This window comes from Bacillus sp. AM1(2019) (assembly GCF_009906915.1).
GTDB lineage: Bacteria > Bacillota > Bacilli > Bacillales > Bacillaceae > Bacillus > Bacillus velezensis.
Genome location: NZ_CP047644.1, coordinates 3,398,567 through 3,456,237, shown reverse-complemented (window position 1 = coordinate 3,456,237; position 57,671 = coordinate 3,398,567). Strand labels below are relative to the sequence as shown.

At 48.7% G+C, this 57,671-nt stretch carries 56 protein-coding genes and 1 riboswitch (2 of these 57 running past the window's edge); of the genes, 36 read left to right on the top strand and 20 right to left on the bottom strand.

All coding sequences use genetic code 11. The annotated features are described in order from the left end of the window. Positions 1-256: the 3' end of an LLM class flavin-dependent oxidoreductase gene (locus GNE05_RS17135; protein WP_160183024.1), read on the top strand. The gene continues 1,073 nt to the left of window position 1, outside the view; the window shows 256 of its 1,329 coding nt (coding positions 1,074-1,329); its start codon lies beyond the left edge, outside the window; it ends in the stop codon at positions 254-256. Between the two features lie 193 nt (positions 257-449). Next, positions 450-1,085, top strand: coding sequence for an FMN-dependent NADH-azoreductase (locus tag GNE05_RS17130; RefSeq protein WP_015240584.1), 636 nt, complete (start codon positions 450-452; stop codon positions 1,083-1,085). A 45-nt stretch (positions 1,086-1,130) separates the two neighbouring features. On the opposite strand, the gene GNE05_RS17125 is transcribed toward GNE05_RS17130, so the two are convergent. Continuing rightward, positions 1,131-2,171, bottom strand: a complete 1,041-nt coding sequence (locus GNE05_RS17125; RefSeq protein ID WP_022553792.1) for an oxidoreductase — start codon at positions 2,169-2,171, stop codon at positions 1,131-1,133. Positions 2,172-2,309: 138 nt separating this feature from the next. Between GNE05_RS17125 and csoR the strand changes: the two genes are divergently transcribed. The 6 genes from csoR to GNE05_RS17095 all read left to right on the top strand — a co-directional run bounded on the left by csoR (position 2,310) and on the right by GNE05_RS17095 (position 8,869). Continuing rightward, entirely contained in the window at positions 2,310-2,615 is a 306-nt protein-coding gene (csoR, locus tag GNE05_RS17120; protein WP_013353610.1) for a copper-sensing transcriptional repressor CsoR, read from the top strand. Positions 2,616-2,690: 75 nt separating this feature from the next. After that, on the top strand, positions 2,691-2,897 hold the full coding sequence (copZ, locus tag GNE05_RS17115) for a copper chaperone CopZ (RefSeq protein WP_015240581.1): 207 nt from the start codon (positions 2,691-2,693) through the stop codon (positions 2,895-2,897). Positions 2,898-2,980: 83 nt separating this feature from the next. Next, positions 2,981-5,410 (top strand): heavy metal translocating P-type ATPase, encoded by a 2,430-nt coding sequence (locus tag GNE05_RS17110; protein WP_095060542.1) that lies wholly within the window; start codon positions 2,981-2,983, stop codon positions 5,408-5,410. A gap of 149 nt (positions 5,411-5,559) precedes the next feature. Continuing rightward, on the top strand, positions 5,560-7,671 hold the full coding sequence (locus tag GNE05_RS17105; RefSeq protein ID WP_098081750.1) for a heavy metal translocating P-type ATPase: 2,112 nt from the start codon (positions 5,560-5,562) through the stop codon (positions 7,669-7,671). 117 nt (positions 7,672-7,788) lie between these two features. After that, the gene (locus GNE05_RS17100; protein ID WP_060561955.1) at positions 7,789-8,460 is read left to right on the top strand and encodes a disulfide bond formation protein BdbD; all 672 of its coding nucleotides are present in this window, start codon (positions 7,789-7,791) and stop codon (positions 8,458-8,460) included. After that, the gene (locus GNE05_RS17095; RefSeq protein ID WP_160183023.1) at positions 8,450-8,869 is read left to right on the top strand and encodes a disulfide oxidoreductase; all 420 of its coding nucleotides are present in this window, start codon (positions 8,450-8,452) and stop codon (positions 8,867-8,869) included. Before GNE05_RS17100 ends, GNE05_RS17095 begins: the two co-directional genes overlap by 11 nt. Positions 8,870-8,902: 33 nt before the next feature. On the opposite strand, the gene GNE05_RS17090 is transcribed toward GNE05_RS17095, so the two are convergent. Further along, positions 8,903-9,703 (bottom strand): zinc-dependent metalloprotease, encoded by an 801-nt coding sequence (locus GNE05_RS17090; protein WP_015418210.1) that lies wholly within the window; start codon positions 9,701-9,703, stop codon positions 8,903-8,905. A gap of 222 nt (positions 9,704-9,925) precedes the next feature. Here GNE05_RS17090 and GNE05_RS17085 point away from each other — a divergent pair, with 222 nt between their 5' ends. The 5 genes from GNE05_RS17085 (at position 9,926) to GNE05_RS17065 (ending at position 19,109) form a co-directional block, all read left to right on the top strand. Next, positions 9,926-10,534: a trimeric intracellular cation channel family protein gene (locus GNE05_RS17085; protein WP_007410017.1), complete on the top strand. Its 609-nt coding sequence runs from the start codon at positions 9,926-9,928 to the stop codon at positions 10,532-10,534. 169 nt (positions 10,535-10,703) lie between these two features. Next, positions 10,704-13,019 (top strand): RNA polymerase recycling motor HelD, encoded by a 2,316-nt coding sequence (helD, locus tag GNE05_RS17080; RefSeq protein WP_160183022.1) that lies wholly within the window; start codon positions 10,704-10,706, stop codon positions 13,017-13,019. 174 nt (positions 13,020-13,193) lie between these two features. Further along, entirely contained in the window at positions 13,194-15,002 is a 1,809-nt protein-coding gene (locus GNE05_RS17075; RefSeq protein WP_160183021.1) for an assimilatory sulfite reductase (NADPH) flavoprotein subunit, read from the top strand. Positions 15,003-15,029: 27 nt separating this feature from the next. Next, complete coding sequence (gene cysI / locus GNE05_RS17070; protein ID WP_025649282.1) at positions 15,030-16,745, top strand: assimilatory sulfite reductase (NADPH) hemoprotein subunit; 1,716 nt, start codon at positions 15,030-15,032, stop codon at positions 16,743-16,745. Between the two features lie 348 nt (positions 16,746-17,093). Beyond that, a complete protein-coding gene (locus GNE05_RS17065; RefSeq protein WP_007613743.1) occupies positions 17,094-19,109 on the top strand; it encodes a Na+/H+ antiporter in 2,016 nt (671 codons plus the stop codon). Positions 19,110-19,145: 36 nt separating this feature from the next. Here GNE05_RS17065 and GNE05_RS17060 read toward each other — a convergent pair whose 3' ends face one another. Next, on the bottom strand, positions 19,146-19,631 hold the full coding sequence (locus tag GNE05_RS17060; protein ID WP_160183020.1) for a stress protein: 486 nt from the start codon (positions 19,629-19,631) through the stop codon (positions 19,146-19,148). Between the two features lie 221 nt (positions 19,632-19,852). Here GNE05_RS17060 and GNE05_RS17055 point away from each other — a divergent pair, with 221 nt between their 5' ends. Further along, entirely contained in the window at positions 19,853-20,683 is an 831-nt protein-coding gene (locus tag GNE05_RS17055) for an aldo/keto reductase (RefSeq protein WP_007410023.1), read from the top strand. Positions 20,684-20,715: 32 nt separating this feature from the next. Here the strand turns inward: GNE05_RS17055 and GNE05_RS17050 are convergent, their stop codons facing one another. The 7 genes from GNE05_RS17050 to modA all read right to left on the bottom strand — a co-directional run bounded on the left by GNE05_RS17050 (position 20,716) and on the right by modA (position 27,348). Next, positions 20,716-21,861, bottom strand: a complete 1,146-nt coding sequence (locus tag GNE05_RS17050) for an ABC transporter permease (RefSeq protein ID WP_137987879.1) — start codon at positions 21,859-21,861, stop codon at positions 20,716-20,718. A gap of 1 nt (position 21,862) precedes the next feature. Continuing rightward, positions 21,863-22,957: an ABC transporter permease gene (locus GNE05_RS17045; RefSeq protein ID WP_160183019.1), complete on the bottom strand. Its 1,095-nt coding sequence runs from the start codon at positions 22,955-22,957 to the stop codon at positions 21,863-21,865. Between the two features lie 23 nt (positions 22,958-22,980). Next, positions 22,981-23,916, bottom strand: coding sequence for an ABC transporter ATP-binding protein (locus GNE05_RS17040; protein ID WP_014418872.1), 936 nt, complete (start codon positions 23,914-23,916; stop codon positions 22,981-22,983). A 119-nt stretch (positions 23,917-24,035) separates the two neighbouring features. Continuing rightward, positions 24,036-25,139, bottom strand: coding sequence for a sensor histidine kinase (locus GNE05_RS17035; RefSeq protein ID WP_191389817.1), 1,104 nt, complete (start codon positions 25,137-25,139; stop codon positions 24,036-24,038). A gap of 5 nt (positions 25,140-25,144) precedes the next feature. Next, complete coding sequence (locus tag GNE05_RS17030; RefSeq protein WP_160183017.1) at positions 25,145-25,792, bottom strand: response regulator transcription factor; 648 nt, start codon at positions 25,790-25,792, stop codon at positions 25,145-25,147. A 94-nt stretch (positions 25,793-25,886) separates the two neighbouring features. Beyond that, positions 25,887-26,570, bottom strand: a complete 684-nt coding sequence (modB, locus tag GNE05_RS17025) for a molybdate ABC transporter permease subunit (RefSeq protein ID WP_014305804.1) — start codon at positions 26,568-26,570, stop codon at positions 25,887-25,889. Beyond that, positions 26,551-27,348 (bottom strand): molybdate ABC transporter substrate-binding protein, encoded by a 798-nt coding sequence (modA, locus tag GNE05_RS17020; protein WP_040238895.1) that lies wholly within the window; start codon positions 27,346-27,348, stop codon positions 26,551-26,553. The genes modB and modA overlap by 20 nt, the downstream gene beginning before the upstream one ends. Positions 27,349-27,465: 117 nt before the next feature. Between modA and GNE05_RS17015 the strand changes: the two genes are divergently transcribed. Then, positions 27,466-28,392: a substrate-binding domain-containing protein gene (locus GNE05_RS17015; protein ID WP_127070424.1), complete on the top strand. Its 927-nt coding sequence runs from the start codon at positions 27,466-27,468 to the stop codon at positions 28,390-28,392. Positions 28,393-28,422: 30 nt separating this feature from the next. Here the strand turns inward: GNE05_RS17015 and GNE05_RS17010 are convergent, their stop codons facing one another. Then, a complete protein-coding gene (locus GNE05_RS17010; RefSeq protein ID WP_127070425.1) occupies positions 28,423-30,279 on the bottom strand; it encodes an LTA synthase family protein in 1,857 nt (618 codons plus the stop codon). A gap of 41 nt (positions 30,280-30,320) precedes the next feature. Beyond that, positions 30,321-30,803, bottom strand: coding sequence for a metal-dependent hydrolase (locus GNE05_RS17005; protein WP_003151759.1), 483 nt, complete (start codon positions 30,801-30,803; stop codon positions 30,321-30,323). Between the two features lie 182 nt (positions 30,804-30,985). Between GNE05_RS17005 and sspJ the strand changes: the two genes are divergently transcribed. Together sspJ and GNE05_RS16995 are read left to right on the top strand one after the other, a co-directional pair. Beyond that, complete coding sequence (gene sspJ / locus GNE05_RS17000; RefSeq protein WP_007410034.1) at positions 30,986-31,126, top strand: small acid-soluble spore protein SspJ; 141 nt, start codon at positions 30,986-30,988, stop codon at positions 31,124-31,126. Between the two features lie 124 nt (positions 31,127-31,250). Continuing rightward, a riboswitch (Lysine riboswitch) is annotated at positions 31,251-31,431 on the top strand. Positions 31,432-31,541: 110 nt separating this feature from the next. Next, entirely contained in the window at positions 31,542-32,954 is a 1,413-nt protein-coding gene (locus tag GNE05_RS16995; RefSeq protein ID WP_014418866.1) for an amino acid permease, read from the top strand. Between the two features lie 51 nt (positions 32,955-33,005). Here the strand turns inward: GNE05_RS16995 and GNE05_RS16990 are convergent, their stop codons facing one another. Further along, positions 33,006-33,920, bottom strand: coding sequence for a class I SAM-dependent methyltransferase (locus GNE05_RS16990; RefSeq protein ID WP_160183016.1), 915 nt, complete (start codon positions 33,918-33,920; stop codon positions 33,006-33,008). A gap of 146 nt (positions 33,921-34,066) precedes the next feature. Continuing rightward, positions 34,067-35,005: an iron-hydroxamate ABC transporter substrate-binding protein gene (locus tag GNE05_RS16985; RefSeq protein WP_012118425.1), complete on the bottom strand. Its 939-nt coding sequence runs from the start codon at positions 35,003-35,005 to the stop codon at positions 34,067-34,069. 247 nt (positions 35,006-35,252) lie between these two features. Here GNE05_RS16985 and GNE05_RS16980 point away from each other — a divergent pair, with 247 nt between their 5' ends. The 3 genes from GNE05_RS16980 to GNE05_RS16970 are packed head-to-tail and all read left to right on the top strand — an operon-like array spanning position 35,253 to position 38,125. Further along, positions 35,253-36,290 (top strand): FecCD family ABC transporter permease, encoded by a 1,038-nt coding sequence (locus tag GNE05_RS16980; protein WP_172401312.1) that lies wholly within the window; start codon positions 35,253-35,255, stop codon positions 36,288-36,290. After that, a complete protein-coding gene (locus GNE05_RS16975; protein ID WP_025853867.1) occupies positions 36,290-37,300 on the top strand; it encodes a FecCD family ABC transporter permease in 1,011 nt (336 codons plus the stop codon). The genes GNE05_RS16980 and GNE05_RS16975 overlap by 1 nt, the downstream gene beginning before the upstream one ends. Before the next feature lie 18 nt (positions 37,301-37,318). Continuing rightward, a complete protein-coding gene (locus GNE05_RS16970) occupies positions 37,319-38,125 on the top strand; it encodes an ABC transporter ATP-binding protein (RefSeq protein WP_003151771.1) in 807 nt (268 codons plus the stop codon). Positions 38,126-38,160: 35 nt separating this feature from the next. Here the strand turns inward: GNE05_RS16970 and GNE05_RS16965 are convergent, their stop codons facing one another. The 3 genes from GNE05_RS16965 to GNE05_RS16955 form a co-directional block, all read right to left on the bottom strand. Next, the gene (locus GNE05_RS16965; protein WP_015418194.1) at positions 38,161-38,583 is read right to left on the bottom strand and encodes a regulatory YrvL family protein; all 423 of its coding nucleotides are present in this window, start codon (positions 38,581-38,583) and stop codon (positions 38,161-38,163) included. 69 nt (positions 38,584-38,652) lie between these two features. Further along, complete coding sequence (locus tag GNE05_RS16960) at positions 38,653-39,813, bottom strand: oxalate decarboxylase family bicupin (RefSeq protein ID WP_007410043.1); 1,161 nt, start codon at positions 39,811-39,813, stop codon at positions 38,653-38,655. 117 nt (positions 39,814-39,930) lie between these two features. Then, a complete protein-coding gene (locus GNE05_RS16955; RefSeq protein ID WP_014418860.1) occupies positions 39,931-40,086 on the bottom strand; it encodes a YvrJ family protein in 156 nt (51 codons plus the stop codon). Positions 40,087-40,328: 242 nt separating this feature from the next. Here GNE05_RS16955 and GNE05_RS16950 point away from each other — a divergent pair, with 242 nt between their 5' ends. The 5 genes from GNE05_RS16950 (at position 40,329) to GNE05_RS16930 (ending at position 44,673) form a co-directional block, all read left to right on the top strand. After that, positions 40,329-40,859 (top strand): sigma-70 family RNA polymerase sigma factor, encoded by a 531-nt coding sequence (locus GNE05_RS16950; protein ID WP_099722002.1) that lies wholly within the window; start codon positions 40,329-40,331, stop codon positions 40,857-40,859. Positions 40,860-40,862: 3 nt separating this feature from the next. Then, positions 40,863-41,099 (top strand): sigma-O factor regulator RsoA, encoded by a 237-nt coding sequence (gene rsoA, locus GNE05_RS16945; RefSeq protein WP_003151778.1) that lies wholly within the window; start codon positions 40,863-40,865, stop codon positions 41,097-41,099. Positions 41,100-41,272: 173 nt separating this feature from the next. Then, on the top strand, positions 41,273-41,992 hold the full coding sequence (locus GNE05_RS16940) for a response regulator transcription factor (RefSeq protein WP_070082352.1): 720 nt from the start codon (positions 41,273-41,275) through the stop codon (positions 41,990-41,992). After that, entirely contained in the window at positions 41,989-43,731 is a 1,743-nt protein-coding gene (locus GNE05_RS16935; RefSeq protein WP_070082351.1) for a HAMP domain-containing sensor histidine kinase, read from the top strand. Before GNE05_RS16940 ends, GNE05_RS16935 begins: the two co-directional genes overlap by 4 nt. A 63-nt stretch (positions 43,732-43,794) precedes the next feature. Then, a complete protein-coding gene (locus tag GNE05_RS16930; RefSeq protein WP_160183015.1) occupies positions 43,795-44,673 on the top strand; it encodes an SMP-30/gluconolactonase/LRE family protein in 879 nt (292 codons plus the stop codon). A 50-nt stretch (positions 44,674-44,723) separates the two neighbouring features. Here the strand turns inward: GNE05_RS16930 and GNE05_RS16925 are convergent, their stop codons facing one another. Further along, on the bottom strand, positions 44,724-45,515 hold the full coding sequence (locus GNE05_RS16925; protein ID WP_003151783.1) for an SDR family NAD(P)-dependent oxidoreductase: 792 nt from the start codon (positions 45,513-45,515) through the stop codon (positions 44,724-44,726). Positions 45,516-45,702: 187 nt separating this feature from the next. Here GNE05_RS16925 and GNE05_RS16920 point away from each other — a divergent pair, with 187 nt between their 5' ends. The 11 genes from GNE05_RS16920 to GNE05_RS16870 all read left to right on the top strand — a co-directional run bounded on the left by GNE05_RS16920 (position 45,703) and on the right by GNE05_RS16870 (position 55,539). Next, on the top strand, positions 45,703-46,647 hold the full coding sequence (locus GNE05_RS16920) for an ABC transporter substrate-binding protein (protein ID WP_160183014.1): 945 nt from the start codon (positions 45,703-45,705) through the stop codon (positions 46,645-46,647). Beyond that, positions 46,610-47,656, top strand: a complete 1,047-nt coding sequence (locus GNE05_RS16915; protein ID WP_160183013.1) for a FecCD family ABC transporter permease — start codon at positions 46,610-46,612, stop codon at positions 47,654-47,656. Before GNE05_RS16920 ends, GNE05_RS16915 begins: the two co-directional genes overlap by 38 nt. Further along, positions 47,653-48,879, top strand: coding sequence for an ABC transporter ATP-binding protein (locus tag GNE05_RS16910; RefSeq protein WP_160183012.1), 1,227 nt, complete (start codon positions 47,653-47,655; stop codon positions 48,877-48,879). The genes GNE05_RS16915 and GNE05_RS16910 overlap by 4 nt, the downstream gene beginning before the upstream one ends. Next, the gene (locus GNE05_RS16905; protein ID WP_151140062.1) at positions 48,876-49,445 is read left to right on the top strand and encodes a cob(I)yrinic acid a,c-diamide adenosyltransferase; all 570 of its coding nucleotides are present in this window, start codon (positions 48,876-48,878) and stop codon (positions 49,443-49,445) included. Before GNE05_RS16910 ends, GNE05_RS16905 begins: the two co-directional genes overlap by 4 nt. 164 nt (positions 49,446-49,609) lie before the next feature. Further along, entirely contained in the window at positions 49,610-50,878 is a 1,269-nt protein-coding gene (locus tag GNE05_RS16900; protein WP_071392257.1) for an MFS transporter, read from the top strand. Between the two features lie 167 nt (positions 50,879-51,045). Continuing rightward, positions 51,046-51,426 (top strand): protein liaI, encoded by a 381-nt coding sequence (locus GNE05_RS16895; protein WP_015387734.1) that lies wholly within the window; start codon positions 51,046-51,048, stop codon positions 51,424-51,426. 13 nt (positions 51,427-51,439) lie between these two features. Beyond that, positions 51,440-52,117 (top strand): stress responsive protein LiaH, encoded by a 678-nt coding sequence (gene liaH, locus GNE05_RS16890; protein WP_160183011.1) that lies wholly within the window; start codon positions 51,440-51,442, stop codon positions 52,115-52,117. A gap of 105 nt (positions 52,118-52,222) precedes the next feature. Beyond that, positions 52,223-53,092, top strand: coding sequence for a LiaG family protein (gene liaG / locus GNE05_RS16885; protein WP_160183010.1), 870 nt, complete (start codon positions 52,223-52,225; stop codon positions 53,090-53,092). Positions 53,093-53,118: 26 nt separating this feature from the next. Next, the gene (gene liaF / locus GNE05_RS16880) at positions 53,119-53,850 is read left to right on the top strand and encodes a cell wall-active antibiotics response protein LiaF (protein WP_032876580.1); all 732 of its coding nucleotides are present in this window, start codon (positions 53,119-53,121) and stop codon (positions 53,848-53,850) included. Further along, on the top strand, positions 53,847-54,929 hold the full coding sequence (gene liaS, locus GNE05_RS16875) for a two-component system sensor histidine kinase LiaS (RefSeq protein ID WP_012118408.1): 1,083 nt from the start codon (positions 53,847-53,849) through the stop codon (positions 54,927-54,929). Before liaF ends, liaS begins: the two co-directional genes overlap by 4 nt. After that, on the top strand, positions 54,907-55,539 hold the full coding sequence (locus GNE05_RS16870) for a two-component system response regulator LiaR (RefSeq protein ID WP_012118407.1): 633 nt from the start codon (positions 54,907-54,909) through the stop codon (positions 55,537-55,539). The genes liaS and GNE05_RS16870 overlap by 23 nt, the downstream gene beginning before the upstream one ends. 41 nt (positions 55,540-55,580) lie before the next feature. Here the strand turns inward: GNE05_RS16870 and GNE05_RS16865 are convergent, their stop codons facing one another. Together GNE05_RS16865 and GNE05_RS16860 are read right to left on the bottom strand one after the other, a co-directional pair. Next, positions 55,581-56,693, bottom strand: a complete 1,113-nt coding sequence (locus GNE05_RS16865; RefSeq protein WP_110085273.1) for a Ger(x)C family spore germination protein — start codon at positions 56,691-56,693, stop codon at positions 55,581-55,583. Continuing rightward, positions 56,690-57,671, bottom strand: the 3' portion of a protein-coding gene (locus tag GNE05_RS16860) for a spore germination protein (RefSeq protein ID WP_160183009.1). 119 nt of this gene lie beyond the right edge of the window; the window shows 982 of its 1,101 coding nt (coding positions 120-1,101); the start codon falls outside the window, past its right edge; its stop codon occupies positions 56,690-56,692. Before GNE05_RS16860 ends, GNE05_RS16865 begins: the two co-directional genes overlap by 4 nt.

The following is a 57,671-nucleotide window of genomic DNA, read 5'->3' as shown; positions in this document are numbered from 1 at the left end:
TCCGCGAACCCATTTTATCGGGACACCGGAACGTGTGGCGTCATTAATTGAAACATGGTTTCAGCGGGAAGCGGCGGACGGATTTATTATTCATTCTGACATTCCGGGCATGCTTGAAGCCTTTGTGGATCAAGTCATACCGATCCTTCAGGAAAAGGGGCTGTACCGAAAAAGCTATCCGGCCGATACACTGCGGGGGAATCTCGGATTGGATATTCCGGCCTGCAGACCCAATCCGATTTTGAGCAGAAACTGAGGTTTCTGCTTTTTCTGCTGCTTGCCATTCCCGTCATTACAGCCTTTTCAAAAAAATATACTGATTTCGAGATATTATTGTTGCTAAATGATTTTTTTGTAACTATAATTATTACAGAACTGATCAGTATAAAAAAACATTCATATTTCATAATAAATGTGTGTGTAATCTGAAAACGAAAGGGCTGTTTATAATGGCAAAAGTACTTTATATCACTGCTCATCCTCATGATGAAAAGACATCTTACAGCATGGCGACAGGAAAAGCGTTTATCGATTCTTATAAAGAATCAAACCCGAATGATGAGGTTGTACATATCGACCTTTACAAAGAGAACATTCCTCATATCGACGCGGATGTATTCAGCGGCTGGGGAAAACTTCAATCCGGCACAGGTTTTGAAGAGCTTTCTGAAAACGAAAAAGCGAAAGTCAGCCGTCTGAACGAGCTGAGCGATCAATTCGCGGCAGCTGACAAATACGTATTCGTCACACCGCTTTGGAACTTCTCATTCCCGCCTGTTATGAAAGCGTACCTTGATTCTGTGGCTGTAGCCGGAAAATCATTCAAATATACAGAGCAAGGCCCGATCGGTCTGTTGACAGACAAAAAAGCGCTCCACATTCAGGCGCGCGGAGGCTATTACTCTGAAGGGCCGGCGGCTGACATGGAAATGGGCCACCGTTACATCGGCATCATGATGAACTTCTTCGGCGTTCCTTCTTTCGACGGTTTAATCGTTGAAGGCCATAATGCTGAACCGAATAAAGCACAGCAAATTAAAGAAGATGCGATTGCCCGCGCGAAAGAAGCCGGAAAATCATTCTGATCTTAAAAAAACCTCCCAGCTGACACGGCTGGGAGGTTTTTCATATTAAAGGGCAATCGTCCGTTTTTGTTCGCTGCTTTTCATCGCCGCTTCAATGACACGGATGACATCGATGCCTTCTTTTGCCGTAACGGGAAGCGGTTTTCCGTTTAAGATGCTGTCTGCCAGCAGTTTGTAGTACGTAAGGTAAGAGCCGTTCTCAGAGGGGATTGTTTCTGTATGCCTTTTCTCATCCGCTGCGGTTGTCAGCTCTCCGAAGTTGTCAGGATCATCGGCGCCCCAGCTGTCGTCAACCGGCTTTTTGCCCGCTAAAAGCGCATCTTCCTGCCCATCCATTCCGTATTTGATAAAGCTAGCATTCCGTCCGTGAATCTGATAGCGCGGGCCGCTTGCCGCATTCATGGAGCCGGATTGAAGGATGACTTGAAGCTTGCCGTAATGGAGGGCGGCCAGAAAATAATCAACGGTTTCGCTGTTGTCCCGCTGCTTCATCATATGTGCGGTGACGGATTCCGGCATTCCGAAAAGCAGAAGTGTCTGGTCAATAATATGTGAACCGAGATCATACAGCGTTCCCGTGGCGGGTCCGTTCTTTTCGCGCCATTTTTCCTGTACAACCGGGTTGTATAGATCGTAGCTGACTTGATATGTATGAATGTCTTGAAGCGCCCCGTCCCGAATCAGCTTTTGTATCGTTAAAAAGTCATTGTCCCACCGCCGGTTGTGGTACACGCTCAGTAAGACGCCTTTATCTTCAGCCGTTCTTCTCAGTTCCTCCGCTTCTGCTGAAGTCGCCGTCATCGGTTTTTCCACGACGGTGTGTTTTCCCGCCAGTAGACATTTCATCGCTGATTCATAATGCATTCCGCTCGGTGTCGTGACGATGACGAGGTCAATGTCAGGATCACCGGTAATGTCTTCAATCGCGCGCACGGCTTCAGCCCCCGGCAGATCACGTTTGACCTCCTCCGTTCTGGACGTCATGACTTTTTTGATCTGATAATCATCAAGGACGTCCAAAAGCGGCGCATGAAAGACTTTACCCGACAAACCATATCCCAATATGCCAACCTGTATCGTTTTCAATGAATTTCCCCCTCTTGATATGTGATAACAATATATACCCCGCGGGTGTACTGGTAAAACTTGTGTGTTGAAAATTTTTTACACCGGATTTTCAAGTCTGTATAATGAAGATAACGAAGAAAAAAACCGAGGTGGAAAATGGACAAACATACCGAGCATCAATCGTTAAATCATAAAAGCGCCAAAGAAAAAGACCAGATCCTGAACCGGCTGAAACGGATTGAAGGCCAGGTCAGGGGCATTCAGAATATGGTGGAGAACGAACGATACTGCGTGGATATTCTTGTGCAGATCTCAGCCGTACAGGCAGCCATGCAGAAAGTCGCGTTTCATCTGCTGGAAGATCACGCCCATCACTGCGTAGCCGGCGCCATTGAGAGCGGAAACGGGGAGCAGGCGATTGCCGAGCTGCTTGACGTTGTGAAAAAAATCGCAAAATCGTAAAATAAAATGTTTTGAAATACCCTACAGGGGTATGGTAACATGAAGAAGAAAAAACAAGACGTGGAGGGAATCATCATGGAACAAAAAACACTGCAAGTCGAAGGCATGTCCTGTCAGCACTGCGTCAAAGCAGTAGAGACCGGAGTAGGAGAACTGAACGGAGTGACGGCGGTTCAGGTGAAATTGGAAGCCGGACAGGTGGATGTGACGTTTGATGAGAACAAAGTCTCCGTATCAGATATAAAAGACGCGATTGAAGATCAAGGTTATGACGTCGTATAGGATTTATCGCGCTACGGAAACGGGCGCGGTTTTCTTTTATCATATTTATACCCCCCTGGGGTTTATGAAGAGAGATGAGGACATTGAGTGAACCGAAAGAAATGACCATTCAAGTGGGGGGCATGACATGCGCCGCCTGCGCTTCAAGAATTGAAAAAGGGCTGAAACGGATGGACGGCGTCAATGATGCTTCCGTCAATCTTGCGCTTGAGACTTCAAACATTTCCTATCACCCTGACAAAATCGAAGCAAGCGCCATAAAAGAAAAAATTGAAAAACTCGGCTATCACGTCGTGACGGAAAAAGCCGAGTTTCAGATTGAAGGCATGACATGCGCCGCTTGCGCCAACCGGATTGAAAAGCGCCTGAACAAAATAGGGGGAGTTGACAGCGCACCGGTGAATTTCGCTCTGGAAACGGTCACCGTTGAATACAATCCGAAAGAGGTGACACCGAAAGAGCTGAAAGAGACCGTGGCAAAACTCGGCTACAGATTAGACGAGAAGAAAGCGATTGATGGAGGCGGCGGATTATCCCAAAAGGAGAAAGAGCAGCGAAAGCAGCTGATCAGGCTGATATTTTCTGCCGTTCTCTCCTTTCCGCTTCTATGGTCGATGGTCAGCCATTTTTCTTTTACTTCTTTTATCTGGATGCCGGATATCCTGATGAATCCGTGGCTGCAATTCGCGCTTGCCACCCCGGTGCAGCTCGTCATCGGCTGGCCTTTTTATACGGGAGCGTACAAGGCGCTGAGAAACAAAAGCGCCAATATGGATGTTCTCGTTGCGCTCGGAACGACGGCCGCTTACGCATACAGCCTGTACATGACGATTGCGTCTCTCGGACGAGACGGACATGTTGAGGGGCTTTATTATGAAACGAGCGCCATTTTGCTGACTTTGATTTTGCTTGGAAAGCTTTTAGAGATGAAAGCGAAAGGCCGCTCATCAGAAGCGATTAAAAAGTTAATGAAGCTTCAGGCGAAGACGGCGGCGGTTGAGCGGGAAGGGAAGGTACAGGTGATTCCGATTGACGAGGTCCGGACGGGGGACATCGTATACGTGAAACCGGGAGAACGCGTCCCTGTCGATGGCGAAGTGATTGAAGGCCATTCCGCAATTGATGAATCGATGATTACGGGAGAGAGCATGCCTGTCGATAAGTCTCCCGGAAGCACCGTCACCGGGGCGACGATCAATGCAAACGGCTTTCTCAAAATCAGAGCGGTGAATGTCGGGAAAGATACCGCGCTTGCACACATTATAAAAATCGTGGAAGAAGCCCAAGGATCAAAAGCCCCCATTCAGCGGCTCGCGGATCACATTTCAGGCATTTTCGTCCCGATTGTGCTGGGGCTGGCCGTGCTGACTTTTCTCATTTGGTATGTATGGGCGGCGCCGGGACAGTTTTCTGAAGCGATCGGCAAATTCATCGCCGTGCTTGTCATTGCCTGTCCGTGCGCACTCGGGCTCGCCACTCCGACGAGCATTATGGCGGGCTCCGGCCGCGCAGCTGAATTCGGCATTCTTTTTAAAGGCGGAGAGCATTTAGAAAAAACACAGCGTCTGACGACAATCGTACTGGATAAAACAGGAACGGTGACAAACGGCAGACCTGTTCTGACAGACGCCGTGCCGGCAGAGGGAATGAACGAAGAGGAACTCCTGCGGCTGGCGGCGGCCGCCGAAACGGGATCAGAGCACCCGCTTGGAGAAGCCATCGTGTCAGGAGCCGAAAAACGGGGGATTGCCATCCCGAAAATCACCCGGTTCCAAGCCCGGATCGGTTCCGGAATATACGCCGAGGCTGACGGCAGAACGATTCTAGCCGGATCAAGACGGCTGATGGAATCAGAACACATTGAACATGAGGCGCTGCTTCCGCAAATGGCCCGCTTGGAGGCGGAAGGAAAAACGGTGATGCTTATTGCGGCAGACGGCAAAGCGGCGGGGCTTATCGCAGTCGCCGATACAATCAAAGAAACATCTCCGGCCGCGGTGAAACGCCTGAATGATATGGGGCTTGACGTCATCATGATGACCGGTGACAACAAAAAGACCGCGGAAGCCATTGCAAAAGCCGCGGGCATCGGCAGCGTGATCGCCGAAGTGCTTCCCGAACAAAAGGCGGCGGAAATTTCCCGGCTGCAAAAAGAAGGCCGGCGCGTGGCGATGGTCGGTGACGGCATCAATGATGCTCCGGCGCTGGCTGTGGCCGATATCGGAATGGCCATCGGCACCGGCACAGATATCGCAATGGAAGCGGCGGATATTACGCTGATCCGCGGTGACCTGAACGGCATTGCCGACGCCATCGGCATGAGCAGGCTGACCATGAGAAACATCAAGCAGAATTTAGGCTGGGCATTGGGATACAACAGCATCGGCATTCCGATTGCGGCGTCCGGCTTTCTGGCCCCGTGGGTGGCAGGCGCTGCCATGGCGTTCAGCTCAGTATCGGTCGTGCTTAATGCTTTGCGTTTACAGAAGGTGAAAAAAGACAAAATGGGCTGAGGCCTGTTTTGTCTTTTTTATTGACACTTTATTCAAAGCCTGCATATAATAGAGAAAACACATATATGAGTATATGTTCATATATATAAATTCGTTTAGCTGTATTGATGTTATGGGAATCCTATTACGGAAAGTAGGGTGAGTCGAAAATGAAAGCAGCCAAAGGTGAATTTGTATTAGACGGACTTGATTGCAGCAACTGTGCAAAAAAAATAGAAAACGGCGTAAAAGCCATTGACGGCATCGACGGCTGTGCTGTCAATTTTGCGGCAAGCACCATCACGGTCTCAGCCGGCGGCAAAAACGAGCAATGGATGAAAGACGAAGTCGCGAAAAAAGTAAAGTCCATTGATCCTCATGTGACCGTTCGTTCGAAGCACGAAGACAAACCCGGCGAGGATGAATACCGCAAAAAGCTGCAGCTGATGTTAGTGAGGTTGGCTGCGGGAGCCGTTTTGGCCGTCATCGCTTACTTCGCGCACACGGGCGCCGTCCTTGAGTTTCTGCTCTTTTTTGCTTCGTATTTGATTATCGGCGGCGATATCGTAGCCAGAGCGGGAAAAAACATTGTCCGCGGCCAGGTATTTGATGAGCATTTTCTGATGGCGCTTGCCACGATCGGCGCATTTATGATTCATCAGTATCCGGAAGGCGTCGCGGTCATGCTGTTCTACCAAATCGGTGAATTGTTTCAGGGAGCGGCCGTCAGCCGATCCAGAAAATCGATCAGCGCGTTATTGGACATCCGTCCTGAGTACGCCAATGTGAAAACGGAAAACGGCATGACTGCCGTTCCGCCGCAGGACGTCAAAGTCGGACAGGTCATCGTCGTGAATCCCGGAGAACGGATTCCGTTGGACGGAAAGGTGCTGAGCGGTTCTTCGATGGTTGATACATCCGCTTTAACGGGCGAATCCGTGCCGAGAAAAGCGGAGCCGGGGCAAGATGTGATGGCCGGATTTATGAATCAGAACGGCGTGCTTCATATTGAAACCTCTAAAGGATATAAAGACTCTGCCGTGTCAAAAATATTGGATCTGGTCGAAAATGCGGCCGGACGCAAAGCGAAAACGGAAAACTTTATTACGAAGTTTGCCAAGTACTATACACCGGCCGTTGTCATTGTTGCGGTGCTTCTCGCCTTTTTACCGCCGCTTCTCGTGCCTTCAGCCGCGCTATCCGACTGGGTGTACCGCGCGCTGATTTTCCTTGTGATTTCTTGTCCGTGCGCACTCGTCGTCTCCATTCCGCTCGGGTTTTTCGGCGGTATCGGAGCTGCGTCTAAAGCAGGGGTGCTCGTGAAAGGCAGCAACTATTTAGAAGCGCTCAATCAGGTGGCATACGCCGTGTTTGATAAAACGGGAACCTTAACGAAAGGCAATTTCGCCGTTACTGATATCAAGCCGGCGGCGGGATTTACAAAAGACAGCCTGCTTCATGCGGCCGCGCTTGCGGAAGTCCATTCCAATCATCCGATTGCTTCTTCCATCCGTGAAGCTTACAATCAACCGCTCGCGGCTGAGGAGATTGAAGAATATGAAGAAATACCCGGACACGGCATTCGGGTGAAAACCGGCGGATCAACGATTTTAGCCGGAAATCAAAAACTGATGGCAAAAGAACAAATCGCTTCCGGCACAGCTGAAAACAACGGAACCGTCGTCTATGTCGCCGTTGATCAGCAGTATGCGGGGGCGATCGTGATCGCCGATGAAATCAAAGAGGACGCCAAACAGGCCATTGCCAATTTAAAAGCGCTCGGCGTGAAGCGGACAGTGATGCTGACGGGTGATTCAAAGCAGACCGGAGAAGCTGTCGGCCGAGAGCTCGGTATTGATGACGTGTACACAGAGCTTTTGCCGGGTGACAAGGTAGACCGCGTCGAAGAACTTGAAGCGGCGCTTTCACCGAATGAAAAACTGATGTTTGTCGGCGATGGGATTAATGATACGCCTGTGCTTGCCAGAGCTGACATCGGAGCTGCCATGGGGGCTCTCGGCTCTGATGCCGCCGTCGAAGCGGCCGATGTCGTCCTGATGACAGACCAGCCGTCAAAAGCAGCCGAAGCCATCCGGATTGCACGCCGAACACGCCGGATCGTCTGGCAGAACATCGGATTTGCTTTAGGCGTAAAAATCATTTTTCTCCTGCTTGGCGCATTCGGATTCGCCACCATGTGGGAAGCGGTCTTTTCAGATGTAGGCGTCACGCTGATCGCCGTTGCCAACGCGATGCGCGTCATGAGAGTGAAAGCGGAATAATTGTCAAAGATAATTCGTTTTTCAGGGTTTTCTTAAACAAGGTTGTCTTGGTAAAATAGAGAAGCGGGCCATCCGGCATCCGCTTCTTTTTTATTTTAAAAACAATGAGGTGTCTGAGTGAAAAAGAAACAATCGTCTGCGAAATTTGCGGTGATTCTGACGTTAATCGTTGTCGTTTTATTTGCGGCCATCGTAATTATTAACAACCAAACGGAAAAAGCGGGCGAAACAGTCGCCGAACAGCCTTCCATTAAAGGACAGCCCGTGCTTGGCAAAGACAGCGCCCCTGTTACGGTAGTTGAATTCGGAGATTACAAGTGTCCGTCATGCAAAGTATTTAACAGCGATATCTTTCCGAAAATCAAAAAAGATTTTATCGATAAAGGCGACGTGAAATTTTCATTTGTGAACGTCATGTACCACGGAAGCGGCTCGCGTCTGGCGGCTCTTGCTTCAGAAGAGGTGTGGAAGGAAGACCCGGCATCATTCTGGGCATTCCATGAAAAGCTGTTTGAACAGCAGCCGTCAAGCGAACAGGAATGGGTCACGCCTGCATTGCTTGAAAAAACGGTCAAAAGCACCGCGAAAAAGGTTGATCCTGACAAGCTGAAGGAAAACCTTGATAAAGAAACCTTTGCAAAAGAGCTGAAAGCTGACACTGACCTGAATGATAAATTAAACATTACGGCGACACCGACGATTTACGTAAATGACAAAGTGATTAAAGAATTCTCTGATTATGATGAGATTTCAAAAACGATTAAGAAAGAGCTGAAAAATGAAAAATAGAATCGTATTTCTATATGCTTCTTGGGTGATAGCTCTTGCTGCCATGCTCGGCAGCCTATATTTCAGCGAGATCAGAAAATTCATACCGTGCGAGCTGTGCTGGTATCAAAGAATTCTCATGTACCCGCTTGTCCTGATTTTAGGAACCGCCACCTTCCAGGGTGACACGCGCGTAAAAAAATACGTGCTGCCGATGGCCGTCATCGGCGCGTTTATATCGATCATGCATTACCTTGAGCAGAAGGTGCCCAGTTTCAGCGGCATCAAGCCGTGTGTCTACGGCGTGCCTTGCTCATCTGAATATATAAACTGGTTCGGTTTCATTACCATTCCTTTCCTGGCATTGACGGCATTTATTCTCATTATTATTTGCATGTGTTTTGTCAAAACGGAACGCACTGCAAAATAAAGAGCCTGCTCCATGGGAGCGGCTCTTTTTCTATTATTTGTACCAAGCTTTGTTTGTCTCAATCTGTCTGTTATGGGAGCTGTCCCAAATATCCACGGAATAGGCATAATCATAATTCATGACGCAGCGGATGCCGCTGCCTTGGGCGTCATGCTGAAGTCCGAAGTTATGGGAAAACTCGTGCTGTGCCGCTTTCGCCGTGTTGGCCGTTCCTTGATCAAGGTTCACGCTGAAAGCCGGGCCGCTCGGTTTGCCGTTATATACATACGCGATCCCGCCGGCGTCAAAACTTGATTTTGCGGTAAAACCGACGACAAAATGATAATTTTGATTTCTGAAGCTGCCTTGGAGATTCGATAAAATCTGAGAACTGTTTGAGCCGGAGGAATTCCAAGCTTGCACGGCCTGTACGACGAAATCAATGTTGTGATCACGGTTAAAAGCAACATCCGCCTGCTCCACGATCTGGACGATTCGCGTTTGCCAGTCGCTGTATTTGGCGCGGTATTCAGCGTCCGCCACCGCCAAAACTCTGACCTTCTGGCTGCCCGTGCTGGCTTTAGTTGAGGCTTTATCCTGACTGACATTGGCATTGAATCGTTTCGTGCCGACTTGCTTGCCGTTTTCATCCAGAATTTTTGTATCAACCGTCTGTTCGACTTGGACCGGGCCCTTCAGATCTTTAAAATGATCGGCTTTCGGAAGCGGGTCCGTATACACCGTTTTCGCCGGCTCAGCATGAGTGTGCGAATGCGTATGGCTTTCGGCTGACGGCAGGCCGGGAATTAATCCGGCGGCCAATAAAACAGGAAAAACAAGTGAACTGATTTTCATCTCATAACCCCCTTTTTGTTAGAGAAAGTATTCAATGAAACTTCCAATAAACCTCCCAAAATAGTATAAAATAGGTAAATGTTCTTGCTCCCAGCCGTTGCGAGTGAGGTTGTCCCGGGTTAGGAATCAGAATCTTTCAAAAATAAGGTTGATTTTAAGAGAAAGCGATTATAAAATCTAATGGTCGTCAGAAAATTTAACAAATAAAAAGGAGCATATGGAATGGCCTGGGAGCTGCTTAGTGTAATCGGCATCATTGCGTTTGCGGTCAGCGGAGCGATTGTTGCGATGGAAGAGGAGTATGATATTTTAGGCGTGTATATCTTGGGGATTGTAACGGCGTTCGGCGGAGGAGCGATCCGAAATCTGCTGATCGGTGTTCCGGTCTCCGCCTTGTGGGAGCAAGGCGCGTTTTTTCAAATCGCTCTCGCATCAGTTACGATTGTCTTTTTGTTTCCGAAGCTGCTGTTAAGGCATTGGAGTAAATGGGGCAACCTATCCGATGCCATCGGGCTTTCGGCGTTTGCCATCCAAGGCGCTTTATATGCCGTGAAAATGGGCCATCCGCTCAGTGCGGTGATTGCGGCAGCGGTCCTCACCGGCAGCGGGGGCGGCATCATACGGGATTTGCTCGCGGGCAGGAAGCCGCTTGTGCTCAAGGCGGAAATTTATGCAGTCTGGGCCGCGCTCGGAGGGTTAATCGTGGGCCTCGGCTGGGCCGGGGATGCCGCCGGTTTGTATGTGCTGTTTCTTGTGCTTGTGGCATGCCGCATCTGCAGTTATGTGTTCAGGTGGCGCCTGCCGAATCGTTCCTATCATATAGATCAGTAAAAAACCGATTTCATAAAGAAATCGGTTTTTTTCATAACGGCTTCTGATAAAAAAAGACGCCCGATATGATAAGAAAAAGGGTATTTGACCATAATGCTGAATAATATGTTGCATATATGTTTGTATGATGAAAGCCGGATTTGTCAGCTTGATGTCGGAGGTGCCGCTGATGGCAAAACGTGATAAAGAGTGGAAAGAAGAGCAGGAAAGAATCAATTTTGTCATGAAGGAACTGGAACAGAAACAAACTCATCTTGAAGCCTCATCGGGCGGATTGAAGCAGGATATTGTCGGGCTGAGAAAAACGTTTTGGGATGAAGTCACCGTGAATATGGATGACGCCCACGAAGCGGCTGAGACATTTTCAAGCATTAAACAGCAGGCAGAAATGCTTTCAGAACGTGAACGGACGCATCGGCTTCAATACCGGCAGCTTCAAAAAATCCAAAAGCTGAAAACCTCTCCTTACTTCGGCCGTGTCGATTTTACGGAAAAAGGGGAGTCCTCTTCCGAGCGGATTTATATCGGGCTGACTTCTTTGATGGATGAAAACAACGAGCAATTTCTCATTTATGATTGGCGCGCGCCCATCTCATCTCTTTACTATCAATATTCCCCGGGAAAAGCCCGCTATGAAGTTCCCGAAGAAACGATAGAGGGAGACATCACACTGAAGCGGCAGTTTATCATTAAAAACGGGACGCTTAAAGCGATGTTTAACACGGATATGACGATTGGTGACGAAATGCTGCAAGAGGTGCTGAGCGGCCATTCCGGACAGCATATGAAAAACATCGTGTCAACCATCCAAAAAGAACAGAACGAAATCATCCGGGATGAAAAAAGCAAATATCTCATCGTTCAGGGAGCCGCTGGAAGCGGGAAAACATCCGCGGCGCTTCAGCGGGCCGCTTACTTGCTGTACCGCGGGCGCGGGGTGCTTGATGCCCGTCAGATTGTATTGTTTTCCCCGAACATTTTGTTCAACAGTTATGTGTCCGCCGTATTGCCGGAATTGGGAGAAGAGAATATGGAGCAGGCCACCTTTCAGGAATATATCATCCGCCGGCTCGGACGAAAGTTTGATTGTGAAAGCCCGTACGAGCAGCTTGAATATTGCCTGACTGAACAAAATCAGGACGCACTTTCCGTAAGGCTCGCAGCCGTTGCTTACAAAGCGTCATCAGCTTTCCAGGCCATGATTGACCGCTATGCCGGCTCGCTTTCCGGCTCGGGCCTGATGTGTAAACAGATCAGCTTCCGGGGAGACATCCTGATTTCAAAAGAACGGATTGAAGCCTATTTTTATTCGCTTGATCAGCAGCTGCCGATTCCGAACAGAGCGGAGCTGACAGCGGAATGGCTTCTCGCGGAAATCAGCGCTCTCGAAAAAAAGGAGCGTAAGAAGGAATGGGTCTTGCAGGAGAGCGAGCTGCTTGATAAGGAAGACTATGCTGAGGTTTATCAAACACTCAAGAAGCAGGCGGCAGATGATGAACCTGTATTTGACGACCATCAGCGCGAACAGCGGCTGCTTGGCGCCATTATTGTCGGCAAAGCCTTTAAACCGATTAAGCAGGCCGTCAGACGGCTCGGCTTTCTCGATATAAAACGGATGTATCTCCGGCTGTTTTCAGACTGGGGAGCTGATGAAAAGCCCGATCATTGGGAGAGAATCGGCGCTTTGACCAGAAAAGCATTTGCAGAACGGTCACTTCCGTATGAAGATGCCGCTCCGTATCTGTATTTGCAGGATCTGTTAGAAGGAAAAAGAAAAAACACACAAATGAAGCACGTCTTCATTGATGAAGCGCAGGATTATTCCCCATTTCAGCTCACGTATATTCAAAGCATCTTCCCAGCTGCAAAGATGACGGTGCTCGGTGATGTCAGCCAGTCGATTTATGCCCACACCATTACGGGCCCTTCTTCCCTCGCCGGCTGCTTTCGCAATGGTGCAGAAAAGTATGTCAGCCTGAAGCGGACTTACAGATCGACGCGGCAGATTGTTGAATTTACGAAAGCGCTGCTGGCTGACGGCGATGACATTGAGCCTTTTAACCGGAACGGGGAAAAACCGCGTGTTTTGCGGACGGATACAGAAAATGCGCGGCAGGAACAATTGGCGGATACAATCCGGGAGCTCAGACAAAAAGGCTGGGAGACGGTCGCCGTCATCTGCAAAACGGCCGCGGAAGCCAAAAAAGTGTTTCAGGCGGTCAGCGCCGAGAGCGGTGTCCGCTTGATCAATAAAGAAAACCAGCCTTTTCAAAAAGGGGTATGCGTCATTCCCGTTTATTTGGCAAAAGGCATTGAGTTTGACGCCGTCATTGCCGCTGACGCCTCTGCTGTCCAGTACAAAAGCGAACATGACCGTAAGCTGTTATATACGGCCTGTACGCGGGCGATGCATCATCTGACCGTATTGTCTCCGGGAGAACCCTCTCCTTTTATAAAAGAAGTGCCCGCCGGCTTATTCGTGTAAGCCCTTTGCCAAGTGCAAAGGGCTTTTTATCATTAGTAATCTTAATCGTTGTCATCATGATTATATATTTTACTTACATACAAACTTTCGGTAAAGTTTCAATTAGAATATTATTTTGACAATTCCTATAGAAATAACGTACGTTACGTTTAATTCCTTGTGAGGTGGATATCGTTGCAACTTCAGGTCATGAACAGTCCGTTTAATCAGGAGCAGGCAGAGCTCCTTAACCGCCTTCTGCCGACCTTGACAGAATCACAGAAAATCTGGCTGAGCGGTTATTTGGCTGCGGCCCGGTCCGAATCCGGTGAAACAGCCGCACCCGCTGCTCCGGCTCCTGCAGAAAGCCCGGCAGTCTCAAGAGAAGTGACCGTATTATACGGATCGCAAACGGGAAATGCGGAAGGTCTTGCGAAACAGACGGTAAAGACGCTTGAGGAACGGGGATTCCAGGTCACCGTCGCGTCGATGAACGATTTTAAGCCGAATAATCTGAAAAAAATAAACAATTTACTGATCGTGGTGAGCACGCACGGAGAAGGCGATCCGCCGGATAACGCGCTGGCCTTTCATGAATTTCTTCACGGCAGACGCGCGCCGAAGCTTGAAGCGCTCCGTTACTCCGTTTTGGCGCTCGGGGACAGCTCGTATGAATTTTTCTGCCAGACCGGCAAAGAGTTTGACGAGCGTCTTCAAGAGCTCGGCGGCACCCAGCTTGCGCCGCGGGTTGATTGCGATCTTGATTATGATGAGCCGTTTTCGGAATGGCTTGACGCGGTCATCGGCGGTTTGAATGAAGGAGCGGGAAATCAAACAGCCGAAGCGCCTGCTGAGACGCCGGCTCTCGGTGAATCCGTTTATTCCAGAACGAATCCGTTTCGGGCGGAGGTTCTTGAGAACATCAATCTGAACGGACGCGGTTCGAATAAAGAAACACGCCATCTCGAGCTTTCGCTTGAAGGATCGGGCCTCGCGTATCAGCCCGGAGACAGCCTCGGCATCTATCCGGAAAATGATCCGGCGCTCGTGGATGAGCTGATCAATGAGCTGAAATGGGACCCGAAACAGGAAGTGGCGGTGAATAAACAAGGAGAGCGCCTCCCGCTGAAAGATGCGCTTACTTCTCATTTTGAAATAACCGTCTTAACAAAACCGTTCCTGCAAAAGGCCGCACAGTTTACGGCTGACCAAAAGCTGAGTGAACTTCTGGCCGAAGGAAACGAAGAGCAGTTGAAAGCATACATCAACGGCCGTGATCTGCTTGATCTCGTCCGGGATTTCGGTCCGTGGGAAGCTTCCGCGGAAGACTTTCTTTCCATCCTGCGTAAAATGCCGGTCCGGCTCTATTCGATCGCAAGCAGTTTAGAAGCGAATCCGGAAGAGGTGCATCTGACAATCGGAGCGGTCAGATATGACGCGCACGGCAGAGAACGAAAAGGCGTCTGCAGCATTCTTTGTGCGGAAAGACTTCAGCCGGGAGATACGCTTCCGATTTACATTCAGCACAACCAAAACTTCAAGCTGCCGGAAAATCCGGGTACACCGGTCATTATGGTCGGGCCGGGGACAGGCATCGCGCCGTTCCGTTCCTTTATGCAGGAGCGTGAAGAAACCGGAGCTGAAGGGAAAACATGGCTGTTCTTCGGGGATCAGCACTTTGTCACTGATTTTCTGTACCAGACGGAATGGCAAAAATGGCTGCAAAACGGTGTTCTCACAAAAATGGACGTCGCTTTTTCTCGGGATTCGGAGGAAAAGGTATATGTGCAGCACCGCATGAAAGAACAAAGCAAAGAGCTGTATGAATGGCTGCAGCAGGGAGCCGCCGTATACATCTGCGGTGATGAACAGCATATGGCGCATGACGTGCACCAGGCGCTTCTCGATATCATTCAGGAAGAAGGCGGCATGAGCCGTGAAAAAGCGGAAAGCTTCCTGGCAGACATGCAGCAGAAAAAACGCTATCAGCGTGACGTATATTGATTTTGGTTTGAAAGGAGCTTATTCAGCATGGTGAACAACATTTTAAAAGCGCCGGAAGGCCCTCCAAGTGATGTTGAGGAAATTAAAGAAAAAAGCGATTATTTGCGCGGCACATTGAAAGAAGTCATGCTCGACCGGATTTCAGCCGGCATCCCGGACGAAGACAACCGGCTGATGAAGCATCACGGAAGCTACTTGCAGGATGACCGCGATCTCCGTAATGAGCGTCAAAAACAAAAGCTTGAACCGGCTTATCAGTTCATGCTGCGCGTTCGGATGCCAGGCGGCGTTTCAACTCCGGAACAATGGCTTGTCATGGATGAACTGGCGCAAAAATACGGAAACAATACATTGAAGCTGACAACGCGTGAAACGTTCCAAATGCACGGAATTTTAAAATGGAACATGAAAAAAACGATTCAGAAAATCAATGCGGCGCTGCTTGATACCATTGCGGCCTGCGGAGATGTCAACCGAAACGTCATGTGCGCTTCAAATCCGTACCAGTCTGAAATTCATGCGGAAGTATACGAATGGTCGAAGAAATTGAGCGATGACCTTCTTCCGCGCACGAGAGCCTATCATGAAATCTGGCTTGATGAGGAACGTGTGGCGGGCACTCCTGACACGGAAACGGAACCGATGTACGGGCCGCTGTACCTGCCGCGGAAATTCAAAATCGGAATCGCCGTGCCTCCGTCCAATGATATCGATGTCTTTTCTCAAGATCTCGGCTTCATTGCCATCGTGGAGGAAGGCCGTCTTATCGGATTCAACGTGGCAATCGGCGGCGGTATGGGAATGACGCACGGCGATACGGCCACTTATCCGCAGCTTTCAAAAGTCATCGGCTTCTGCAAACCGGAGCAGCTGTATGATGTAGCGGAAAAAACCATTACGATTCAGCGCGATTACGGAAACCGTTCCGTCAGAAAGAATGCCAGATTCAAGTACACTGTTGACCGTCTCGGGCTGGAAAACGTAAAAGCCGAGCTGGAAAACCGCCTCGGCTGGCAGCTTGATGAAGCGAAACCTTATCATTTTGACCATAACGGCGACCGTTACGGATGGGTGAAGGGTGTAAAAGGGAAATGGCACTTTACGATGTTTATCGAAGGCGGCCGCGTCACGGACTATGAGAATTACAAGCTGATGACGGGATTACGTGAAATCGCCAAAGTCCATACGGGAGATTTCCGTCTCACCTCTAATCAAAACCTGATTATAGGCAATGTCTCGAGCCAGAAAAAGAAACAAATCAGCGCATTAATCGAACAATACGGTCTGACAGACGGCCGGCAGCATTCCGCCCTCCGCCGCAGTTCAATGGCTTGCGTCGCGCTTCCGACATGCGGGCTCGCCATGGCCGAAGCCGAGCGGTATCTGCCGAAATTGATTGATAAGATTGAAGACATTGTTGACGAAAACGGGCTGCGGGATGAAGAAATCACCATCCGTATGACCGGATGCCCGAATGGCTGCGCCCGCCATGCGCTCGGCGAAATCGGATTTATCGGAAAGGCGCCCGGAAAATATAATATGTATTTAGGAGCGGCGTTTGACGGCAGCCGTCTGAGCAAAATGTACCGGGAAAATATCGGTGAAGAGGAAATTCTGAGTGAGCTTCGCACCATTCTCCCGCGCTACGCGAAAGAGCGTGAGGAAGGCGAACACTTCGGCGATTTCGTCATCCGCGCGGGCATCATTAAAGCGACGACAGACGGCACGAATTTTCACGAATAAGATGAGCACTTAAAACCAAGGATAGAGACACACTGACGGTGCGTTCTCTATCCTTTACTAAGCAGCATAAACGCTGCACCGCGTCATGAAACAGATGACGATGCTTGCGAAAAAGCCTGTTTTCAGAGAAAACAGGCTTTTTCTTTTTCCGGAAAAAATGTAGCTGAAGGCAAAAAAAGTTCGCCGTGAGCACGTTATGAGAAATTTTAAATAAAAACGGGTAAAATAAAAGAAGAATGGTTGCGTGCGGAAAATATATTGAATCTGCCCGATCATCGGCTCCGGCCTTTGGCAAAGGCAGAGAACAGGCAATAATGATATGATGCAGCAGATGAAGGAGGTCATGCTTTGGACATATTTTTAGTCGTACTCGTACTTTTAACCATCATCGCGATCTCAAATATCGTAAATCGGTTTGTCCCCTTTATCCCGGTGCCTTTGATTCAGGTGGCGCTCGGTATCATTGCGGCGTCATTTCCGCAGGGGCTTCATTTTGAACTGAATACCGAATTGTTTTTTGTTTTGTTTATCGCTCCGCTGCTTTTTAACGATGGAAAACGGACGCCGCGTGCGGAACTTTGGAATTTAAGAGCGCCGATTCTGCTGCTTGCGCTCGGGCTCGTGTTTGCCACGGTGATTGTCGGCGGTTACACGATTCATTGGATGATTCCGAGCATCCCGCTGGCTGCCGCGTTCGGGCTGGCGGCGATACTGTCACCGACTGACGTTGTCGCGGTCAGCGCGCTGTCAGGGCGAGTGAAGATGCCAAAAGGCATTCTGCGTCTCCTTGAAGGAGAAGGGCTGATGAATGACGCATCCGGCCTGGTCGCTTTTAAATTTGCGATTGCGGCTGCCGTGACGGGCGCATTTTCGCTGGCGCAGGCCGCCTTCAGTTTCGTTCTGATTTCAGCCGGCGGTTTACTCAGCGGTGTCGTCATTTCTTTTTTGATTATCCGTTTCCGGCTGTTTTTGCGCCGCCTCGGCATGCAGGATGTCACGATGCATATGCTGATTCAAATTCTGACGCCGTTCGTCATCTATCTCGCGGCTGAAGAAATCGGCGTTTCCGGCATTTTAGCTGTTGTGGCCGGCGGCATCACGCATGCGGTGGAGCAGGATCGTCTTGAATCAACGATGGTCAAACTGCAAATCGTCTCTTCAAGTACATGGAATATTATTTTGTTCATTCTGAACGGTCTTGTTTTCGTTATTTTAGGGGCGCAAATACCGGATGTGGTTTCCGTCATCTTTAATGATACCGCGTTTAACAATATGATGGTCATCGGGTACATTATCGTCATTACGCTGACGTTAATGATTCTCAGGTTTTTGTGGGTGCTGTTTTTTTGGAACGGCAAGTGGTTTTTTAACAAGGATCAGAGCATTTATAAACCCGGCCTGCGCTCGACCCTGCTGATTTCGGTTTCAGGCGTCAGGGGAGCGGTTACGCTTGCGGGTTCCTTTTCCATTCCGTACGTGCTCTCTGACGGCTCGCCGTTTCCTGAACGGAATTTGATTCTCTTTTTAGCCGCGGGCGTTATTATGTGCACATTGGTGCTGGCGACAATCGTACTGCCGATTTTGACAGATAAGCCGGAAGACAATGTGAAAGAGAAGAAAGTCAAATTGCTGACAGCGAGACGGAAGCTGATAAAAGCTGCCTTAACCGCCATTAAAGAAAATATGAATGAGACAAACAAAACGGCTTCTTTTGCGGTCATTGCCGAATACAATGAGAAAATGAAAAATCTCAGGTTTCAGCAGTTCACCGTCAAAAACCGCACGAAAAAAGATGAGCGGAAAGTCCGCGCCCAAGGGATACAGGCTGAACAGGAAGAATTGCTGCGGCTGATTGAGCGGGGCGACATACCGGAAGAAACGGCTGACAGCCTTCAGGAACGGTTTGATGAACTGGAAGTGCTGTATACGAATCCGTTTAAAGTCGGCTTATCTAAGAAAAAGCTGAAACGCCTGATGTACTGGATCTTTTTCGGTGAACAAAAAAAGCCGGAAATGTCGATTTTAAATGAAGAAGGCCTCATCCGCACCACAAGGGTTAAAACGGCAAAAGCGGCCATTGAAAGCCTGAAAAAACACATGACTGAAGAAAATAAAGATGTGACGCTTGCCGTCATTTCCTTTTACAATCACTTGATTTTCAGGCTGGGGCACTCGTATCACGAACAGAGTCCGAGCCGCCGTTTTGAAAATCAAAAACTTGAAATCAAACTGCGGGCCGTGCAGGCCATCCGCAACGAAATCCAAACATTATTCGAAGAGCGGGAAATTTCCCGCGATATGTCACATGAGCTTCGCCAATACATCAATGATGTGGAAGCGGCCATGCTTGACGGAGGTGAATAAAAAAAGTCCGGCATCTGTTCGCCGGACTTTTTTTGATTACGGACGATGGAATTCGACGTGATCGCCGTCGCGGTCAAACCAGCCTCTGAAGGCCCAGTTGATCCAGCCGCCATCACCTTTATTGGTGAAGCTTCCGTCTTCAAACACCCAAATGCCGTACGTGATGCCGTCATAAACGGCGGAACCGTAAAACTGAACGCTGTTAAAATGATCTTCATATTCCTGGCTTAAATTAAACACCATGACGTTATATTTTTGTCCGGAAGCGTAGAATGAAGATTCCATTAAGTTTTTGACGAAGCCGTCACGGTTTTGCGCCGACTTAATCGCGTCAGCAATCGAATTGCCGATGCCGAGCAGGTCAACGTCAATGTTTAATCCGACATCTTTTGCTGAGACATCTGATGATTGCTGCGCCATGTTTTGAGGGACCGGGGTTTCTTTTGCGGATACAAAGGACAGAGGAGTCAGAGACAAAGCGGCGCCAAGGGCAACGGACATCGGGATACGCATACGTTTCATATGATTTCCTCCTTCAATTGTGTGGTGGTTACAGTAGCGATTTACCCGGACAGTTACCCGGTTAACCGGAATTTTTGAAAAATAGGAAAATAATAACGGCAGTGGTGGTTGGGCACTAAAGATGGTTTTTGTGATAACGATGAGCGTATAATTGGTTTCTTACGGCGGAAATGTGAGATAATAATAACCGTTTACATAATGACTAGAAAGGATGGTTCAACGTGGCAAAAAGCTTAAAAGATACTGTAAAGCTTCATAATGGCGTTGAAATGCCGTGGTTCGGCCTTGGCGTCTTCAAGGTGGAAAACGGAAGCGTAGCGGCGGACTCCGTCGAAGCGGCAATCAGAAACGGCTACCGCAGCATTGATACGGCGGCTATTTATAAAAATGAAGAGGGTGTCGGCGAAGGCATCAGAGCTGCGGGCGTTGCCAGAGAAGAGCTGTTCATCACGTCAAAAGTGTGGAATGAAGATCAAGGATACGAAACGACACTTGACGCGTTTGAGAAAAGCCTTGAGCGCCTCGGCCTCGATTACCTCGATCTGTACCTGATTCACTGGCCGGGCAAGGATAAATATAAAGACACATGGCGCGCTCTTGAAAAGCTGTACAAAGACGGCAAAATCCGCGCCATCGGCGTCAGCAACTTCCAAGTGCATCATTTAGAAGAGCTGCTGAAAGATGCTGAAATCAAGCCGATGGTCAACCAGATTGAATTCCACCCGCGCCTGACTCAAAAAGAAGTAAGAGATTTCTGCAAAGCGCAGGGCATTCAAGTGGAAGCATGGTCTCCATTGATGCAGGGACAGCTCCTCGATAACGAAGTGCTGTCACAAATTGCGGAAAAACATAACAAATCAGTTGCTCAAGTGATTTTGCGCTGGGATCTTCAAAACGAAGTCGTTACCATTCCGAAATCCATTAAAGAGCACCGCATTATAGAAAATGCCGATATTTTTGATTTCGAACTGTCACAGGAAGAAATGGAAAAGATCAGCGCATTGAACAAAGACGAGCGTGTCGGCCCGAATCCGGACGAGCTTCTGTTCTAAGAAAAAACAGCCCTTTACGGGGCTGTTTTTCTTTACATAAATGTCTGTGTCTGACGTTTTACGCTGAACCTGTATGCGGCTATTAATAACAGGGCGGCGGCGAAGGCTCCCAAAATGATGATGTTCAGCACCAGGCTTTGGAGCGTGCGGCCGTGCTGCAATTGATCGACCGTATCGAGCACCCAGCGCTGAGGCAGAAATTCGGCGATTGTCTGCACCGTTTTCGGCATAATATTGCTCGGAAAGAAGCAGCCGGCGAGCAAGCATGTCGGCACGACGATCAAATTCAAAAGCGCCGATGTTGAAGCGCTGCTGTTGGAAAAACCGACGGCAATAAAGGCGATCCCGATCGCGCTTAATGCAAACAGCATCATCAGGACGAACAGCTGCCACAGCGGGAATGACGGATGAATATGAAAAGCGGCGCCCATAAAGAGAACGGCGAATAGAATTTGGACGGCCATGATAATGATATTCACCGCCGCGTTTGCCAGTACATACTGCTTTGATGTGATCGGCGTTGACAGAAGCCTGTAGTACGTCCTGTTTTCCCGCTCTTTAATCATCAGTTCCGTCAGGTTGCCGGCGGAATAGAGCATAATGATAATGAGATACCCGATGACTGAGTAGGTCATTTCTTTATGATTCGATGTATCTTGTAAAACAGCGGACTCCGTTTGAATCGGAGAATGCTTGAAAGCGGCGTACATCGCCTGAAAGGCTTTCGCGTCTCCGCCGGAAGATTTGCCGATTGAGGCGGCGCTGTTCATATAATTGTACAAATAAGAGCTGACATATCCGGTGACCTGGGCGCCTTTCAGCGAGGTCATGCCGATGTGAGCCGGTTTCCCGTCTTTTACGCTTTGGGAGAAGCCTTTTTCAAACGTAATGAGCGCCTCCATTTTTCCTGAAGCGATCTTGGATGTGGCGGACGCAGCCGTTTCCTCCGAAATCTTCACATGATCCAGTCCTTTTAAAAACGTGACCGTATCCTGTGCCACTTCTCCGCCGTCCTGATTAAGAATGCCGATATTGAGCGTTTCGGCTCCGCCGTTGGCATTGGTCATGAAGGAGAGGAAGACGCCGATCAGCGGAGCCCCGATATAAAGAATAAGCTGTTTTTTGCTTTTTGTAATCCCTTTGAGAGTGTGTGCAAACAGCCACCAGAAGTTTTTCATATTACAATCCCTCCCGTCTTTGAAACGTAAATGCGGCGATCAGCAAAAAGAGTGCCGCCAATGCTGTATTTAAACCGAGTGCAGGCCATGCCGCTGATACATCATTTGCGTAAATGATGCTGTTAATCGCCTTATTGATCCATGATAAGGGCGACAGGACGGAAATTCCTCCGCCTTCATATTTGTAATAGGCGCCGCCGATAATGGACATCACCTGAACGATGATGACGGTGATTAATCTGGCGCTTTCGGGTTTTCTGGTCAAATAGCTCAGGCTGAGCCCGAAGCTGACGGCCAAAAGAATTTCAGAAACGAGAATCAGAAGCACAAGTCCCAGGTGGCTGCCCCAATTCGCTTTTAAGATAAATTTGCTGAAGGCGACAACGGCAAGAATCGTCAGAACATTCACAGCCAAAATGCCAAGCATCTTTCCGAGAAAGATATCGCTTTTCCGGAGCGGGGCGGCGATCAGGCGATCCGCGGTGTGCCGTATTCTTTCCCCGCGGAATAAGGTGCTTGCAAAAATCGAGGCGTACAGCCCGATCATCGTCGTCATGGATATCGCGTAAAAATCTTTCGCTTTCGGTTCTTTCGCTTTGTGTAAAGACGTCTGCTTCATATAATCGCTTTTGATTTGTCCGGCGGAAGGCGCCTTATGCGCCTTGTAAGCGGCGGCGCCTGCTTTGTATTGATTGGTAAAAGCGGTCAGCATGCCTTGGACGATCGTGCCGTTTATGCCGCTCCGGTCATTTGTATAGACTTGAAAACCGGTGTTTTTTACAGTGACGAAAGCATCCGCCTGATTTTCTCGAACCTCGTTTTTGCCTTTTGCCTCCGTGTCCGCTTTTTGAAAATAAACATGCTCTTTTTTGGCGGCTTTCATAAACTCAGTAAAATAATGAGAAAGAGGGCCGTTTGATTGGTCCGTATATACGACCTTGATGTTTCCGACCGTCACCTCTGAATCAAAGGCGTTTGATAATGCCGCAGTAAAAATCAGCATGAAGACGATCGGAAAAGCAAGCATGAAAATAAAAGTCCGTCTGTCGCGGAAACTGATTTTGATTTCTTTCCCGGCGATGTGCAGAATATTCATTTGCAATCCTCCTTTCAATAGGGTCAGTCGCGCAGGCTTCTGCCTGTCAGCGTGAGAAATACCGTTTCTAAGTCAGGTGCCTGTTCCTGCAAGGAGCGGATTTCAATGCCTTTGTCCATGAAGTACCGGATCAGGCGGTTTAAATTGTTGACCCCTGTGTCAGAGCTGATTTTCACGCTGTTTTCTTCCAGTGCGGCGGCTCTGACGCCGGGCAGCTCCTGAATATCGCCGAGGCTGATGCCGTTTCCGGATGACAGCTCAATCACGACGTCCTTCGTGTCGGTAATGATGGAAGTCAGCTGTTCTTTTGTGCCTTCTGCGATGACTTTTCCGTGGTCGATGATGGCGATGCGCGTGCATATTTCTTCCACTTCCTCCATGTAGTGGCTCGTGTAAATGATCGTGCAGCCCATTTCATTGAGCTTTTTCACTGATTGCAGAATATAATTTCTTGATTGCGGATCAATGCCGACCGTCGGTTCATCCATGATGATCAGTTTCGGCCGGTGGGCAAGGGCGCAGGCGATATTAAGCCGGCGTTTCATTCCCCCGGAAAAATGCTTCGGCAAATATTTGTGTTTATCGCTCAAGCCGACGAATGTCAGGGCTTCCTCGACCCGTTCTCTCAGAGCCGCCCCTCTCAGGCCGTACAGACCTGCGAAGAACTTCACATTTTCATAGGCGTTTAATTCCTCGTAAATCGCGAGGTCCTGAGGGACGATGCCGATATTCATTTTCGTTGCTTTGCTATATTTGAAAATATCTTTTCCGAGAAACAGAATGTCTCCGCCTGAAGGTTTTAAAAGACCTGAGATCATATTGATCGTCGTGCTTTTTCCGGCTCCGTTTGCGCCGAGAAACCCGAAAATCTCACCTTCTTTTACGGCAAGCGACATCTGGTCAACGGCGGCATAATCACCGAATTTCTTACTCAGCTGTTTGAGCTCCAAAATGTTCATGTTTCCACCTCTATGTCTTATGATGCTCTTATTATAAAAAAAAGAATGAACGGCCGTTAGTGCAGCTGTTCATTCCTTTGACATGAGAATCTTCATATTTTTCACATGAAAATATTCACTTATTCAACCGGAAGCAATGTCGTGACGGAAAAACCGGCCGTGCCGTCAAAAATAACGGTTCCGTGCAAGACGGCCGCCCGTTCTTCCATACCGAGCATGCCGAGGCCTTTTTTAAAGCGGACGGCGCCGTTTCCGTTATCTTTGACTTCCGCTTTCACGGCTTTGTTCAGCACATGGATATCAATGAAAATCTGCGTGGCATCGGCGTATTTCATTGCATTGGTCAAGGCTTCGGTTACGTTTTCCTGTATGACTCTCCAATGCATTTGCGTCAGCCTGTCCAAATCGCCTTGATGCGTAAACGGAACCGGCATGCCGTTTTTGGCCGAAAATTCATCAATAAACGTTCTTAATCTGTGAATGCCCATTTGTTCAGCGGGCGGTTTCATATTTTTCAGCGTTATGCGGATATCCTCTATGCCTTCTTTGGAAATGGTAATGGCGTTTTGGAGCAGTTCAGCCGCTTTGTCCGGATGGGAGCCGAGCATCCGCTTCGCCGCTTCCATCTGAATGAGCGCGCCGGTCATGGAATGGCCGATTTTGTCATGGATGGCTTGGGACAATCTGTTTCTTTCTTCGAGTTTGCCGGTATACTCCGATTGTTTGATATATTCTGTGCTGCTGTGCAGCTGTTTCGTCAGTTTTTCAATGCTTGAGCGCATGCTGTCTGACTGCTCTTCATATTTTTTCAGCCGGTCGCTGGACCGGGCGGCCAAAACGAAAATCGCCAGACAGAACAAGGTCATGACGATATAAGTCGGAAGGTCGCCGTACGGGATAAATAAAAACGGCAAAAACACGAGCAGGCAGAACACATAGCGGTGAACCGGATATTCGGCAAGAACGGCAAAAATGGCGGGCGGCAAAAGAAATAGAAACGCCGGATGGCCTAAGGCGGAAAGCCAAGCAGTCAATGCAAGCGTCATGAGGGTGATCCCGCGCCTCCAAGCGGGCGGCCTGATCATGCAGACCGCAATGCCCAAAGACAGATAAAGCAGCAGAAACAAGACGGCGTACGGCGTGTAAGGGCGGTCTGCCGATACGAACAAAAAAGCCGTATAAAAAATGGCGATCAGTCTGCTCATCAGCATCCAAAAATCCATACCGTTCAACGCCCGTTATCCACCTTCCCGGTGATATAAAAAATGGCGATCTGCGTTCTGTGCTCAAGCCCTGTTTTCCCTAAAATAGATGAAATATAATTGGCTGTCGTCCCTTCAGAAATGAAAAGCTGTTTTGAAATTTCCCTGTTCGACAGTCCTTTCGCAATAAGCGACATGATGCTGAGCTCTCTTTCAGTAAACTGGCTTTCATCAATCTGATGCGCGGCTTCGGCCGGCCGGAAAAGGCTGTCTTTTATTTTATCCAGCACGGTGTCCTGAAGAATGCTGTGCCCGTTGAAGACGCTTTTGATCGCATCGCGTATCCGTTCCGGTTCGGTATTTTTTAATAAATATCCTTTCGCGCCGTTTTTAATCGCTTCTAAAATATACTCATCGTCGTCAAATGTCGTCAGGATCATCGGCTTCGTATCCGTTTCCTCCGCGATCCGTTTTGCGGCTTCGACGCCGTTCATCACCGGCATGCGGACGTCCAACAAGGCGATATCGACGGGATTGTGTTTACAATACTCTGCCGCCTCGAATCCGTTTTCCAACGTTGCCGATACAGTAAATTCCTCATATGTATGCAAAATGATTTTCATTCCTTCTCTGATGAAAGAATTATCATCCGCGATAATGACATTAATCTTCATGGCCGCACCCTTTGTGTGTTTTTTGTTTCATTATATACCATCCGATTTTAAATCAAAAAGCCTCCCGGCGAAAGGTGCGCGGAAGGCGGATCGGTTAAGCGGGTTTTTTCAATTGGATGAAAAACAGCATCAGAAAAGAAATGATCACAATACAGATCACCCACACCCAGGCGAGTGTTTCATTGCCGGAGTCCATCGCGACGTAAATCGCTGTCGGCAGCGTTTGGGTGACGCCGGGAATATTTCCCGCAAACATTAAAGTCGCCCCGAATTCACCTAGCGCCCTTGCAATACTGAGAATGCTTCCGGTCAAGAGGGAGGGAAAGGCAAGCGGGACGGAAATACGGGTGAACACCTGCCATCTGCCGGCTCCGTCTACTTTCGCCGCTCCCTCGATGTCGGCATCAACCGCGGCGAAGCCGGTTTTAGCGGACTGATACATAAGCGGGAAGGCGACAATAGCCGAAGCGATCACCGCGGCCGACCACGTGAAAATGACGGGCTGGTGAAAAATCCGCTCAATCGCCCGGCCGATAAAGCTGTGTTTCCCGAAAATAATAATGAGAATGAAGCCGACAACGGTAGGAGGAAGAACGAGCGGGAGCATAAACAGGGTCTCCACAGCCGTTTTTCCGGGAAATCGCGCTTTCGCCATCCAGGCGCCGGCAAGCGTCCCGAGAATGATGACGGCGATGCCCGATGCCAAAGCCACCTCAAACGACAGTACGACGGGAGTGAAAAACTCCGAAGCCGTAATGTTACTTGGCAGTAAATCCATATTTCTTAAACACTTTCATCGCTTCATCAGACTGCAGATACTGATAAAACGCTTCTGCTTCTTTACGGTGCTTTGTATCCTTGACGATGCCGAGCGGATAAACGATCGGATCGTGCGTTTTCGCCGGCGCTTCATCGGTGATTTTCACCTTTTTCGAAATCAGCGCGTCTGTTTTATAGACAAGCCCGGCATCGACATTTCCGGTTTCAACATAAGAAAGCACCTGGCGAACGTCTTTTGCATAGACGACTTTATCTTTTACCTTGTCCCACAGGGATAATGCCGTCAATGACTGTTTGGCGTATTGTCCGGCCGGAACGGATTCAGGCGTGCCGAGCGCAATTTTTTCCGCGCTGTCTTTTTTCAGGTCATTCAGATGTGTCAGGTGTGCGCTGTTTTTCTCAGGTACGATCATGACGAGATCATTTTTCAAAAGATCCGTGCTGTCTTTTTTGTCGATATCTCCGTCATGAACGAGCTTTTCGAATTTATCTTCGGCTGCCGAGAAGAATAAATCAGCTCCCGCGCCTTGTGAAATTTGTTTTTGCAATGTGCCTGATGATCCGAAGTTGTCTTGAATGGTTACGTTTGAATGTGATTTTTCGTAGTTGGTCTGGATTTCTTCAAGTGCATCCTGAGCGCTGGCTGCCGCAGAAACGGTCAGCGTGACTTTTTCGTTTTGTCCGCCTTTGGACGATTGTCCGGATGAGCAGCCCGCAGTTGCCAGGAAAACGGCCATAGCCGCAGTTGTGAGTAGTGTCGCTTTCTTTTTCAACATTGTGCACCCCTTATAGCTAAATATCATTAGATCAAACTAATTATAACGCAATTGTACGTGATGGTGCGGTTTTTTTTCAATATCTGAACAGTTATAATAAAAACGGAGCGTGATAATATGACAGAAGCCACTTCCTATACAATAGAAGAAGTTGCGGGCCTTTTGAAGGTCTCCAAACTGACAGTATATGATTTGATAAAAAAAGGACTCATTCCGGCGTACAGGGTCGGAAGACAGATGAGGGTCGATGAAGAGGACTTAAAACAATATAAAGCAAACATGAGAATGTCAAAAAGGCCATCCGTATCAGAAGCACCTGACCCGTCCCGCGGGCGGGAGCCGGAAAAAAGGCAGTCCGTTATCATCAGCGGGCAGGATGTGTCGATGGACCTTCTCAGCAAACAGCTGGAACAAACAATACAGGCGGCTCCGCTCCGCAAGTACAGCGGCAGTTTGAACAGCCTGATCGAGATGTACCGCGGAGCTTGTGACATCGTCAGTCTGCATTTGTACGATGGGGAGACGGGGCAGTATAACATCCCGTATGTGAAGCGCATCCTTTCAGGGGAGCCGTTTGCGCTTTTTCATGTCGTGCTTCGTCAGGCCGGATTATATGTGAAAAAGGGCAATCCGCTGAACATTCAGGGCTTTCAGGATTTGAGCCGAAAGGATGTCCGCATCGTCAATCGCGAAAAAGGATCAGGCGCGAGGGTCCTGCTGGATGAACAGCTCAGATCATTCGGCATCACGCCGTCTGATGTCGCCGGCTATCATGACATTGTCACGGATCATCTGTCAGCGGCTTCACAAGTATCAAGCGGAAAGGCGGATATCGGAGTCGGGTCGCAGCATGCGGCGCATATGGCGGGCACGGATTTTATCCCGGTGATCAGTGAGCAGTACGATGTGGTCGTCTTAAAACAAAACCGGGAGCTTGTTCAAAGCGTGCAGGACATTCTTAATTCTGAGGAATTCAAGTCTCAGCTTTCTCAATTATCCGGATATGATACGAAAATGACCGGACGGCTCATATATGAAACATGAAAAATCCCTCCATATAACGGAGGGATTTTTTTATTGCTTATAAAACCGCAGCAGGTCGCCGTTTAATATTTTATCGGAAAGCATCAGCTCTTGTTCCGCTTTTTCTTTCTCATCGCTGCACGCGCTCATGTCAGAAAGCGGTTCACCCGTTTTACGGCTGTAACACGTATTTTTCGTATAAATATGATCATCCGTGATAAAGCTGCCGTTTCTCAGCACCGCAAACGGCGTCCGCTCTCCGGAAAACAGATCATTGCCGAACTGAATGCTGCCTTTCGTTTCAATGCCGAGCAGGTGAAGCAGCGTCGGTCTTACATCAACCTGTCCCGCGGCCGAAGCAATCGTTTCCGGCGCACGGTCGGTCACCCCGGGAATATGAATGATAAACGGCACGCGCTGAAGCTGAACCGTATCAAACGGAGTGATTTCCTCTTTCCCTAAGAATTCGGCAAGTCCTTGATTATGGGCTTCGGATATACCGTAATGATCTCCCATCAGGACGATCATCGCGTTGTCATACAGTCCTTCTTTTTTCAGCTTCTTGAAAAAGTGTTTCAGGGCCTCATCTTCATAGCGGACCGTCGTCACATAGCGGTTTAATAACTCGCTGCTTGTGTCCGGTTCCTCAATGAGCTGATCCTGTTTATCAATTTCAAAAGGAAAATGGTTGGTCAAAGTCAGCAGGCTCGCGTAAAACGGCTGCGGAAGCTTCTTTAATTTTTCCGCTGACTGTTCGAGAAATTCCTTATCCTTCAGGCCCCAGCCTGTTGAATTTTCCTGTGTCACCTTAAATTCATCCGCGTCGAAAAAACGGTCGATTCCGAATGCCCCGTACATCTCATCCCGGTTCCAAAAGGCCTTATGATTGGCATGCAGAACGGCTGAATAGTATTGATGATCTTTTAACATATGGTAAATCGTATTGAACCGGTGGCCGCTTTTTGTGAAAAAAACGGCGCCGCTTGAGGACGGATACAGCGAATTCGCAGTAATGAATTCTGAATCTGAGGTTTTTCCCTGTTCAGTCTGCTGATAAAAATGAGTGAAGTCATAACTTTTTTTCCGCAGTTTATTTAAAAACGGGGTAATCTCCCGCCCGTTGACCCGCTCATCCATTACAAAACGCTGGGTTGATTCGAGCGTAACAAAAATCACATTGCGCCCCTTTGCGAGCCCGAACTTTGATTCGGACGGCCTGCTGTAGTCGGCTTGAGTGTAATTTGCGACCGCCGCAAGGCTGTCTTCGTCGGCAAACGCTTTAGCCCCTGCATTCAGCGTCTGCGAAATGGTGTCATACAAATGAAAGTGGAACAGGCCGATTCCTTTTACGAGCGCTTCACGATCAAAAGGGTGCTTGAACAGCTTCGGCTGCTCAGCCTCAGACAGCGCAAGGTTGCACAGCATGAGGCCGGCTGATGCCCACGCATACGCTTTAACGGTACGGGCGCCCGCTTTACCTTTACCAGCTTTATGCCTTTTACCAAGATAAAACAAAACCGCAATATCCAAAAATAAAGCGATATAAAGCGGGTGAAACAGCTCTTGGACGCTGCTTCCCATATCGCCCATATTGCTCGCCTGAAACAAAACCGGTATGGTGATAAAATCAATATAAAACCCGTAAAACACCGTATTCGCGATTAAAATCCCCGTCAGCATCACATTCGCCGAAAGCAGAAAGATCCGCTGTTTTTTTTCCGTCAGCAGCAGGGCGATGCCGAACAGCGGCACAATGAAGCTCAGCGGATTAATGAGAAGCAGACATTCCTCAAGAACCGAATTGTTCTGCAGATCAAAACCGAGCTTATAAACGGCATAGGTTTTCATCCACATGAACAGGATGGACAGGCATAAAAACCGATGATTGCTGAAAAAGGTTTTCTTCATATGTATGACTCCTCACCCTAAAAGCGAAAGATGCTTTTTGTTTAAGAGATGCGGCCGTGAACCAGTTCGTATAAATAATAGCAGGATACAATCGTTAAGCCGGCCAGCACAAGCTGTTCCGAAAAGCTCCCCGTTCTCATATAAAGGGGAAGACGGAAGCGGATGGCGGACGGAAACAGCAGTTTAATGCCGTTGACGGTCCATGCGTCAAGCACAAGATGACTCGCCATTCCGATCATCAGTCCTGCGGAAATGCTCGGATTCGGAATATAAGTTGCCGTAATGAAAAACATAATAAGCATAAACAGCAGGCTGTGTGTAAACGTTCTGTGGCCGAACACCGTGCTTACGATTTTGGACAGAACGGGCAGCGTTCTGCCGATTTTGCTTTTCGTATGGCAAATGTCGGGAATCAGCGCCCCGAGGGCACCCGCTGAGGTCATAAGGACCGGATCATACCCGTAATAATACGCAATTGCGGAACAAGAAGCGATGCCTCCCATGATGTGTGTTTTTCCTGTCATTTTTCGCTTCTCCTTTTTATTTTTGCCAAAATCCCCTGAATTACAAATATATCAAGAGAATGCATGTTTGATCAACAAACTTTACCTGTTCCGCCAAAAGGAAGGAGACAAGGATTCCGCATATTCTGCCGCGGAAAAAGACACATTATAGGTGTACCATATTTGATAAAGAGGTGATACAGATGGCTTTCTTTAACAAAGAAAAAGGAAAAAACAGTGATAAAAACAAAAACGTCATTCAAGGCGCGCTTGAAGACGCCGGTGCAGCTCTGAAAGACGATCCGCTTCAAGAAGCTGTTCAAAAGAAAAAAAACAACCGCTGACCATATATAAGACGGGTAGGGCGAACGCTCTATCCGTTTTCCATCTAATTTTTCCCTTTGACAGATCTTTTTATCTCTGATAACCTCTGAGTAGAATTGAATGATAAAAATCCTCACTCTTTCTCGGTGAGGTAGAGGTTGCGCTTGATGATGAGTCGCACATGCCAGGCTGATAGGGGCCGCAAAACATGTGTTAAAGGCATCAGCGCCGAAGTGTAAAGAAAGCCGATCCTTCTTTATGCTGGGACTGTATCTGAATAAGTGCAGGACTGCCGCGTGCTTTTTCGCGGAGGGCTATCCGGAGATCAAGGGTGTGTGTGTTTCTTTAAGCATGGACTTTTGTTCAGGCTTTTTTTGCGTGTAAATATGGTCTCGGGGTCTGGTCCGTACGAATGAACAACCAGGAGGTACAGGAATGGAACAGACGAAAAAATGGGGTTTTTGGTTATTAACGGCGTTTGTCGTAGGAAATATGGTAGGCTCGGGCATCTTTTCGCTTCCGAGTACGCTCGCAAAAATCGCGAGCCCGTTCGGCGCTACATCGGCATGGCTTTTAACGGGAGCCGGTGTGTTAATGATCGCGCTGGTCTTCGGCCACTTATCCATCCGCAAGCCTGAGCTCACGGCGGGGCCGCAAAGCTATGCGCGTGCGCTGTTCAGCGATCGGAAAAAAGGGAATGCAGCGGGCTTCACGATGGTGTGGGGCTACTGGGTGGCGAGCTGGATCAGCAACGTGGCGATCATCACGAGCCTTGCCGGATATTTAACATCATTTTTCCCGATTTTAACGGATAAGCGTGAAATGTTTTCGATCGGCGGTCAGGCGGTTACGCTCGGCCAGCTGCTGACGTTTGCCGTATGTACGGTTTTATTATGGGGCACTCACACGATTCTCGTCACCAGCATTAACGGTGCGAGTAAATTAAATTTCGTCACGACGTTTTCAAAAGTATTAGGATTTATCTTCTTTATCATTGCAGGTTTATTTGTGTTTCAAACGTCGTTTTTCGATCATTTTTATTTTCCGGTTCAAACAGGTCCTCACACAGTTGAGGGAATCGGCGGACAGATCCACAATGCGGCGATTTCAACATTATGGGCGTTCGTCGGAATTGAATCGGCAGTCATTTTATCCGGGCGCGCCCGTTCGCAGCGCGACGTGAAACGCGCCACCATTACCGGATTATTGATCGCGCTCAGCATCTATATCATCGTGACATTGATTACGATGGGCGTGCTTCCGCATGGTAAGCTTGTCGGCTCGGAAAAACCGTTTGTTGACGTATTGTACGCGATCGTCGGCAATGCGGGAAGCGTCATCATGGCGATTCTGGCGATTTTGTGTCTGTTCGGAACGATGCTCGGCTGGATTCTTCTCGGTTCTGAAGTTCCGTATCAAGCGGCGAAATCAGGAGACTTTCCCGCTGCTTTTGCAAAAACGAATAAACAGGGAAGCCCGGTTGTGTCGTTAATCGTAACGAACGTGATGTCACAGATCTTTATCTTTTCGGTTATTTCCCGGACGATCAGTGACGCGTTTACGTTTTTAACAACGGCGGCGACGCTCGCTTATCTGATTCCGTATCTCGTATCAGCGTTTTACAGCCTGAAGCTCATTTTTACGGGTGAAACGTATGACGAGATAAAGGGTTCAAGAGTAAGAGACGGTATCATCGCCATCCTTGCCTGCATTTATTCTTTTTACGTCATTATTACCGGAACGGCCGATTTAACGACCTTTATTCTCGGTATCGGGCTGTTTTTCGTCGGTTTGCTGTTATATCCTTTCGTCTCAAAGAAATTTGCAAACAACAGACAATCGGTATGACAAAAAGACATCTCACGTCTGTGAGATGTCTTTTTTGTTTGCGGCAGCGGGTTACTTTTTGACGGCGTGTATATAATGAATGGTCTCGAATGCGGTTAAATGGTCAGTGCGTCCGCTGAAAAAACGGTCATTGACGTCCGCCGGAGATAAATGTTCATAAATAAGCAGACCTGATGATTCTAATATTTTTTCGATTTCTTTATAACTGAAACACGATAACATCGATTCTCCGCTTGCTGCAGCCATTTTCACCATGTTTTCCACTCTGTTTGACAGTCCTCTTTCTTCAAAGAGCGACTCATCTGCATAATCAAACACGATAGAGCTTCCTGGCGGGACTTCGGCAAATAATTGTGTGAGCAGGCGGGCGAGATGCTCTTTCGTAAGGTAGTATGACACACCGAGCAGGCTGAAAAAGGTTTTTTGGCGTGAAAAACCTTCCTGATACAGACGGCTGAAAGAAAGCGAAGCGGCGAAGTCCATCGGTACAAAATGAAGATGATGGGAAATGTCGAGATTCAGATGTTTCAATCTGTTTATTTTGTCTTCCTGTGAAGCGGGATGATCGATTTCAAATATGTCTAAGGCGTTTGTCACCTCAGGATGTCTGAAACAGAAAGTATCCAGCCCCGCGCCAAGGATAACATACTGTTTGGCCCCGAGCTTTACTTCATTCAAAAGCACTTCTTCACAATATGCGGCACGGGCTAACGGTGCAGGAGACAGCTGTACTTGAGTCACCCATTTTAAGATGTCATCAGGTTGGCCTTGAAGCCTCTGTGCCATGTCTTTGCTGAAAAATGATATACCTTGAATGAGATGATCGCGGATGTCCGAATGCTCTTTTTCAGAAATCAGATCTTGTGCCAAAAAATCATCAAATATCACCGGGGTATCGTATTTACTATGGTACGCCCTTCCGAAAGCAGACAGCAGGGAAGTCATACTCGCCTTGTTTTCTTTCATATAAAGATCCTCCGTTATTTACATCAATCTCCGGCCGGGAGAATCTTATTATACATGTTAATCCAAAAATGTAAATTATAGCATAAATAAATTTTTTTGTCAAGTTTTAAGCGTAATAAAAAGCCGCTGTGACAGCGGCTTCGGGGTTACTTCGTTAAGCTTTTTGTGATGTAGTCGAGCTGGCCTTCAAGTGAGATCGGGTCTGAGAAATAGAAGCCGATCGGATCAATGCGGTAGACATGGTTTTGTTTGACGGCATCGAGGTTCTTCCAGATTGAGCTGTCAAGCACGCCTTTGTCGTCACCGCCGGCCTGCCATGGCCCCATAAAGATGTAGTCTCCCGCGAAGTCAGGCAGTTTCTCGAGTGAAATGCTGGCGTAGCCCGGCCCTTGATTAATGGCTTTTTCCTGCGTCAGTTTTGTGGCCTTCAGCCCGAGTTTGTCATAAATAATGCTTCCGCCGCGGCCGAAGTCTTTACCGAATACATAGATGTCTTTTCCGTTTGTCTGCATGATGGAGATGGTTTTTGAGCCGACCGCTTTTTGAACCTTTGTTTTAGCGGCAGCGGTTTTTTTATCCCATTCAGCCAGCCATTTGTCTGCTTTATCTTCAGTGCCTGTCATTTTCGCAAACTCTTTGAATTGATCAATGTTGCTGAGCTTGTCATATTTAATGGCGATGGTCGGCGCGATTTTTTCCAGTTTTTCAATATCGGCGCCTTGTGTCGTCCAGACAACGATTAAATCCGGCTTTAAGTCAATGATTTTTTCAACGGACGTGCCGTCGCCGATGTTTGTGACACCTTTTGTTTTCCCTTTGTAATAAGGGTTTTTAAATACGTTTTGCGGCGCGCCGACAACATTGATGCCGAGCTGTTTGAAGTCGCCGTAGTAGCCGTCAGCCATGACGACGACCCGTTTCGGGTGCTTCGGAATTTTAATATTGCCGTTTTCGGCTTTATACGTGATGGTTTCTTCTTTTTCAGAAGAACCTTTCGTGTCTGAAGAATTGCCGCATGCGGCCAAAGCGGCGATGAGCAGCATGGCAATCAGCGCTGCGCCGATTTTCTTGTATGTATGGAACATCTGACATTCCTTCTTTCATAAAAATTAGTGATAAAGAGAATCATTATCAGTGTGATTATATCACTGCTTTCATAGAGAAGCACGCTCTTTTTTAAGAAAAACTTTCTTTTTTTATATGAAATTAGGTCTATTAAAAGAGAAGATAAAAGTGCTATACTGAAACAAGTCATTGATAATCATTATCATTACCATTCTTGTTTTGAGAAAGGAAGAACGAGTGTTGGGTCTATTGAAAAAGAAACAGACAATGACGGCTCAAGGGGCATCAGGGAGTGAAATCCAGTGGACGGCGCGTTCATTCAGAGCGGCTGTGCTGCTGTGTGCCGGTATTGCGGTTTTATTGATCGGCGCGGCTCTGTCTGTTTCCATCGGAGCTGCCGATATTCATCTGCGGACGGTGTGGGATGCTCTCTTTCACTTTCAGCCGCAAAATACATCTCATCAAATCATACGCGATCTGAGGCTGCCGAGAACCGCCGCCGCCGCGCTCGTCGGGGCTTTTTTAGCTGTGTCCGGAGCGATTATGCAGGGGCTGACGCGGAACCCGCTTGCTGAGCCTTCCATTATGGGCGTGACGTCGGGGTCAGGATTTGCGATCGCATTGGCATTTGCTTTTTTTCCGGGTCTGTCTGCGGCGGGACTTGTTTTGTGGTCCTTTGCGGGAGCGGGAATCGGAGCGCTTATTGTGTTTGGCATCGGCCTGTTTTCAAAAGGCGGGCTGACACCGGTGAAGCTCGCGCTGGCCGGTACGGCAGTCGGCTATTTCTTAACGGGGCTTTCAAGCGCGATTGCGATCCGTTTTGATGTCGCCCAGGATGTGAAGTTCTGGTATGCCGGAGGAGTGGCTTCCGTGAAATGGGAAGGCGTGCAGCTGCTGTTGGCGGCCGGTGTTATCGGACTATTGCTGGCATTTCTGATTGCGCGCTCAGTGACGGTGCTGAGCTTGGGTGAGGAACTGGCCAAAGGGCTCGGGCAGTACACATCGCTTGTGAAAGTAATCGGAATGTTTGTCGTTGTCCTCTTGACGGGGGCTTCAGTCTCAGTCGCCGGAGCCATTTCTTTTATCGGCTTGGTGATTCCGCATATCACCCGATTTTTAGTCGGGGTAGATTACAGGTGGATCATTCCCTGTTCGGCGGTATTCGGCGCCGTTCTGTTAGTCTTCAGTGATATTGCCGCAAGACTCGTCAATGCGCCGTTTGAAACACCGGTCGGCGCTTTAACCGCCCTTATCGGCGTTCCCTTTTTCTTTTATTTGGCGCGCAGGGAAAGGAGAGGGCTGTAATGAATGTAAAATCGAAAAAACCGCTGGCGGTCATGGCCGTTACGTTTGTGCTCATATGCATCGTCTTTTTTATCAGTTTAAACATGGGCGTGATCCGGATTGCGCCACTTGATACGATGCGTGTCTTTTTCGGACAGGGGGATGCCCGGGATCAGCTCGTTTTATTTGAATTCAGACTGCCGCGCATGGTGCTGTCATTGCTTGTCGGCGCAGGAATCGCGGTTTCAGGCGCGATTTTTCAAAGCGTGTCTCAAAATGACTTGGCGGAGCCGGGCATTCTTGGGATTAACGCCGGGGCGTCTTTGGCGGTCGTTCTGTTTATCTTCTTTTTCCAAGGGTCAGCTGTTGATCTAAGCATGGCCAGTACATGGCTGCTTCCGGTGAGCGCTTTGGCGGGAGCTTTTCTGGCTGCGCTGCTCATCTATGTGCTGGCTTGGAAAAAAGGCGTTTCACCTGTCCGGCTCGTTTTGGTCGGAATCGGCGTCAATGCGGGGTTTAATGCGCTTCTCTTGATTTTTCAGCTGAAAATGGACCCGCGGGATTTCATGCAGGCGCTTGTATGGATTTCCGGTTCGATTTGGAACGCCAATTGGAAAATGGTGCTGTCCATTTTGCCGTGGCTGCTGGTTCTTTTACCGTTCAGCCTCTATAAAGCCAGGTATTTAAATGTGCTCCAGCTCGGTGATCAGCTGGCGGCGGGGCTTGGCACCCGGGTTGAAAAGGAGCGGCGCGTTCTGCTGATGTCCGCCGTTGCCCTGACCGCGTCATGTGTTGCGGCAGCCGGCGGAATCGCTTTTCTCGGACTCATTGCGCCGCATTTGGCCAGAAGGCTTACCGGGCCGCGCCACCAGACGCTTATTCCGGTTTCAGCTTTGATCGGAGCATTTTTATTTCTGCTTGCCGATACGCTGGCGAGAAATGTGCTTGCACCGTCCGAAGTTCCCGTCGGCCTGGTGATTTCCGTGCTCGGAGCGCCATATTTTGTATATTTGCTGATGAAAACGAAATAGAGGAAGGAGACTGCCGCGATGAACTCATTATCGGCGGAACAGCTTACTGTCGGTTATGGCGACCGTTTGATAGCGAAAGAATTGGATATCGCCATCCCGAAAGGAAAAATTACAACGCTGATCGGTCCGAACGGCTGCGGAAAATCGACGGTTCTCAAAACGATGTCAAGAATCATGAAACCGAAATCCGGCGCCGTCTATTTAAACGGACAGGCGATCATGCAAAAATCCACGAAGGACATCGCCAAGGAAATGGCAATTCTTCCGCAGACGCCTGAAGCGCCGAGCGGGCTGACGGTGTACGAACTTGTTTCTTACGGCAGGTTTCCGCATCAGTCCGGAATGGGACGCTTGAGTGATAAAGACCGTGACATGATCAAATGGGCGCTTGAAGAGACGGGGATGGCCGAATTTTACGACCGGCCGATCGAAGCGCTTTCCGGGGGGCAGCGGCAGCGTGTGTGGATCGCCATGGCGCTCGCTCAAGAAACGGAGCTGCTGCTTCTTGATGAACCGACCACTTATTTAGATCTCGCCCATCAGCTTGAAATTTTGCAGCTGCTGGACAAATTAAACAAGGAGCAGGGCCGCACTATTTTAATGGTCATTCACGATCTGAACCATGCCGCCCGTTTTTCCCATTACATGATCGCCCTGAAAAAAGGGCGCGTCATCAAGGAAGGAACGGCGGAGGAAGTCATGACTCCCGGCATATTGGAAGACGTGTTTCAAATTGACGCACAGATTGTAAAAGATCCGCGCACGAACAAACCGGTCTGCTTAACCTACGATTTAATCCGGCATGAAAACGCAACGGTAAGATGAAAAAAAAACGCAGAGCCATTCCGGCCTGCGTTTTTTTATTGCGCCCGGGGCTGCTTTTGTCCGGAGACGCATTTATCCAAAACGAAAAAAACCCCCGCCACAATCAGCTCCTCCGTCGTTGACAGCCAAATCTTTTCAATCAGTTTATCCGTCGTATACGCAGTCATCCAGAGGAACAGCAGCTGAACGGTGCTGGCTAAAAGGAGAAAAGGCAGCCTGCCCGTCCCAAAAAAGGTAAAGCTATGTATCATCAGCCGTTCAAGCGGTTCAAAACATAAACCGAGAAGAATAAAAAGCACGGAAAAAAGCAGGACGTACGCCATTGATCCGTAGCTCGTCCCGGCTAATGAAAATACGGCCATCATCACGATGAAATACCCGAATAATACGGCAGCGGCTGCCAGGGCATATCGGAGCACCTGAAGAAAAAACATTTTCGTCCCGTTTTGATTGATCATCTGTTCAGCTCCTTTTCACACAGAGGAGACTTGCAGAGACGGAACTCTGCAAGCCGGTGTGTATCTTCTTCAGCATTTCTTTTTGACGACAGGGTGTTTCTCTTTCGAAAGAATATCCGTAAAGTCTTTGCCCAGATCCAGATGCTGCTGGACGAATTTCTCGGGAAGCATGGCAAGCCATTGGTTCAGGGACACATCGGCATAGTGGTCATCCTTGAAGATTTCCAGGAAGACGAGCGGCTCATCTCCCAAATTCTCCACATAGTGGCCCATTGCGAACGGAACGTAACCGACATCCCCGGCCTGATAGTTAAATGTTCTTGCATGGCCGTCCGATGCAAAAACCGTCATCCGCCCTTTACCGGAAATATAATACTGCCATTCATGCGTGTTCGGATGCCAGTGCAGCTCTCTCATTGCGCCCGGTTCGACCACGACAAGCGCTGAAGCGATCGTTTTGGACACTTTGAAGTTTGTGGAATCCGCGATATATACTTTGCCGCCATCCGTCTCAGCAGTCGGGCCTTCATCCAGCAGGCGGTAAGTGAACGGATATGGCACTTCACCGTTCGGGCCTTCCACAATGTCATCTTTCAGCTTCCCGGGAACCGGCTCTTCAAAGATATATTTTTCTTTCCCGGGCAGGCCGGCGAGGTCTTTTTCTGAAACCCCGAAGTTGTTGGCGATGACATCAAGCGGTGTGTGGGCAAGCCAGTCAGTCACTTGGAATGTGCTGTTTTCTGAGAAGGAACCGTCATCAAAAACCAAGAGGAATTCACAGCCTTCTTTCAGCGCCTGAATGGAGTGCGGCAGGCCTGACGGGAAGTACCACAGATCTCCTTCCTTCACGTCATCGATAAAACTGCGTCCCTGTTCATCAACAATCGTGACCCGCGCTTTGCCCGTCAGCATATATGCCCATTCCGCTTCTTTATGCCAGTGCAGCTCACGGATGGCGCCCGGTTTTAAACGCATGTTGACAGATGCCAGATTTTCAGAAATCGGCAGCTCGCGAACGGTCACCTCACGCGCGTATCCGCCCTTTTCCAGCCGGTTGTGCACATCTGAGAAAGAGAATTTCATATTATCCACTGTGCCGTGATCCGTTTCCGGCGGCGTCAGCATATCCGGATTTTGGCGGTCTCTTTCAAGGTTGCGCGGAATCGTGACGGTCGCCCCTTTGTCTCCTCTGATCGGCTGCGGGATATTGCAGTTGTTTTCTTTTGACATGTAAATCGTCTCCTCTCAAGCTTTGTTTTTTCAGAAAGAGAATGTGAAAGGCCTTTCGTTTTCCCTTCTGCTTTGTTAAGTGATGCGTTCCGATGAAAAGTCAACTTCGAGTGAAAATTAATTTTTCATTTTCTGATCTTTCAGTTCCGTCATCAGTTCGATCAGGGCGTCAAACTTCTTCTCAAACCGTGTGAGAAGATACATGGCAATCAGAGCCGGAAAGCCGAGATTGCCGATCTGTCTGACCGTTTCTTCTATAAAAACCTGATCCATTATCAGCCACCTCCTGACTTGACCTGCAGTCATGTATATAAGTGAAAGAAAGAGCGGCTCCTGTAAACCTGATATCCCGGTTGAGGGTCTTTTTTTTGTTCCGGCAAATCCGGGACATAAGGAGTGCGGAATCTTAGTCGGAAAGGAGTAGTTTACTTTTTTTTGCTTTCTTTCATTTAATTTAAATAGGGGGCGGTTTTATGGACTATCAAGTTCTTTTACGGTCAAAATGCAAGGAAATTATGAAACATCCGATCGTTAAACATTTTTTAAGTGACCCAAAGCATTACGAGAAATTTAAAAATGTGCTGGAACATTCAGACGAGAAGGATGCAAAATCACTGGACGACCATTTTAAACAGTTTTATAAGGAAATCCGGATCATCAAATATATGAACTCTATGATCCGGATTTTCTCCATCGATTTTGACAAGCGCATCCGTAAAAATCAGAAGCGCTATCCGCTGACGGTGGATCAGCCGGAGGGAGGTGAAGCGCTTCCCTATGAAATGGGAAAAGACGCGTATGAAGAGTTTCTGCGGAAGCAGGGGGATTTGAGCCAGCATGTCCAAAACCGTGATTTATACGAAGCGCTTCAGACGTTAACCGATAAGCAAAAAAGCGTGCTGACGAATATTTATCTTCACGGAGCGACGATGAAGGAGATTGCCGAGTCGCTGGGTGAATCACGGCAGAACATTTCTAATATTCATAAAAAGGGGCTCGACAATCTCAGAAAGCAGCTGGACAAGCAAAAAAAAGGGGGAAAATAAGCAGTGAACGGGCCATTTGACTTCAACAAAGAGAACACAGATACCGACGAAATGGAACTTTTGATTTCGCGTTTTTCGCCAATGATAAAAAAAAAACTGAGCAATACATCATACCAGGAAAGAGAAGATCTTGAACAAGAATTGAAGATTAAAATAGTTGAAAAAGCGGACATGCTGTTATGCCAGGAAGTGCCGGGTTTTTGGGAATTTATTCTTCATCTTATAAATGAAAGCTCCTGACAAAAGCGGCGGAATGATGGATATTCCGCTCTGACAACGTGAGAAAAACGAGAAGAGATGTCCGGTCTCGTTTTTCTTTTCTGTTTCCCCGCAAGACCTCCGCACTAAAAAAGTACCAAATCTTATCCATATAATGATATGATGAAAAAAACAAAGAGAAAGGAACGTCCAAGGTGGAAAATGCGTCAATTTTAATTGTAGACGATGAGAAGGCGATCGTTGATATGGTCAAACGCGTTCTCGTCAAAGAAGGCTATCACAACATTAAGACAGCCGGAAGCGCTGAGGAAGCGATTGAGTTTGTTAAACATGAATCCGCGGATCTGCTCGTGCTGGATGTGATGATGGAAGGCATGTCCGGTTTTGAAGCATGCACCGAAATCCGGAACTATACCGACGCTCCGATCTTTTTTCTGACTGCCCGTTCGTCTGATGCGGATAAGCTGTCAGGATTTGCATTGGGAGCTGACGATTATATAACAAAGCCGTTTAATCCGCTCGAATTGGCGGCGCGGATCAGAGCGACGTTAAAGAGAACCTATAAGCGCGAAGAGAAAACGGCGGTAAAAACGTATTCATACAGCCATTTTTCCTATTCGCCGCAAAACGCCGAGCTGATCGTCGGGGGCGAGCCCGTCAGCTGCTCCGCACAGCTTCTGCAATTGCTTCAATATTTCTGTGAACATCCTGATGTGGTGCTCTCTAAAGATCAGATCTATGAAAAAGTGTGGGGATATCCGTCTTACGGCGACAACAACACCGTCATGGTTCACATCCGCAAGCTCAGAGAAAAGATTGAAAAAGACCCCAGCAATCCGTCCTATATTGTAACGGTGCGCGGCCTCGGCTATCGGTTTATTCCCGATCAAGGAGAAAAAGGAACCCGCTCATGAGAATGCGCGGAAAATTTCTGCTCCACTTTTTCGGACAGCTTCTGCTTGTCATCCTGCTGATGTCCGTTTTGGCCGTCGCTTCTTTCTTCTATTTGGATTGGCGTTTCAGCGAAGCGGAAGCCAATGCGGGACTGACCAAAGCGACGGCAGACTCGTTTGAAGCGTGGCTTGATAAAAACGAAGACGGCACATGGGATGTCGATGAATTTTTAAAGATGTCGGTCAGAAAGCAGAAGGGCTGGCTGCAGATCATTAATGACAAAGAAAAAACGGACTACGCGTACAGAGTGCCGAAAGACGTGCCGAGCCATTACAGCAGAAAAGACCTCTTATCCATTTACCAGTACCGGAATTTTGACAACTACAAGCTGAATTACTGGACGGTCACGATAAATGATGAGACCTATTTGATTCTGTTCGGCTGGAAATCCGCCAGTGAGCAGCTTCTCACTTACATCGAATCACAGGAGCCATCCCTCGCTTCCCTTTCTCAATATAAAAAAAGCACGGTTGATTATATTAAACGGGAAAAAGGGGCGGTCTACCTTCTCGAAGACAGCGGCAGACTGCTCGGGGATATCAACAGCACGAAAAAAGAACGGAACACCGTCAATGAGCTTGAATTGCTGAAATACAGTTCCAAGCCGTGGAATTACAAACGGGAAATTTCTTTTAAAAGACTCGATAAAACGAAATGGATGGTCGCGTCGGTGCCGAACCCCGTGTACATCCCCGATCACGAGTTTAACAAATCATTTTTGAGAAATGTGATGAAAACCCTCTTCCTCTTGATCGGAATCTTAGTATTTATGATCTGCATCCTGACCATCTGGTACTCTTTCCGTTTCGGCTGGCCGCTGTTTCATACCATCAAATGGCTTGTCAATTTATCAAAGGGCCGGCTTGAAGAGCCGAAGAACCGCAAAGGACAGCCGGTCAGCAAAAACAAAAAAGGCAAAACAAAACAGCCGTTCCGCTTTTTCGCCGAGATTTTCGAATCGATGGATCAGCTGACCGACACGCTGAAGCGGGATAAGAAAAACAGAGAAAAAATCCAGGCGACAAGGGAAGAATGGATCGCCGGGCTGAGCCATGACTTAAAAACCCCGCTGAGCACGATTTACGGCTACAGCATGATGCTTGAATCGAAGCAATACGACTGGACACCGGAAGAAGTCAAAGAAATGGGGCAGATCGTCCGGGAAAAATCAGAATATATGTCGAAGCTGATTGAGGATTTAAACTTAACATACCGCCTCAAAAACGCGGCCCTCCCGATCGAACGGCGGCTGATCAACGTCGTGCCGTTTATCAGAAACGTCACGAACGATTTCACGAAAAACACGTTCTCGGAAGGCTATGACATCGCCTTTGAAACCAAAAAGGAAGACATTCTTTTCGCCATTGATGAAGCGTGGTTCCGCCGTATTCTGGAGAATCTGCTGGCAAACGCGGTTAAGCATAATAAGAAAGGGACCGCCATTCGGGTCGTGCTTGAGGAATCAGCTGAACAGCTCATTCTGAAGGTGAAAGATAACGGAAGAGGAATGGACGATGAAACGATTCACCAGCTGTTTAACCGTTATTACCGGGGAACGAATACGAAGGGGCCGTCAGAAGGAACTGGACTCGGGCTCGCCATTGCCAAAGAGCTGGTTCACCTTCATAACGGAACCATCCATGTCAACAGCAGAATCAGCGCCGGAACGGTGATTACGATTCTTTTTAAAAAAGATTGAGTTTGGACGCCGCTTTGTCGGGAATAACAATAGAAGACTGACAAGCAAAAGAGGTGTTCACATATGGAAGCAGCATTACGAGCAGATACGAGAGCAGTTATCGGAGAAGGCCCTTTATGGGACAAGGATAAGGAATGCCTGTACTGGGTGGATATACTGGGCAGCCAGCTCCATATCTTCACTCCGGCTGACGGAATCAACCGTTCCGTTAAATTCAAGTCATTTGTCACGGCTCTGGCCTTGTATTCAAAGGAAGAGCTGGTGATGACGATGAAAGACGGGTTTTACCTGTACAATCTGCGGGAAGATACATTGACGAAGATGAAGCAGCCGAAAGACATGCGGGAAGATATCCGTTTCAATGACGCAAAATGCGACCCGTCCGGCAGATTATGGGCGGGAACGACGAGCATGGAAGGCAAAGAAGAGGAGGCTTCGCTGTACCGTCTGAATACGGACGGCAGCCTTGCCAAAATAAAAGACCAGGTCTCCACCTCGAACGGTTTGGATTGGGATCGGAACCGAAACCTGATGTACTATATTGATACTCCGACGCAGGAAATCGTTTGTTATGCATATGATCCTGAAACCGGAGCCGTATCAGATCCGAAAACGGTCTACCGCTTTCCGGAGTCGCAAGGATCTCCCGACGGAATGACCATTGACCGTGACGGAATGCTGTGGGTGGCTCTGTTCGGAGGCGGCCGCGCCGTCCGGATTGATCCGTTTTTGCATAAGGAAATTGCATCTATCGAAGTTCCGGCGAAATACGTCACCTGCTGCGCGTTCGGAGGCAGCAATTTGAACACGTTATACATTACGACCGCGACGGAAAAATTGACGGAAGCCGAAAGACTTGAGCAGCCGCATGCGGGCGGCCTGTTTTCAGCAGAGCTTGAGACGGGCGGCTGGGAGCCGGTTCCGTTTGCAGGCATGATGTAAAAAAAGCCCTGGCATATGGGGAAGTTCCCATTGTGCCGGGCTTTTTTGTGTTAAATGGAGCGGATGATGCCGCCTTCAACCCGCTGTGCGGTGCCGTTAATGGCAGAAGCAGCTGATGAAGCGAGAAATACAATCGTATTGGCGACTTCTTCCGGGGTTGCATAGCGCTGAATCAAAGATGTCGGTTCATTCACTTTAAAATAATCCCGGACGAAGCTGTCCGTGTCTTCTCCGGCAGCCTTTGCGGCTCCTTCCATGTAAGAAGCGACGCCTTCGGTCCATGTCGGTCCCGGCAGCACGGAGTTGACCGTGACATTTGTGCCTTTCGTCATTTCCGCCATTCCCCGGGACAAGCTGATTAACGCCGTTTTCGTCATTGAATACGGAATCATTTGCGCAAGCGGTTTGACTCCGGCTTCACTGGAGATGTTCAAAATCCGTCCGCTGTTTCTTTCAAGCATTTGCGGCAGAAAACGCCGGCACAGGCGCACGGCGCTCATAACATTCACTTCAAAATACCGAGTCCATTCGTCATCAGACACCTCAGCGAAGTCCTTTACTTCAAAAAAACCGAGATTATTGACGAGAATATCGACTTCCCCGATTCCCCCGGCGCGCTTGATCAAGTCATCCGCCTCATCCTGACGCGATAAATCCGCAGCGATGCCGTGAACCGTTCCGTAAGCGGAGAGCTCCTCAACCGTCCGTTCCACGGTTTCTTTTTTTCTTCCGTTTACAATCACCTCGGCGCCTTCGGCTAAAAAGCTTTTTGCCGCGGCTTTTCCGATCCCTGAAGTTGATCCTGTAATCAACACGAGCTTTCGTTCAAGCTGTAATTCCATGATAATCCTCCTTTTTACACCATTGTGTAACAGTATACATGATGAATTTTAGTGTGTACGAACAATTTGCTTTCATGCAAAAAGGCCGGATATACAAGCCTTAAAGACTTATAGTATAATTACTGCGAAAAAAGGATACGAATGTCAAAGAGACAATCGTTTACCATAATCAGGGGGAGTTAAAAGAATGAAGAAGATCACTGCCGTCTGGGCGGCGCTCTTGGTCACCGCCTTTGTGATCGCCGGCTGTTCCGGCGCACAGGAAGAAGGAAGCGCGGCCAAACAAAAAGCCGTCTCAACCGAAGCATTCCCGGTAACCATTAAGGATGCCGCGAACGAAAAAGTAACCATAAAGCAGGCACCGGAAAAAATCGTTTCCCTCATGCCGAGCAATACGGAAATTACATACGCGCTCGGACTGGGAGATAAGGTCGCAGGCGTCACGACAAATGATACATATCCGAAAGAAGCCGTAAAAAAACCGAAAGTCGGAGATATGAATGTGAACGCTGAAAAAGTCATCGCGCTGAAGCCGGATCTCGTGCTTGCCCACGCGTCCTCTATGTCCGCTTCCGCCGATGCGATGAAGCAGCTGAAAGATGCGGGCATCACCGTCTTAACGGTCAATGATGCGCAATCGTTCCAAGATGTGTACAAATCAATCAGCATGATCGGAAAAGCGGCCGGCAAAGAAAAGCAGGCGGATCAGCTGATCCAATCGATGAAATCCGACCTTTCCGGCATAGAAAAGAAAGCGGCTGCCATTTCTGAAAAAGACGAAAAGAAAGTATTCGTCGAAGTGTCTCCTGACGGCTACACGACGGGGAAAGGCACGTTTATGAACGAAATGCTTGAAGATATACATGCGAAAAACGCCGCCGGCAGCCAGACCGGCTGGGTGCAGCTGACGGATGAAGCGATTGTCAAAATGAATCCGGACGTCATCATTACGACAGACGGCGTAAAGGCCGCTGAAGTGGAAAAACGCGCCGGCTGGGGTGCCGTCAATGCGGTCAAACACCACAATGTCTATTCTGTTGATCCCGACCTTGTCACACGCTCAGGCCCGCGCCTTGTCAAAGGGGTCGAGAAGCTTGCAGAAAGCGTTTATCCTGAAACGTTTAAAAAGTAACCGCCCGCTGGCCTACACGGTCAGCCTGCTGTTTTTAGCCGTTTGTACGGCACTCGGCATTTCAATCGGCAGTCTGCATATTCCTTTATCCGACGTTTTTTGGATCGGGATCGGCCGGACATCCTCGGCTGACCCTATGAATGTAAATATTATGATCAATATCCGCCTGCCGAGAGTCGTTCTGGCCGCTCTTGTCGGAGCCGCGTTATCCATTGCGGGGGCGGCGTTTCAGGGACTTCTGAAAAATCCGCTCGCCGACCCTTATACACTCGGGGTATCTTCGGGAGCCTCGGCGGGAGCCGTTATCACCTTGTTTTTCGGCATTCAGATTCCCGTCATCGGCCGGTTCACACTTCCGGTTGTCAGCATCGCCGCTGCCATTGCGGTTATGGCGGCGGTTCTGTTTTTCAGCCGCCTCGTTCATGCGTCGATGTCGGTTTCGACGCTCATTTTGACAGGCATTATCATGAATTCTTTTCTCGGGGCTCTCATTTCGCTTGTGATTGCTTTAACGGGAAATGATCTGCTCCCGATTGTCCGCTGGCTGTTGGGAAGCGTGTCCATGAGGGGCTGGGGCTATGTCGCGCTGTTTCTGCCTTTTTTTCTGGCTGGGACGGCGCTTCTGCTTATCAATGGCAGAGAATTAAACATTATGACTTATGGAGAAGAAAAAGCAAGGCTGTTAGGCGTCAGTACGGGAAAAAGAAAACTGCTGATGATCGCCGCCGGATCTCTGCTGACGGGAGGCGCGGTTGCCGTCTCGGGGACGATCGGTTTTGTCGGCCTTGTCATTCCCCATGTGACTCGGCTTTTGTGGGGGACGGATCATCGCCATTTACTGCCGCTGTCAGCATTGACGGGCGCCGGATTTCTCATTTTGGCGGATTTGTTTTCCCGCACCGTCATTGAGCCTGTCGAATTGCCGATCGGCATTATGACGGCCTTGGCGGGAGCGCCTGTTTTTGCCTTGATTCTGCTTCGCCAGCATCATGGAGGGAACCGCTTATGATCAGAGTGAGCAGCCTGTCCGGCGGGTACGGAGGCCGGATGATTGTAGAAGATGTCAGTTTTACCGCCGGAAAAGGTGAATTTGTCGGCATACTCGGTCCGAACGGCTCGGGAAAAACAACGCTGATGAAATTGCTGACGGGAATGCTCTCTCCGTCAAAGGGCGAGGTGCTCGTCGCAGGCAGGCCCGCGGGCAGATACAAGCCGCGTGAGCTTGCGAAAATCATGGCCGTTTTGCCGCAGCATACGGAGCAAGCTTTTACATTTACCGTTAAGGAAACGGTGTCCTTCGGCAGATACCCGTATCAAAAAGGACTCTTCAGACAGATGGATCAACATGACGAAGACATTGTCCGGGAAGCAATGGAAATGACGGGCATCGACCGATATGCGCAGCAATCCGTCCGCAATCTGAGCGGAGGGGAGCGGCAGCGCGTCTATCTGGCGCAGGCGCTGGCTCAGCAGCCTGAGGTGCTGTGTCTGGATGAGCCGACGACCTTTCTTGATCTCAAATATCAAAAAGACCTGCTTGATACGGTAAAGCGGCTGACGAGAGAAAGAGGCCTGACGGTCATCAGTATTTTTCACGACCTCAATGCCGCAAGCCAATATTGTGATCAGCTCCTGATGATGAAAGACGGACGCGCTTTTCCGAAGCAGACGCCGGATCAGGCTTTGAAAAAAGAGACGATTGAAGACATTTACGGCATCACCGTCAGCGCTGTTGCCCAGCAATCGTCGCCGAAACCGCTGATCTCTTTTATGCCGGAAGCGCGGGAGGAAAGAGAGCCCGCCGGCGTTCCGTTCGCCTCTCTGATAAACAAAAGCGGAAATACCGTAACGCTTCATACAGAACGGCCGTTCAGAATGCTGTCAACCGCATCTGACGGCCCGGGCTTTTCGTGGAGCCGCCGGCTTTCCGGCTCAGCGGCAGCTGGTTTGATCTGCCATACGTTTGATTCGGTTACGATAGCCGTGACTGCGCAGTATACCGTTTGGGTGCTGATCAGCGGACATTTATCGGAACAGGGATTTGTTCGGCTGTTAACGGCAGCGGCTGAAGCGAGAATGCAGGCCCTTTCCGGCAGACAGGCAAAAGGCGACATTGTCATTTGTGCCTTGCAGACAGGAGAGGCAATGGACGTCCCTCACGCGGAAAGAGCCGTCAGAAGAGGAACCGCGGCATGCGTAAAAGCGGCGGAAGAAGGAGGAATACAACGATGAAGCTGTATACGAAAACCGGTGATAAAGGACAGACAAGCCTGATCGGCGGCAGAACGGATAAAGACAGTCTGCGGGTTGAAAGCTACGGGACGATTGATGAGCTGAACAGCTTTATCGGGCTTGCGCTTGCAGAGCTAGATGATTGTGAGAATTGCGGTGATGTGAAAGCCGAACTCCGAAACATTCAGCATGAGCTGTTTGACTGCGGCGGCGACTTGGCGACGGTCACTGAACATAGAAACTATACATTAAGAGAGACATCTATTTCCGCATTGGAAGACTGCATAGACCGTTACACGGCTGAAGCGCCCCCGCTTGAGAAATTTATTCTTCCGGGCGGGCATAAGGCGGCTGCTCAGCTTCATATCGCGCGGACCGTCACAAGACGGGCTGAGCGTCTCGTCGTGAAACTGGGCAAAACAGAAGAGATAAACGATACGGTGATGCGTTACTTGAACCGCCTGTCTGATTATTTTTTCGCGGCGGCAAGAGCAGTTAACGCAAGACAGGGCGTTCAGGATATAGAGTATGAAAGAAGCGCCGCGGTATTCCGTGATGATGAATAACGTTTTGTTCAGCCGGCAGCAGCAAGCCGGCTGTTTTTTTATAGAGATATCCATCAATTGAACCTTTATTGACAGAAGGAAAATGTATCTTATGCATTATTGACTGAAAAATTAAAAAATGAGATATTATAAGAAACATTGTAAAATAATGGGGGATTTGATAGATGGATACATATAATAAGAGCGAGAGCATCTGGAATAAAAATTTCACCCTTCTGTTTATCTCGAGGCTTGTTAAATTGTCGGGCGACGGTTTTGCCTTTAATTCCATTCTGTGGTTTTTGATTTTTGACGGGGAAGGCGCGATCGGCACGTCCCTGCTCATTGCGGTCACGTTCCTTCCGGAGGCGATGCTGGCGCCGATTACCGGGCCTTTTATGAAGCAGCATACGCTGAAATTCTGGATGTATTTCTCCGATCTCACGCGCGCGGCGGTCGTGTTGATCATTCCGGTCTGTTACTTTAACGGTTTTTCTCCTTTATGGTTTGTCATGCTTCTCATGATTTTGCATTCAGCCACGGGAGCCGCTTATAATCCTGCATCTATCTCATTAATCCCCAATATTGTCGGAGAAAACAGCCTGCAGAAAGCGAATGCGGTCATCCAGTCATCAGGGCAGATCGTCAGGCTTGCCGCCATTACGCTGAGCGGGGTGTTCTTAACATTTATCAGTCCCGCTTATTCTTTGTTTATCGCTCTTATATTCTATCTTCTATCAGGTTTTCTCGTACTCTTTATGTCATACCAAGTCCAGCATGCCAAAGAGGATACCGTCGCCGTCAGACAGCGCGGGACGTATTTCGGAAGGCTCAAACGGGGTTTCGTTCTTGTCAGGAAACACCAGATTTTATACCCGCTCGCCATCTATTGTATCTTCATGAATTTTGCGGCCGCTCCGTGGGAGGCGCTCTCTGCCGTTTATGTTGCCGAAGATTTAAACATGCCGCCGATCATCTACTCGCTTTTGAAAGCGACAGGCACGGGCGGAGCCTTTTTAATGGGTTTTATTTTGGCTAAGGTGAAGGTGAACAAATACGGTCTCCTGTTTGTGTCAGCGGGAATCATAGAAGGGGCGGCATTTTTCATCACCGGCCTCAACACTTTTCTGCCGCTCGTCTTCCTCGCCGCGTTTGCGTTCGGATCTGCCGTCAGCGCGATTAATGTGCCGGAATATACGATTATTCAGACGTCTGTGGACCATGATGACCAGCCGCAAGTCTATGCCGTCATCCATATGATCTCAAACATATCCATTCCGCTCGGCGCGGTTCTTTGCGGATACGCGGCTAACGCCTTCGGTCCCGGGAAAGTCATTGCCGCCGGCGGTCTCGTTGAAGTCCTGTCCGGTCTCGGAATATTGATCTTTACGAAGCTGGCCAAAGCCGAACGCTCAGATCTCATCAGGGAAAAAGAAGCGAGCATCAGAATATAGATTTTTCGTGAAACGCCCTGCGCCGTCCGGTGCAGCGGCGTTTTTTTTATGCGAAGGTCCGGGGGGTTATACGACTCCGGTCTGATATGAAAATCAATCTCTGACTCGTTTTGCCGGCCGCGGGATTTGTTTATAGTAAAGACAAGGAAAACGAAAGGAGGATCTGCATGAATATAAATGTAAAAACGGCAGGCGGCTTTCTGCTGATTGTGTTCGGACTTTCTGTCTTTTTCGGAGGAGGCCATTTCGCATTTATCATCCCGCTGGCGATCGGAGGCCTGATGCTTTACTGGGGAATCAAACGTTTTTCAAAAGGCCGGGCGGTATCGGGTATCATCGCGGGCTTCATCGGAGCTATGATTCTCGTCGGTTCTCTTCCATTTATCGTTGCCATCGGACTGGCCGGCGCCATGGTGTATTTCGGGTGGAAGATGATGAAGCAGGGCGGCTCAGACACCGCTTCCCGCCAGTATGAACCGGAAGCGGCATCACCGGGCTATCAATCCGGATTTGACTCTGAATGGGAAGAATTTCTGAAGAAAAAATAAGGAGGAAGACAAAATGGTCTTAAAAAGAATAAGAAATATGTTCGTCGCATCTGTTAACGAAGGGCTTGATAAATTAGAAAATCCGAAAGTCATGCTGAATCAATATGTGCGTGATATGGAAAGTGACATCGCTAAGGCGAAACAAACAATTGTCAAACAGCACACGATCGTCCATCAGTTTAAGAAAAAACAGGAAGACGCCTCCGAAACGGCGGCAAAACGGAAAAATCAGGCTCAGCTTGCTTTTGATGCCGGGGAAGAGGAGCTTGCGAAAAAGGCGCTGACTGAAATGAAATACCTTGAGGGAAAAGCGGCCGAACATGAAAAAGCGTATGAACAGGCGAAAACACAGCTGGCAGAGCTGAAAGAGCAGCTGGAAACTTTAGAAACGCGCCTTCGCGACGTAAAGGATAAAAAACAGGCGCTCATCGCCCGTGCCAACGCGGCAAAAGCGAAGGAACATATGAACGCTTCTTTCGACAAAATTGACAGTGAAAGCGCCTATAGAGAGTTCCTTCGAATGGAAAGCCGCATTGAAGAAATGGAAGTCCGCGTCAAATACGGCACTTCAGCCGAGGCGAACACAGAATACAGCCGCTCCCAATATTCAGACGAGGTGGAAGCTGAGATTGAAAAAATGCGCTCGCTTTCTCTGGAAAAAACAGAGCGTCAAAAAGCGGCTCATGAATAATGTGCACAAGGGAAGATCGGCGCGTTTACGCCTCTTCCCTATACGCACGTATCAATTCTCCGGCTTTTCCTTTATAATAAAATGAATGAAAAAGGATGGAACGTAATGAAGCGTAAGATTGCCAAAGGACTGATGGCGGCGTCCGTTCTGATCTGCTGTCTGTTTTTGGTGAAAGAAGTGTTTGCCGGGCGTTTTTTTCCGCTGTACGAAACAGAAGCGGAATCGGCAAGCATACCGCCGCGTGCCGTCAACAGCCTGTCGGTTTCATCGGAACAGACGGATGTAAAAATCATCGCGGAAGCGCGGAATGATATCGCGGCAAACATGACGGGACCGGCGGGGAAAATGTTTGTCCAAAACAGGGGAAAGACCCTCAATCTTAAAGCGAAGGAGAAAGGGTTCCAATTTCTGAATCTCTTTCAGCGCCCTCTGCTGATTGTCCGCATTCCGTATGATTATCATCGGGACATCACCGTCCATACGTCAAACGGCAGCATTGCCGTCGACGGAAACAAGGGGCTGTCTCTTGCGCACCTCGGCGTCCGTTCTGTAAGCGGGAATATGTCGCTGAAGCACGTGAAGACGGATGTGTTTGAAGCGAAGGGGCTGTCGGGCAATCTCACAGCAGCAGGCCTTGCGGCAAAAACGGGGGCTGTCCGCTTATCCTCCGGACGTGTCGGGCTTCAACATGTGGCGGGCGCCCTTGACGTGCGGGTCGCTTCTGGCAGTGTCGACGCCTCGCTTGAGACGGCGGATGCTCCCGTATCCGTCAGGCTTGCGAGCGGCAGCGCAGCGATCAGCCTGCCGAAAGACGGAAGTTTTACGGTGAACGCCGAGACGGCAAGCGGAAGGATCCGGCCGTCTTATTCCTTTGAGAAAACGAGTAAGGAAGGCGGGGCATTTACCGGCATGAAAGGCAGCGGCGCCAGGCCGATTGATATAAAAGTGACGAGCGGCAATATTGCACTGCAATAGTCAAGGAAAGGAGGGGCAAGCAGCTGATGGCAAAAAAACAGATTCTCGGACTTATCATCGCCTTATTAGGCGTCAGCATGTTTTTGCGTATTATCGGCATCGGCGACTTCTTGTTTTGGCCGCTCTTTTTTCTGATCACAGGTTATATTTTTAATAAATATTCCCGCGGCTGGCTCGGCTCCGTCCTGTATATCTTCGCCGCTTTTTTATTTTTGAGAAACCTGTTCAGCGCCACCTTTAACCTGTTCGGCTATGCCTTCGCCGCCTTTCTCATATACGCGGGCTACAGGCTCCTGAAAGGAAAGCGCGTGTATGAACATAAAGAGAAGAAAATCAATCTTGAAAAAGAAGAGCAGCCAAAGTCTTCCGCCCAGACGGAAAGCAGACAGCCGGACCTCCGCAGCTTTTTTATCGGCGAGCTCCGGATGATGAAGGACCCGTTTGAGCTGAATGATTTAAATGTTTCCGGATTCATTGGCGATGTGAAAATTGATTTGTCAAAAGCGATGATTCCCGAAGGAGAAAGCACGATGACCATCAGCGGTGTCATCGGCAATGTCGATGTGTACGTCCCGCCGGATATCGAAGTGTCCGTCAGTTCATCGGCTTTTATCGGCGATATGAACCTGCTCGGCTCTAAGAAAAGCGGCATGAGCCCGAATCTGTATAAAGTATCGTCTGAGTACGGCGACTCGCCGCGGCGGATTAAAATTTCAATTTCGTTATTCATCGGCGATGTGGATGTGAAGTATTTATGAGGAAAAAATTACTCGCCAATATTCAGTGGCGCGCCATGCGGATGACCGCGGGACTCAGTCTGCTCCTTTGCGCGGTGTTTATTACGCTGATGCTGCTGTATTACGGGCTTGACCCGATGCTGCTGTTTTCTTCCGGCTGGTTCGGTATTCCGTTTGTGGTCATCCTGCTTCTGGCGTCTCTTTCGGCGGGGTTGATTTCCGGTTATGTATATGGCGGCCGCCTGAAAACAAGAATGGATACACTGATTGAAGCGGTTTTGAAATTTGAAAACGGCAATTTTGCTTATCGGGTGCCGCCGCTCGGCGATGATGAAATCGGTCTGGCGGCAGACCAGCTCAACGAAATGGCCAAGCGGGTCGAGCTCCAGGTTACATCGCTGCAAAAGCTCTCCAACGAGCGGGCGGAATGGCAGGATCAAATGAAAAAATCAGTCATCACTGAAGAACGCCAGCGGCTGGCGCGCGATCTGCACGATGCCGTCAGCCAGCAGCTCTTTGCCATTTCTATGATGACATCCGCCGTCTTAGAGCAGGTGAAAGATGCGGATGACAAAATCGTCAAACGGATTCGCATGGTTGAACATATGGCGGGGGAAGCGCAAAACGAGATGAGAGCGCTGCTATTGCATTTGCGGCCCGTCACTTTAGAAGGAAAAGGCTTAAAAGAAGGGCTGATTGAGCTGTTAAAAGAGTTCAAAGCGAAGCAGCCGCTGGATATTGAGTGGGACATCAGCGATACGGGTGTGTCAAAAGGCGTTGAAGACCATCTGTTCCGCATCGTGCAGGAGGCGCTTTCCAACGTTTTCAGACATTCAAAGGCGACCAAGGTCACCGTCAGGCTCGGCGCGAAACATCAAAAACTTCAGCTTAAAGTCATTGATAATGGGGCGGGTTTTACGATGGATCAAGTGAAAGCATCCTCATACGGCCTGCATTCCATCAAGGAAAGAGCGAGTGAAATCGGCGGCATAGCGGAAATTATCTCCGTAAAGGGAAAAGGCACGCAGATCGACGTGAAAGTCCCGATTTATCAGAAAACAAAAGGAGAGAACGAAAGTGATTCGAGTGTTACTGATTGATGATCATGAAATGGTCAGGATGGGTCTGGCCGCGTTTTTAGAAGCACAGCCGGACATTGAAGTCGCCGGTGAAGCATCAGACGGGCAGCAGGGCGTCGATCTGGCCGCAGAGCTTTTGCCGGATGTGATTTTAATGGACCTTGTCATGGACGGCATGGACGGCATCGAAGCGACAAAACAGATCTGCGCGACACTCAATGACCCGAAAATCATCGTGCTGACGAGCTTCATTGATGACGACAAAGTGTATCCGGTGATCGAAGCGGGAGCGCTCAGCTATTTGCTGAAAACGTCCAAGGCGGCAGAAATAGCCGAAGCCATCAGAGCGGCTGCCAAGGGCGAACCGAAGCTAGAATCGAAGGTGGCTGGAAAAGTGCTGTCAAGGCTGCGCCATTCAGAGAATCAGCTTCCGCATGAAACGCTGACAAAAAGAGAACTGGAAATCCTCTGTCTCGTCGCGGAAGGCAAGACGAATAAAGAGATTGGTGAAGAGCTGTTCATTACGATTAAAACGGTGAAAACCCACATTACGAATATATTGTCAAAGCTTGATGTCAGTGACCGCACGCAGGCAGCCGTATATGCCCACCGCAATCATCTCGTGACATAAGAAAAGGAGAGCGGCGCCAGCACACTCTCCCGAAGACAGGGTCATTGGGACATTCCCTTTGTTCCGAAATCCCTGATGGCGACTTTGACTTTGTATTCAATATCCGATTCACTGAAGTGATGGTCCCAGTCCGAGGATATCTTTTTCCATTTATCGGGATAATGAATCCGGACTTGATCGCCTAACCCGGTAATATCCACTTTCAACTCATGCTGCATGTAATCAATGAATGCCATGACATCTGAATGAATGCTGCGTTTTACCGCGTTTTTGATTTCATTTATATAGGACTCCTTGAAGGAATCTTCTTTCGGATTCCAATCCTCAGACAGACGGCCTTCAACAAACCGGGTGACGATAAACTTGAATTTTCCGTGTTTATATTGTGTTTTCACATTATATTTGCTGGAAAATACTTCGAAGGATAAATAATGATTGTCATGCTTTGCAAACGTGACGCCCCCCTTTACCGTGCCTGTGAACAGGTTCATATTCTGGACTTGTAAAGGCGTTAAATTCGCATACCAGAATTTATTTTTAATAATGGTAGCGCCCCAGATTTCCAGTCTGCTGCCCACTTGGCGCACTTGAGGAAGGGCAAAGGTCTCGCCTTTGGCGATTTTCTCGGATATTTCCCCCAATGTCACGGGCTCCATCATCCGGATGGTGACCGAATTATTCTCCGTTAAGTCATAGATCGTATTTGACGCAGGTTCTCCCTGGTCACTGATTTTGAAAATATCTTTCGTTTTATCCGGCACCGTCATCACATTGCAGCTTCTTCTCGTACCGTTGTCCCTGATAAATTGGTTCATCAATGCGTCAAGCGGAATGTTATCCTTTAACAGCGCTTCGGAAAACAGCATGATACGCAAGTGCTGGGAGAATGCGGGGTGATTTTTTAACGATGCCGTTCTTAATGCTTGATGGACGGTTTCCCCGGGAGTGGACGTTACTTTTGTCGTATCGCCTGACGACGACTGCTGGGAACTTGCTTTTTGCGGGATCAGAATCTGCTGTGTCACTTCTACATTTTCTTCCTCGGGTTTATCGAGCCCGACTCCGATAACGAGGCTCAAATCTTCTAAATTGCGGCTGTCCCAGCACCCGGCCAAAAGCAATGTGCAAAATATGATTACGATGTATTTCTTCATTGCGCTTTTTTCACCTTCCTTTTCACAGCGACGACTGCAAACATCAGTAAAGGCAGCAAAAAGAAAACCAAGAAGATATAGCCGAGAATATCACTGAACAGCATCAGCTTGTTTCCGTCTTTTGGCAACAATGATCCGAAGAATGTCGCGATGCCTACGAAGATGATGCCTTTTTTCTGTTTCAGCCCGAAAATTTTATGAAGAGCTGATGTCGCGAAATATCCGTATGATACATAGGTGGCGAAAAACTGGATGATCCAGACAACAAGCAAAAAGGACTCGAACCTTTCAATAAAAAGCCCTTTGATTTCAAATGATTGAAAGAGCGCGATCGTAGGCCAGATCATTGTTTTGACATCCTGGGTGGTTAAGGCGCCGACGACGAGAACGTAGGTAATGATGTATAAAATAATCGGGATGCCAAAGCCTATGGCCGACATGCGGAATGTGTGCTTTTTATTTTTGAGGTACTCGGGGAGAAACAGCATAATCTCAATTCCCAAGAAGGAAACAGAAACGACGGTCAAGGAAGCCATAACGGGAGAAAACCCCTGCCCGAGCACCGGCCGCAGGTTGTCCAGATCAAATATTTTAAAGCTGAAAGAAAACACCACCAGCAAAATAATGATCGTAATCGTTAAATAGAAAGGAAAGAGCCTGCCGATATCGCTCATGCCGCCGATAATTAAATAAACGGAACAGGCGATAAAGATAAACAGCGTGACCGGCACGGGTGTTCTTTCCAATAAAAAGAACTTGACCATTTCCGCCATCGCCCGGGCTTCGAAGCTGGCGACTCCTATAAAATAGAGACAGATCATAAGATTGACGATATTTCCCGCCCATTTGCCGAGTCCTTCATTCATATAATCAAATAATGATCCGTACTGATGCTTTTTCATAATGAGCGTATTGAGATAAATCAAAAAGATAAAGATGACGCCTTCCAGACATAACGCGATCCAGCCGTCCGGCGAA

What these genes read in the sequence shown, in the direction of transcription:
- GNE05_RS17130 (WP_015240584.1), top strand. Translation starts at nt 450, where the DNA reads ATGGCAAAAGTACTTTATATCACTGCTCATCCTCATGATGAAAAGACA.
- csoR (WP_013353610.1), top strand. Translation starts at nt 2,310, where the DNA reads ATGGACAAACATACCGAGCATCAATCGTTAAATCATAAAAGCGCCAAA.
- copZ (WP_015240581.1), top strand. Translation starts at nt 2,691, where the DNA reads ATGGAACAAAAAACACTGCAAGTCGAAGGCATGTCCTGTCAGCACTGC.
- GNE05_RS17105 (WP_098081750.1), top strand. Translation starts at nt 5,560, where the DNA reads ATGAAAGCAGCCAAAGGTGAATTTGTATTAGACGGACTTGATTGCAGC.
- GNE05_RS17095 (WP_160183023.1), top strand. Translation starts at nt 8,450, where the DNA reads ATGAAAAATAGAATCGTATTTCTATATGCTTCTTGGGTGATAGCTCTT.
- GNE05_RS17090 (WP_015418210.1), bottom strand. Translation starts at nt 9,703, where the DNA reads ATGAAAATCAGTTCACTTGTTTTTCCTGTTTTATTGGCCGCCGGATTA.
- GNE05_RS17085 (WP_007410017.1), top strand. Translation starts at nt 9,926, where the DNA reads ATGGCCTGGGAGCTGCTTAGTGTAATCGGCATCATTGCGTTTGCGGTC.
- helD (WP_160183022.1), top strand. Translation starts at nt 10,704, where the DNA reads ATGGCAAAACGTGATAAAGAGTGGAAAGAAGAGCAGGAAAGAATCAAT.
- cysI (WP_025649282.1), top strand. Translation starts at nt 15,030, where the DNA reads ATGGTGAACAACATTTTAAAAGCGCCGGAAGGCCCTCCAAGTGATGTT.
- GNE05_RS17060 (WP_160183020.1), bottom strand. Translation starts at nt 19,631, where the DNA reads ATGAAACGTATGCGTATCCCGATGTCCGTTGCCCTTGGCGCCGCTTTG.
- GNE05_RS17050 (WP_137987879.1), bottom strand. Translation starts at nt 21,861, where the DNA reads ATGAAAAACTTCTGGTGGCTGTTTGCACACACTCTCAAAGGGATTACA.
- GNE05_RS17045 (WP_160183019.1), bottom strand. Translation starts at nt 22,957, where the DNA reads ATGAATATTCTGCACATCGCCGGGAAAGAAATCAAAATCAGTTTCCGC.
- GNE05_RS17040 (WP_014418872.1), bottom strand. Translation starts at nt 23,916, where the DNA reads ATGAACATTTTGGAGCTCAAACAGCTGAGTAAGAAATTCGGTGATTAT.
- GNE05_RS17035 (WP_191389817.1), bottom strand. Translation starts at nt 25,139, where the DNA reads ATGGATTTTTGGATGCTGATGAGCAGACTGATCGCCATTTTTTATACG.
- GNE05_RS17030 (WP_160183017.1), bottom strand. Translation starts at nt 25,792, where the DNA reads ATGAAGATTAATGTCATTATCGCGGATGATAATTCTTTCATCAGAGAA.
- modB (WP_014305804.1), bottom strand. Translation starts at nt 26,570, where the DNA reads ATGGATTTACTGCCAAGTAACATTACGGCTTCGGAGTTTTTCACTCCC.
- modA (WP_040238895.1), bottom strand. Translation starts at nt 27,348, where the DNA reads ATGTTGAAAAAGAAAGCGACACTACTCACAACTGCGGCTATGGCCGTT.
- GNE05_RS17015 (WP_127070424.1), top strand. Translation starts at nt 27,466, where the DNA reads ATGACAGAAGCCACTTCCTATACAATAGAAGAAGTTGCGGGCCTTTTG.
- GNE05_RS17010 (WP_127070425.1), bottom strand. Translation starts at nt 30,279, where the DNA reads ATGAAGAAAACCTTTTTCAGCAATCATCGGTTTTTATGCCTGTCCATC.
- GNE05_RS17005 (WP_003151759.1), bottom strand. Translation starts at nt 30,803, where the DNA reads ATGACAGGAAAAACACACATCATGGGAGGCATCGCTTCTTGTTCCGCA.
- sspJ (WP_007410034.1), top strand. Translation starts at nt 30,986, where the DNA reads ATGGCTTTCTTTAACAAAGAAAAAGGAAAAAACAGTGATAAAAACAAA.
- GNE05_RS16995 (WP_014418866.1), top strand. Translation starts at nt 31,542, where the DNA reads ATGGAACAGACGAAAAAATGGGGTTTTTGGTTATTAACGGCGTTTGTC.
- GNE05_RS16990 (WP_160183016.1), bottom strand. Translation starts at nt 33,920, where the DNA reads ATGAAAGAAAACAAGGCGAGTATGACTTCCCTGCTGTCTGCTTTCGGA.
- GNE05_RS16985 (WP_012118425.1), bottom strand. Translation starts at nt 35,005, where the DNA reads ATGTTCCATACATACAAGAAAATCGGCGCAGCGCTGATTGCCATGCTG.
- GNE05_RS16980 (WP_172401312.1), top strand. Translation starts at nt 35,253, where the DNA reads ATGACGGCTCAAGGGGCATCAGGGAGTGAAATCCAGTGGACGGCGCGT.
- GNE05_RS16975 (WP_025853867.1), top strand. Translation starts at nt 36,290, where the DNA reads ATGAATGTAAAATCGAAAAAACCGCTGGCGGTCATGGCCGTTACGTTT.
- GNE05_RS16970 (WP_003151771.1), top strand. Translation starts at nt 37,319, where the DNA reads ATGAACTCATTATCGGCGGAACAGCTTACTGTCGGTTATGGCGACCGT.
- GNE05_RS16965 (WP_015418194.1), bottom strand. Translation starts at nt 38,583, where the DNA reads ATGATCAATCAAAACGGGACGAAAATGTTTTTTCTTCAGGTGCTCCGA.
- GNE05_RS16960 (WP_007410043.1), bottom strand. Translation starts at nt 39,813, where the DNA reads ATGTCAAAAGAAAACAACTGCAATATCCCGCAGCCGATCAGAGGAGAC.
- GNE05_RS16955 (WP_014418860.1), bottom strand. Translation starts at nt 40,086, where the DNA reads ATGGATCAGGTTTTTATAGAAGAAACGGTCAGACAGATCGGCAATCTC.
- GNE05_RS16950 (WP_099722002.1), top strand. Translation starts at nt 40,329, where the DNA reads ATGAAACATCCGATCGTTAAACATTTTTTAAGTGACCCAAAGCATTAC.
- GNE05_RS16935 (WP_070082351.1), top strand. Translation starts at nt 41,989, where the DNA reads ATGAGAATGCGCGGAAAATTTCTGCTCCACTTTTTCGGACAGCTTCTG.
- GNE05_RS16930 (WP_160183015.1), top strand. Translation starts at nt 43,795, where the DNA reads ATGGAAGCAGCATTACGAGCAGATACGAGAGCAGTTATCGGAGAAGGC.
- GNE05_RS16925 (WP_003151783.1), bottom strand. Translation starts at nt 45,515, where the DNA reads ATGGAATTACAGCTTGAACGAAAGCTCGTGTTGATTACAGGATCAACT.
- GNE05_RS16920 (WP_160183014.1), top strand. Translation starts at nt 45,703, where the DNA reads ATGAAGAAGATCACTGCCGTCTGGGCGGCGCTCTTGGTCACCGCCTTT.
- GNE05_RS16910 (WP_160183012.1), top strand. Translation starts at nt 47,653, where the DNA reads ATGATCAGAGTGAGCAGCCTGTCCGGCGGGTACGGAGGCCGGATGATT.
- GNE05_RS16905 (WP_151140062.1), top strand. Translation starts at nt 48,876, where the DNA reads ATGAAGCTGTATACGAAAACCGGTGATAAAGGACAGACAAGCCTGATC.
- GNE05_RS16900 (WP_071392257.1), top strand. Translation starts at nt 49,610, where the DNA reads ATGGATACATATAATAAGAGCGAGAGCATCTGGAATAAAAATTTCACC.
- GNE05_RS16895 (WP_015387734.1), top strand. Translation starts at nt 51,046, where the DNA reads ATGAATATAAATGTAAAAACGGCAGGCGGCTTTCTGCTGATTGTGTTC.
- liaH (WP_160183011.1), top strand. Translation starts at nt 51,440, where the DNA reads ATGGTCTTAAAAAGAATAAGAAATATGTTCGTCGCATCTGTTAACGAA.
- liaG (WP_160183010.1), top strand. Translation starts at nt 52,223, where the DNA reads ATGAAGCGTAAGATTGCCAAAGGACTGATGGCGGCGTCCGTTCTGATC.
- liaF (WP_032876580.1), top strand. Translation starts at nt 53,119, where the DNA reads ATGGCAAAAAAACAGATTCTCGGACTTATCATCGCCTTATTAGGCGTC.
- liaS (WP_012118408.1), top strand. Translation starts at nt 53,847, where the DNA reads ATGAGGAAAAAATTACTCGCCAATATTCAGTGGCGCGCCATGCGGATG.
- GNE05_RS16865 (WP_110085273.1), bottom strand. Translation starts at nt 56,693, where the DNA reads ATGAAGAAATACATCGTAATCATATTTTGCACATTGCTTTTGGCCGGG.